This is a genomic window from Microcoleus sp. MOSTC5, from assembly GCF_036701825.1.
GTDB lineage: Bacteria > Cyanobacteriota > Cyanobacteriia > Cyanobacteriales > Microcoleaceae > Microcoleus > Microcoleus asticus.
The window spans coordinates 1-57,671 of record NZ_JAUBRK010000008.1 but is presented as its reverse complement, the minus strand read 5'-3'; the positions used below and the strand labels follow the sequence as shown (position 1 = coordinate 57,671).

Sequence of the window (57,671 nt, the reverse complement as noted above, 5' to 3'; positions counted from 1 at the left end):
TATTGGGTGCTGCTTATGAGTATTTGATTAAAGATTTTGCTGATTCTGCGGGGAAGAAAGGGGGCGAATTTTATACGCCACGTGAAGTGGTGCAGTTGATGGTGCGGCTGATGAAACCACAACCAGGGATGTCTGTTTATGACCCTTGTTGTGGTTCAGGAGGTATATTAATTCTGGCAAAGCAATATGTTGAAGAGTGCGGCGGCGATGCCAGAAATTTAGCGCTTTACGGGCAGGATAATAACGGCGGCGTGTGGGCAATTTGTAAAATTAATATGCTGCTGCACGGGATTCGGGATGCGGATATTCACAATGATGATACGCTATTTAATCCCTTACATATTGAAGGCGGGGAACTCATGCGGTTTGACCGAGTAATTAGCAATCCGCCTTTTTCCCAAAACTATAGCCGTGAAGGGATGGCATTTCAGGGAAGGTTTACGCATGGATTTTGTCCAGAAACGGGAAAAAAAGCAGATTTAATGTTTGCTCAGCACATGATGGCGGTGCTAAAAGATAAGGGGATGATGGCGACGGTAATGCCTCATGGGGTGCTGTTTCGGGGGGGTGAAGAAAAGAAAATTCGCGAGAGTTTGATTGACAAAGATTGTTTAGAAGCGGTGATTGGTTTGCCGCCAAATTTATTTTATGGGACGGGGATTCCTGCTTGTCTTTTAGTGATGCGTGGGAGTAAAGATGCGAAACCTGCGGCACGTAAAAATCAGGTATTATTTATTAATGCCGATGCGGAATTTTATGCAGGTCGCGCTCAGAATTATTTGCGCCCCGAACATATTGAAAAGATTACCTGGGTGTTTGAAAATTTTAAGGCTTTACCGGGTTATTCGGCTGTGGTGACAAAGCAGGAATTAGCAGACAATGATTATAACTGCAATATTCGCCGCTATGCGGACAATGCGCCACCGCCAGAACCGCAGGATGTGAAAGCACATTTATTGGGGGGAATTCCTAAAGTTGAGGTTGAGGCAAAGCGTCTATTGTTAGAGGCGCATGGATTCGATCCAACTAGAATTTTAGTGGAGCATTGTTAATGGATTATTTAGATTTTATTGCCTCAATTACGGAAAGAGGGCAGATTAAAATTTTTATTGAATCTGATGCTGGCGTTGAACAACAAGAAGGTAAGCTTTATAGTGTTTTTGCTGCTTGGTGGCAACTTCATGCACCTGATTTGGGCGAGTTGCCGAAAACGAAGAAAGTGATGGAACTGCGAGGGGAGTTTTTGCATTCGTTTGTTGATAGCCTGAAACCTGTGGGTTTACTTGACCGCTTCAAGGTGGCGGGTGTGGTGGCGAGTTGGTGGGATGAGGTGAAGTATGAACTCAGAACGCTCTCGGAATCGGATTTTGGCGGGTTGGTGGATAGTTGGGTGGATACAATTCGGGATGCTCTAGAGCAAGATGATGAGACGCAGAAGAATCAGACCAAATTCGACCCGCTCAATCATAAGCTGGTGGTGCGGTTGATGCCGGACTATCTGGAGGAAATTGCGGACGCTGAGGCGAAAATTGCGGAGTTAGAACAGCTTAAGGTTGCGTTTGAAGGGGGGGAAGAGGCCCAGGAGGGAGAAGCCAGCGATGAGGAGGCGGAGGCGGTTAATTTTGCTAAGGAGTTGGAGACAAGGCTCAAGACTCTGAAAGGTTCGATTAAGGAGCCGAAGAAGGAAATTAAGGATTTAAAGAAGAATTCGCCGTTGTTGAATGTGGCTAAAATCGCAGAACTTGAGGCGACGGTTGAGCCGATGGAAGCGGAAATTGCCGAGATTGAGAAACAACTGGAACCCTATAAGGAAATTAAAAAGCAATTGAATGAATCGAAGGGGAGGCTGAGGACGCTGAAGAATGAGTTGGTGAAGCGTTTGGAAGCGGCGCGTGCGGCGTTGACGGATGAGAAGTGTCAGGAGTTGGTGTTGGCGATTTTCAAGGATGGCTTAATTGTTGAGTTGAAGCGATATGTCACGGCTCACCGTCAGCAGGTGATTGTAGCGGTTGAGAATTGGTGGGATAAGTATCGCGTGACGTTGCAGGATATTGAAACGGAACGGGATGCGGCGCGTCAGCAGTTGAATGTGTTTTTGAGTGGGTTGGGTTATGCGTGAGACTGTTGTTAAAACTGAGGAGTTTAAGGATTCGCCTCTGGGGAGAATTCCAAAAGATTGGGACGTTAAACCACTATCTGAACTAGCTGATGTAGATAGAGGAAAATTTACTCATAGACCACGAAATGACCCTCGTTTTTATGGAGGTTCATACCCTTTTATTCAAACAGGTGATATCGCCAATTCATCAGGAGGAATACTCAGCACATACAGTCAAACTTTAAACGAGCGTGGAATTACAGTAAGCAGAGAGTTTCCTGTTGGTACGATTGCAATCACTATTGCAGCAAATATTGCCGATACTGCCATTCTTGGCATCCCTATGTTTTTTCCTGATAGTGTTGTTGGTGCAGTTGTTAAAAAACCTAACAGCATTCGGTATGTAGAGTTATGCATCCGCCGTGCTAAACAACGGCTGGATGCACGCGCACCACAAAGCGCTCAGAAGAACATTAATCTTGAAGATTTACGCCCTCTTCTAATTCCTGTTCCATCTCCCGAAGAACAACATAGAATCGCTGAAGTTATTGACACGATCGACTCAACGATCGCACATACCTCCTCTCTCATCGCCAAGCTCAAGCAGATGAAGGCTGGACTGCTGCACGACTTGCTGACACGGGGGTTAGATGAGAATGGGGAATTGAGGGATGCGATCACACACCCCGAACAGTTCAAAGACTCACCTCTGGGACAAATTCCTAAAGATTGGGAAATTCGGCCACTTACATCTCTCACTCAATATATAACCTATGGATTTACAAATCCAATGCCGACCACTAAAGATGGCCCGTGGATGATAACAGCTTTTGATATAGCCAGGGTAAGCTCATCTAATTTGGTATAAATTGTACTTGACAAAAAGACAACTATAGAAAACGTGGCATTCAGGTATGAGCAATTCTATAATGCCTTAAAAGCTAAGTCATCAAGCCGTAAAACTCAATGGATAAAGGATTCCTGCCCGTTGTGCCAACGTCTAAGTCAAAGCAACCACGCTCAGAAGCCCCACCTATTTCCATGCAAGAGTTACAAGGGAGCTTGTCAAGTTATTTTGATGACGTACCCGACCCAAGAGTGAACCGAACCAAACGCCACCTACTGAAAGACATTCTCGTCATTGCCATATTATCTACAATAGCTGGAGGTGAGGGATGGGAAGACATGGAAAATTATGGAATCAGTAAGCAGCAATGGTTGCAAAAATTTTTAGACTTACCCAATGGCATCCCGAGCGATGATACCTTTCGACGAGTTTTTGAAAAGCTAGACCCGAAAGTTTTAGAACAGAAGTTGACTCAATGGGTTAAACAATTAATTGGGCCAGTTGGTCAACAAGTTATCCCGATTGATGGCAAAAATCTCCGAGGTTCTTATGACCGAAAAACCGGGGTAAATAATTTACATTTAGTGACAGCTTGGGCCAGCGAAAATCGGTTGGTACTTGGACAAGTTAAAGTGGAAAACCATTCCAATGAAATCACAGCTATCCCAGCTCTATTGGAATTAATCGATGTCACCGGAGCGATTATTACGATGGATGCGATGGGTACTCAGACCGAGATTGTGCGGCTCATTCGTCAAAAAAAAGCCGATTATGTCGTTACCCTCAAAAAGAATCATCCAACTCTTTATAAACAAGTCAAGACCTGGTTTGAAACAGCCAGAGCCAACCAATTTGGTGGAATTGAAGTGAGTGAAGATTCCCGAACGGAAAAAGCACATCATCGAGTCGAAACTCGAAAAGTTTGGGCGGTTCCAGTGGCGGCACTCGGACGACTTTACAAACAAGAAGACTGGGCAGATATTCAGACTATTGTTATAGTAGAACGTTTCCGTTATTTGTGGAACACAACCACTCATGAAGTACAGTTCTACCTGAGTTCCTTACCCGTAGATGCCCAGGTTAATGGTCGCGCTATTCGTCAACATTGGAGCATTGAAAATCAAGAACATTGGATTTTAGATGTCACTTTCAATGAAGATCGATGTCGCATTCGGTCGTTGAATAGCCCTCGGAACTTGGCTGCTATCAGACGGATGTCCCTGAATGCTGTCAATCAAGAAACTACTCTCAAGCGTAGCTTGCGACAGAAAAGGAAACGGGCTGCAATGAATGATGAATACATGATGCTTCTTCTCAAATCCTTTTGTCAAGACTGATTGAGATGCTCTTACCCTGTTGATATAGCTAATGGAAAGATTTGTTATGAACAAGCTCGACACACATCAGAAAAAGCCTATAAAAATGACCTGACTCAGAAAAGTAAACCGAATTTAGGCGACATTTTAATAACTAAGGATGGAACTTTAGGCAGAATCGCTGTTGTTGATCGAACTGATATATGTATAAATCAATCTGTCGCCTGCTTACGACCACTCCCAGATACAGATATAAAGTTTCTCGTTCACTACCTAAGCTCTGAACAAGGGCAAGAACGTATGCTAGCTGATGCTGGAGGTTCAACAATTAAACACATCTATATTACAAAGTTAGCGGAAATGGAGGTGCCTATTCCACCAAGGGAAGAGGCGAGGAAAATTTTTACTATTTTGGATTTCCACAACACTCGCATCCGCACTGAAGAAGCCTACCGCGACAAGCTCAAACTCCAAAAACAAGGACTAATGCACGACTTATTAACCGGAAAAGTGCGGGTCAAAGAGGCCGATAAATTCACCCCTGCAAGTGATAAGTTTAGCTAGTCGTGGGATTTTCACCCATTAAATAAGAGGAAATATCAAACCGTGTCTATCTGGCTTATTCGTCATGGTCAAAGTCAATCAAATGCAGGTTTGGCAACTATGGGGCCGCATGAAAACGCCTTAAGTGAATTGGGCGATCGACAATCAAGATGTATTCCAACCGCCGTTAAACAAATTCCAGACAAGATTGTGATTTCACCTTATCTGAGAACACAACTCACTGCTCAACCATTGATTGAAAAATTTCCACATACACCCGTGGAGGTTTGGCAAGTTCAGGAATTTACCTATCTGGGTCTACAGCTCGACCAACCAACCACAACCCAGGCTCGCAAACCTTTGAGCAAAGCTTACTGGGATCGCTGCGACCCTGAATATGTCGATGGAACCAACGCCGAATCGTTGGTTCAACTGATGGAACGAGTCCGAACTGCCCTAAACCAGTTACAACAACAATCCGGTTTTGTTGTTGTCTTTTCACATGGATTTTTTATCAAAGCAATGCTGTGGCAGATTTTGGCTAACCCAACGATAATTGATGCCGTTGCGATGACTCGGCTTTTGGGATTTTCGCGAGGCTTTCCAGTACCGAATGCGTCAATTTTGCAGATGGAATTTGATTCAGGTGGGATAGCTCACTGGAGTTCCTTTATTACCAATCATCTGCCACCAGAGCTAGAATCGGTAGCACCCGATGCAACTGTGGCGAGCGACGCAGCCGATCAACCCTCGTAACCTACCTTTAGTGGAACAATGCCCCAACTAACGCCAGAGTATATTTACGCTGAAAAGCCAACCATCGACCAACTTATCAGCATGGGTTGGCAGCATATCGAAGGCAGTTGGGATAATCCCCAAGTTACCGATCGCGAGAACTTCAAGCAAGTCTTAATTGGCGATCGTCTAAAAACCGCCATCAAGCGCATCAACCTCGATGACAGCGGCAATCCTTGGCTGGATGATACCCAAGTCAATGCTGCCGTGAGTCAATTAGAGCGTCTGGGCGCACAAAGACTAATGGAAGCCAATCAAGCCGCTACAAAATTACTCCTCAAAGGCACCACTGTTCAGGGACAAGACGGCCAAGATCGCACCCTCCACTTCATCGACTTCGAGCATCCCCAAAATAACGACTTCCTAGCCATCAATCAATACCGAGTAGACCCCCCTTGGGCAACAGGCAAAGGGGGGTTTATCGTCCCGGACATTGTGCTACTCGTCAACGGCATCCCCCTCGTCGTCATCGAGTGCAAAAGCCCCAACCTCGATAACCCCATCACCGAAGCAATCCGCGATTTGTTGCAATATTCCAACCAACGGGGAAGCAGCCAACCCGAAGGCGCAGAAAAGCTATTTCACTACAACCAGTTAATGATAGCCGCCTCTAGAGGACGCGCAGCAGCAGGAACGATCGGCGCGAATTACGAGCATTATGTCGAGTGGAAAGACACCACCCCCTGCCCCAAAGCCGAAATTGCCGCAGAACTCGGCGTTACCGAACTCAACTCGCGCCAAATGCTGATCGCCGGGGTGCTACAACCCGCCAACCTCCTCGACATCCTGCGAAACTTTACCCTCTTCAAAACCAGTGGCGGACACACTATTAAACTCGCCCCCCGTTACCAACAATATCGGGCAGTCCACGAAGCAATCGGGCGACTCCTACACAACCCAAGTCGCACGCAACATGGTACCGATGACCAACGTGGTGGAATAATCTGGCATACCCAAGGTTCCGGCAAAAGCCTGACAATGGTGTACCTGATACGGAAAATTCGCACCATCCCCGCCTTGCGCCGCTTCAAGATAGTCGTCGTTACTGACCGCACCGACTTAGAAAAGCAACTATCCGAGACAGCCGTTCTTACAGGCGAACCCTTACAAAAAGCGAAAAACGTCAAAAAGCTAGAAAACAACCTCAAACAACCCGGTGCTGGCTTAGTCTTCGGGATGATTCAAAAATTTAAAGGTGGTGAAGACTCAGAAGAAGAAAAAAAAATTGAGCCTATGCCGAAAAATCTCAATCCTTCTGAGGATATTTTAGTGCTAATTGATGAAGCGCATCGATCGCACGCCAGCACCCTCCACACAAACCTCTTGACAGCATTACCCAATTGTGTGCGAATTGGTTTTACTGGTACTCCGATCGTCCAATCTGCCAAGAAAACAACGGAGCAAATTTTTGGTGATTTTATCGACCAATACAATATCCGCCAATCTCAAGAAGATAAAGTTACTTTACCCATTCTTTATGAAGGGTTAGAAGCCAGAGGTGCAGTCACCCAAGGCGATGACCTAGATAAACTATTTGAAATCGTATTTCAGGATAAAACCCCAGAAGAACGGGTGCAAATTAAAGCTAAATACGCGACTAAAACCCAAGTCTGCGAAGCGCGAGAACTGATTAAAGCCAAAGCTAAAGATATGCTGCGCCATTATTGCGATCGTATCCTTCCCGGAGGTTTCAAAGCGCAAGTTGTCGCCTCAACTCGCCTCGCAGCCGTCCGTTATCAAGAAGCATTTTTAGAAGCACAAAGAGAACTGGTGCAAGAACTAGAAACTCGCGCCCCCATCCTGCAAAGTTTCGACACAGAAACCCTAGAAAACCTGAAGTCAGAGACTCGCTTTCTTGCCCAAGCATTACCACATTTAGAAACAATCCGTCGCCTAGAATTCGCGGCAGTCATTTCTGCCGATAAAGATGACGACCCCAACTGGAAAAAGTGGACTGATAAGAGTCAACAAGAAATCAATATTGCTAAGTTTAAAGATCCTTTAGCCAAAAACAGTTTAGCAATTTTAATTGTTAAAAGTATGCTATTGACTGGATTTGATGCGCCGTTAGAACAAGTTTTATATTTAGACAGAGGAATGAAAGAATATGAACTATTACAGGCTATTGCCCGCGTTAACCGCGTTCATGATAATACTAAAGAATATGGCTTAGTCGTAGATTATTACGGCGTGAATCTAGCAGAAGCTTTAGCAATTTACGAAAAGATAGATACAGAAGCCGCTTGGTTTGATATTCGGGAAGAGTTGCCAAAATTGCGAGATAAACACCAGCAACTCATTAAGTTATTCAGCCAAAGCGGTTGCACAATAGACGATTTAGATGATTGTGTTGACTTGCTTAGGGACGAGATCCTCAGAGTCGAGTTCAACAATTATCTTAAAGACTTTCTCGACACCTTAGACACAATTTTACCCCGTCCCGAAGCCCGTTATCCTTATAACTTTGTCCAAAATGCCAAAAAATTAGGTTTAATTAAAAAATCTGTCGCTGATCTTTATCGAGATGAAAAACTAAACATTGTCAGTGCCAAAGAAAAAGTCCGGGCATTAATTGACCAATACATTGAATCCCAAGGAATCGATCCAAAAGTTCCGCCGATTGATATTATGTCTTTGGATTTTAAGACTCACATCCAGCGGCATCGGTCAATTAAAGCCCAAGCAGCCGAAATGGAATTCGCCGCTCGTTACCACATTGATATCCACTATGATGAAGACCCAGTTTATTACAAAAACTTGAGCGATAAACTGCAAGAAATCCTCGCTTCTTTCGCCGAAAACTGGCAAGAAAAAGTAGAAGCTTTGCGGAAATATATCGAAGAAATCCAAACAGGTCGCCAGACCAATGAAACCGGGTTAGACCCGAAAACTCAACTGCCATTTCTAAATATTTTAGGCGAACATTCTGACAAAAACCTCACCGAACTTGCAGCACTAACCGTCGAAATTGTCAACCACATTAGGCAATACCTTCGACGGGTAAATTGGGACAGCCCTGTCGTTCAAGAAGATTTAAGAAAGTGGATAGCAGGGTATTTAGATGATAAGGATGCAGTCAATTACGAACAATTAGAATCAGTGGCAGATAAACTGGTACAACTTGCCCGTAAAAATCGCGATCACCTAATTTTATGACAACACTAACCTTTGGCGACCTTTCCTTTAAATTACGCCACAGTGCCAAACGTCGCACCATCGGCATCACCGTCGAACGAGATGGTCAATTAATTCTGTCAACTCCCCCAGAAGTGCCAATTGAAACATTAGAAAAAGTTGTCAATGAGAAGCGCTTGTGGATTCACAGTAAACTAATCGAGAAAGAATCTCTCAATCCTCCCACCCCTGCTAAAGAATACGTTTCCGGGGAAAGCTTTTACTATCTGGGGCGCAGCTACAGCCTCAAACTGGTGGATGGCGTGGAGGGAAAGCCACCTTTGAGATTGTATCAAAGTCGTTTTGAATTGCAGCAAGAAGCTCAGGCCCAGGGAAGAGAAGTATTTATTCGATGGTATTGCGATCGCCTTTCGTCGATTTTAGATACACAAATTGCTGCTTTGGTCGATCGTCTCGAAGCTTCTCCCCGTTCTGTGCAAGTGCGAGATTTAGGCTATCGCTGGGGTTCCTGCGGACACAAGGGAGATTTATATTTTCATTGGCGAGTGGCGATGCTACCCCGATCGATGATTGAGTATCTGGCGATTCACGAAATGGTGCATTTGATTGAACCGCACCATAATCATGCGTTTTGGGATAGAGTCGAGCGGATTTTGCCAGATTTCGAGGAACGTAAGCGCTGGTTAGCTGAGAATGGCGTGAATTATGACCTTTAGCGAATCACAGGCCACGACGGTATCTATCTCTAGATTGGTGCCACGAAGTTAGAAAACTAGCATTGAGAAGCCGATGAGTTCACACTGCATTTGACAAAGCTTCGCTTCCACCCTCAGCTCACCCAAATGTGGGAGAGCTTTTTGTGTGATAGGGCCGAGGCACTTACAACCGAAAAGCCCTCTGGCGTAATATTTTTTATTCTCTCTGACTACTAATAAAAGGTGTGAAATTGGCAACGTCTCCCCGATAAACCCACGGAGTTTACTGCGCTCATCCATGCAGCCACACCAAGATCAACTTCGCATCCGACTCCACTTGGAGTCACGGCGGTGTGGAAATTTGCGAGACCCTTTAGCATAAGTTACGTTATTTGTCAAAATCAGGCAAAAAAATTTTATGGCTCTGCCCACAGATGAATTTTCCCTAAATTTTTTCTTGACATTCGCAGATATAACTCATAACATTAGTAGTACCTCGTACTTTTTTATAGTAAGAGGTACTAAAAAGAACACTTGGCTAAGGAAAACGCCATGCACATTACCTATCATGCCGGTCAAAGAATGAATCACCGTGGTATCACAAAAGAGATGATCGAACTCACGATTCAATATGGAGAAGTTCAGGACGAGGTGACAACTTTGAGCCGAGATGCCGCAACGCGCTTAGTGGCTGAACTTCAGCGCCAGGTGAAGATCGCCAAGAAACTTGAGGAAACAAGGTTGGGCCGAGATGCAGCAACACGCTTAGTGGCCGAACTTCAGCGCCAGATGAAAATCGCCAAGAAAGTTCTCGACAAAGGCGGTCTTACCGTTGTGACCGCTTTTTCCGCTCAGAGTGTAATTCTTGAGGAAACCATCATTCTTGATGAAACTATCCTCATTACTACATACAACTGCGCCCATCCGAAGAAGAGTAGAAAGTGGCAAGGAAAGAAAAATAAATTCCGCCTATGTAACCAGACCGAACGGGTGTTTAGATTTCATAATAAAACTTAGATATTTTAAAGCCCCTTTAGGGGCTGTAAACCTCTTGTTCGCAAGGGAAAGAACCTAATGATCTAATAAAAAGGTTTGAAATTCTTGAAATAATAGATTTAGGCTCCTTCAAGCTAAAACTCTTTGTCTATCTACATTTTAAGCCAGTTAAACGTTAATTTTTGTCTACATCCCGATATAAGGAAATACCATGAAAAGTGAATATATACTTGGGCAAATGCTCGACATCTTTCGAGGCAACCATCATTTTACGACAGACGAGAACACTCAAGTGGTTCTGCAGATATTGGCGTGGGCAAAACTTTCGCTAAACGAAAGTCTTCCCTCCGATCTACAACTGACTAAAAATTCAAGACTCACCACTTCTACAGAACTCTTCAATAGCTTTAAGAGGCTCAGTAAATGCCCAGAGCTTGGTGAGAACAAAGCAGCGTTCGAGAACATCGCTTATTTGCATAGGGATATTTCTCCGGGCGTATTTGTAGAGGCGCTCGATTTCGCACTCGATTCCGCACAGAAAAATCTGTTAAACTCTTTCGACTTTCCTGAAGACTTTTACCTTTCGTTTCTATCTCATGGATCGCCCATCCCGATAGAAGTAATCAAAGTTATGTCCGCTCTGGCGGGAGACCTTAAAGGAAAGAGGGTTTACTGCCCCTACGACTCCCTTTGCCTTATTGCTCGTCAGGTTAGTAAACAAGATGGAATTCCATCAATAGAAACACCCTGGGTGTCTCCTATCCCTTGGCTCATAAGCATCCTTACGGATGCAAATATCCGCACTATAGTCACTAGCGATCCCCTTCAAAGACCAGCCTTTCTGAAGGAAGGCAATCTTCAAAAGTTTGATTTCACTATTGCATTTCCACTTTTTGGACAAAAAATTGATATCGAAGTCTATAAAAGAGACTTATTCAATAGGTTTAAAGAACCAACCTCATCAGGTTCTGTTCTTACCCTGTACCACATAATCGCTCAAACAGAAGGAAAAGCCATTGTCGCAATACCAGGTAGCATCCTCTTTAGTCGTGGAGCTGAACACTTGTTGCGAAAAGATCTACTTCAGCAAGAAATGATTGAGGCGGTCCTCAGTATGCCAGCAGCCCTACTGCCTTTCACCCCAATTCCATTTTCAATTCTCATACTCAATACTCGGGGTAAAGCCTCCACAGTGCGCTTTGTTGATGGAGCAGCAGAGCAATTTTCAACTAGAGATGGGAGAAACCGCTCTAAGCTTGTGAACTGGGAATTATTGCTCGAGATTTTCCATAATAGCAACGATGAGGCTATCGTAGCTAACATTCCAACTATAGATATCCTTCTTAAAAACGATGCAAACCTTGAAGTTTCTCGCTATCTCTTACCTCCAGCGCAAAAGGTAATTCGGCATCTTTTGAGCAAAAACGAGACTCGGAAACTCTCTGATCTGGTTACGTTTCTTCGTCCATCAAAACCTCTACCAAAAAATGAAACAGAAGGAATTCCAGCGCTTGAGGTGGGTGTTTCGGATTTTCCCAACTATGGCTACCTCACAACTCCTGAGAGGCGGGTATTGCTGTCACCAAAAGTCTTTAATTCACAAGAGGGAAAAAGCTTTTTGTGTCCCCGTGACATTATTATTTCGATAAAAGGAAGCGCAGGGAAACTCGCTATTATTCCCGATAATGTACCTCCAGTTGGCCCTAATGCTTGGGTAGTAAATCAGTCTTCGTTAATTATGCGTCCACAGGGTAGCATAGATCCACGGGTTTTATTTATGTACCTCTGCTCTGATGTTGGAGAAACACTGCTTAAGGCGATTATTTCAGGGGCAACTGTCCCTCTCATACAGCTACAGCACTTAAAAGATGTAGAGATTATCGTTCCAGATGCGGCAAAAGCGGAAAGCATTATTAACACATTTAAGGAACAGGTTGAGATACAGGATCAAATCAACAAACTTCAGGAAGAGCTACAACATTTGAGTAAATCCCACTGGAATATCTCCTCATCTACTAGAGGTTAGTAGTAGCCAAAATTTTAAGCTTATAAAGCTTTTGATGTTTGCATCACAATCTACTTTATATTCTTTTCCTCCCCATTTTTAGCTAAATCATTTGAATGAATCAGAACGGGTTTCCAGCATTGGTTAGATCGCAGTGGTGCGATCGGATTGATAGGATCAATGAGGAGCTTGCCTCAAAAAGGCTTGCACGCTTATTCGGGTATTCGAGAGCCTGTAAGGGTTTTGGGGCGTTTTTTGCCCTCTAAAATTGAGGAGTGTCACTTCAACAACTGTGGTAACGAAAGTATTAATGGTAAGCTCGATCGACTACATATAAAAACTGTAGCTGATCTGTGGCTCATCATCAGCAGCACCTAAATATTTCATAACCTGACCGACTTTTCGAGCACAAGCCAGCGTAATTGGATACTTTCCATCAAATTGAGTGTTGTTCCAATTCATTTTGGTTAAACCTAAAATTTCCTGGCAAATTACGCCAGGTGATTCATCCGACTTGACAACTCGAATCTCCAAAGGTTGTGGAATATACTTTCCTGTATAGGTTCTGTAATGTTCAACCGAACCCCGGGTGTACAGCAAATGATTTTCCTCATTCAATTCAATATGAATACCTCGGTATGACGGATATTCATTTCCACGTAAGAGGCGTAAATCACTGTCAAGAATAGTGACAAAATCCACCTTGCGAACTCGCATTTCTTTTGCTGCTGACTCAAAGCCATCAAGCTCTTCATCACTGTATTTTGAGGATTTATGCAACACAAGCCGCGCTGGAGAAGTATCTAATGCAGTTTCATATTCAGCTAGAGCACGCTTTAAGAGGTGATAGGCTTGTCCTGCTTTCAAATGAGGTATTCGATCACTTTTATCGATATTAACCGGGGTCCCTCGCAAAATTACATTATTGCCTAATTCATCAAAAATTTGGGCTAAACTCGTGTTCAACACCTTGCGGTCGCGACTTCGATAGAATCCTATCCCAACAAAACATACTGAGGGGCGATTGATATTGGTAACCAGCTTCCAAGGAACCGTTCGGTTAGTTTTATAATAAATAGCAGTACAAAAGTTCCAGGCTTTTGTAGCATCATCCTGCTGACCTTTTACATTCGACTCTAACGAAGCTTCTCTAATAATTTGCAATGGTTTTCCAAGAGACATTGCTTTAGCTTTTAACGCCCGTCTAAAGTTGACTTCTAAAACATCGTCTTCTCCATCTTCTTCATTTTCTAAAGTTTCTACGACGGGAATTATTTCTGGCTTATAAATTTTGTCATATAGTCGAGTGGGGATAACACAGGTTATAACATCAATCACGCGATTTTGAGCCAAAAATTTAGCTTGGCGATAGTATAATTCAACTGCTGCATAAACTCGTTCATTCCAATCTTTAATCTGAACGATCGCATTAATATCTGAGTTATTCAGTACCCTAGTAATTTCTTCATCAATTACTAGGAGTGCTTTAAATCCAAAGTCGGATTTGAAGCCACAAAAGGGAACAAACAGGTTAGGTTGACGACTGTCTGGTTTAGCAGGAATGAATTGAGAACACTTCTCTAACCAAGTATATAATTTGGATAGCGTATCACTGGTTCCCACAGCGCCAACTATAACTCGTTCACGTCTGATTTTAAGTTTCGTATCATAAACGTCATAGTTAGTAATACCTGTTCTTGGACAAAGGTGAGAGCCTTGACCAAATTCTAATAAAGGTTCTTTAATGTAGTGTAATTTCATAAGTCGAAGGATAATGCTGTTTGCTCCCAATCATTAGTCTTAACACTGCCGTTCCTTGGTGATTTGGGATTCCACTCATCATCATTAAGTAGCGGAGCATTTTCAAAGGTGATGAGTTCACCAAACCCTAAAAAAGGGTAAGGATATCTAGTAACAAAGAGATCGGAAGATTTCTCTGTTTTTAAGAAAGCTACAATAAACCGCAAATGATTATAAACGTTTTTATTATTCTCCTCTCGCTTCAACCAATCGAGCTTATCTTTAGCATAGAAGGAACGTCGATATCCGTCGAAACTGAAAAACCAGTCTGGGATAATAGTAAGATACCAGCTTTGACTAAATCTCCGATATTGTGTATGAAATGCTTGGTGCTTACAGTAGGAAATTTCATCGGGCTTATTATTCTTCATTACCCGTTCGTAAACAGTTCTAGTACTCTTTCTTTCCCCATACCATTCCTCTTTCCGTATTGGGTTCCCGTCAAATTCTACAAAAATGAATTGTTGCTCTTGATGCTGCCAAATAACATTTTGACGATATAACTTTTGTTGTAAGCATCGTCTTAACAAGGATTTGAAGACATTTTCAAAGTTTCGATCGATTTCGTAAAACTCCTGGGACTCAAGCGAGATTGTTGTTCCACGATCGACGATTGCCGAAATCGGTATGTTATCATCCTTTAAATCATGGAAAGTTACGATTTTTCCTTCATGACAGATCCAATCTACCCCAAAAGCTAACCCTGCTTGCTCAAGAGCAGCACGCGCAACATCTCGTGTTGAGGCATCTTTCTTGAGTTTGTTTTTATAATCTTTGGACTTTTCAATAACTTTTTCCCGCTCAACAACTAAATCTGAAATGTATAGCTCTTTAGGGAAGAATAGTTCTAACAGATTGAGGTAAACCGTCTCTGTACCTTGAGCATAGTGTGAGCTAGAAGTTGTAACTGGAACTTGACTTTTATTCGATCCAGTAAATTCGCTATTCCATTGTTGAGAATCTAGACTGCCTATTTCTGCAACGATAACGCTGAGTTTTTGTTTAGTCTCCAAACCGCTAAACTCACTATCAGCCATGTTATTAAGAAATCTTAAAAGTTGTGTTTTTCCTTCATCTAATATAAGTTCTATTAATTCTGAAACGAAAACAAAGCTGCTTTTCTCCAGAGAACTCATGCGGGGAATCAGATAATCAAACCCTGTGAAATTCAAGAGAGCTTTTCGCTCTCCAAAGCTTTGAGTAGCTGGCATTTTTACTAGAATCTGTAGCAATTTATCTGAAAAATTTATAGTCATTGAAATCTAAATAATTGTAGAATCTCTCCGAAACTAGGTAGTCGATGCTGCGACCTTAAGCATATCTGCAAACTCTGAAGGTAAGTCAGCTAAGATACTTGTTACCAGAATACCCTCATTTCTAAAGTAACGCTGCTGGGTGGCCGGTTCAGGAATATTACCTCCAGCGTGGTGGAGGGCAAGAACCTCCCAGCCATCACTAAAAACTGGTGAACCAGAAGAGCCATTCAAGGTAGAGGTTATATATTGTATTATATTGCCACCTACATATTGAACAAAATTGTTTTGCAGTGAAATTTGCTTGGGTTGTCCCAATGGGTGTTGAATAATATTGACTCTGATACCCCTACTAATCGCCCTAGGTAGTAGTGGTAACCACCCCCATTTTCTTCCAGGTTCTCCTTCGATTTGAACTAAAGTGTAATCCAAGGAGCCATTAGTATGAAATACCCCATTTGGTTTGGCGCGATACTCCTCTATCTGTTGAGCTTCTCCTTGGAAGGTCTCTTCATAATTAAAACGAAAAATTGAATTTGTAAGTAAATTTGAGATGGGCAATACATGATTGTTGGTTAACAACAAATCTGGAGCCACGAGAAACCCTGTACCTGACCAACGTTTTTGGCTCGTCTGTACCCCAACATAGGCAATTGACCGAGATACCTGAAGCCCTTGGCGCAAGAATGAGATTGGACGTAGCGTATTTTCACCAATTATTTTCTCTAATACATCTGTAGTGGTTTCTGTCCCTCGCCAATCGTGGATGTTAGGTAATGTTGCGATTGGAGTCATCATGTCATACTTGATCAGCAACCTATCCAAAGAAGCTTGCTGCTGAACTCCTACCACACTCTTCAGGGTATTCAAGAAAAGCCCCAGGACCTCGTGCTCGAAATTTAAACGCCCGTACTTTGACAGATAGCTAACGATCTCACTAACTGCAACAAATGAAGCACCTGAAAAATCGATCATTGGTGTCAACTGTTTCAAACCAGCTAGCTCCAAAAGTCGCTGACGCGCTCTCTCCGTGGCTAGTTCTGGTATATCTTTTAGTAGAGTTATTAATTGTTTACAGTCTTCAGCTTCTAAAGTGACCATATTTTTATTAGTCTTTCAACAAAGAAGCCTCTTTGCTGAGAGGGGTAAAGGATAACGGTGCAAGCCCTCACCCTTAACTAAACCCAACAAAATACAGAAGGCTTCCTCTTCCAGAATAGCAAAGCAAATGCCAATAGTATGGTCGCAACTAACTATTAATCCTCTTCAGCCATCTTCAGCAATGTTCCTGTCATACATAACTGCTGAATCAACTATCTTAATTCGTAAACACGTTAGTCAGTTTACGCTCATAGTATCAAGCTGTCTTACAAGCGGGGTTAGCCAGCACACCCCATTAACACATCCAGGACTAAACCCCCAGTCACATAGCAGCGATGAGTGCAATCGCCCGAACAATATCTCCCGCTCCGTAACCCCAGCCGAGGGAGCAAATTTTTGGAGCCACATCTCGCTCATTCGCTATTCGCGAATGTAGAATAAAGCAAACCGCAAGCGATCATCGCCAGTTATGCTCAAACCCCAGGATATTGTTGCCGTACTCAAAGTCCACAGTTGGTCTGGATCGAACTAGACTTACAGCTCCCTCGCTCAAAGCTTGGGTGTGAGCGCATCCGAAGTTCACGGCACTCTCTTGAGATGCGAAGCTGCAGGTCTGTATGATCACTCGGATCGGAGGATAGGGAAGCAAGCACTCCTAACAAAACCTTATTTACTATTTTTAAATAAAAATAATGCACCTCATGAATGCGGTAATCCTAAGTGCAAGGCGATCGCGTTAGGCTGGCTATCGGACGAACGATTCCCTCGCCATCATCGACATCAGCCGGCTGCTTCGCTTGCAAACAGGAGGGCAAGGCGCGATCGCGTCAGGCATCCGCCGCCGATACTCAACAGCACCAACTCGAATGTGTCGTGCGATGCTCGGCTCCATCGTAAAGGCGGCTGCCCTGTACATCAATTGGCTCGCTCTTGGCTTCAATATCGACTCACGCGAGCGAGTGTACAGCGAGCGTCAAAGTCCAAACTGCCCCCGCCCGACTTTCGAGCCTTGGCTGTCGAAAGTGAACGATCACTAACTTCAACTCCCAAGAATTCCTATGGCACTCTTGTAAAAACCATAAAAACCATAAATTGATCATTTTTACCCCCCTATAACGTCTATTTGACATGGCTTGCTATGCGACTAGCGTACTTATTACGAGGATTTAGGAGGATTTAGAAGGGTCTAAAATACAAAAAATCGTGTTAAAAGCAACAATTCTTTACAAAAAACGATGAGTAGTTATACTCATTGCGAGGCTAAAAGTAGGAAATAGAAGGTGTAATGAGTAATAAATGTGCTGTTTTCTCCTCTTTTTTCCTCCTTTTTTAGCCCCTTAAAATTCACATCCAGGTCAAATATAGTTCTAACACAATAAAATAGCTCTCAATCAAAGGGTGGGTGGGTGGCAATAAGTTTCCCCACTCCTAGAATGAGGAGTAGGGAAGCTGCCCTGAACGGGCATTGCCATTCTTAGTTACTCAAGCGGCTCAATCCAAATCATCGATGTCGTCAGCAACATCCACTTCTTCATGCACACTTTGCGAGCTGGAAGCAACTGGGCTGCTCTGACGGGCGAGCCGTTGATTGCGAATGCCCCGATGCTTGGCGCGGCGATCGCGGATTGCATCCATATCGGTCAATCCGTATAGGATGCGACCAGCACGCATCAATTCTTTTAAAGGTGTCTCACTGTAGTCAGCGCGAAATTGGGCATTATGTGTCTCCCAATCAAATTCGCCACCGTTAAAGCGAGCAACGCTTGCCAGTTCCCGACCTGATTCTTCTCTCAAAACTTCTAGTACCATTAGGCGAAGTTTATCGTTGTAACTAATACACTTGTCTAGCGCTTTTGTGTGACTTTTTTGCGCTTTAGCGATATTGGTTGCATTAGTCTTGTAAGCTTTTTCAGTAACTGTCATTTTTCAGCTTTCCTGAATTCAATTTTGTTCATTTCCACAGCAGCAATAGCTGCCTTTTTTAGTCAATTAAAAAGTTTTAATTTTTTAAATAACAGCCATAGCTGTATTGATAATTCAGTCTTCTTAGAATAGTTGAAAAATTTAACAAACTAATTATTATAGTTAAGGTTAGTTAACCTCCTCTAATAATATGAAAAAAATAAAAACTCTGTTCAGCCTTTTTTAGGCAGAGCAGAGTTTTACATATTCGACAAAAGCATTGGTGAAGGAAAGCTATAAAATTGAGTGACGGCGAAAGACTATTCTAAGTCTTCGTCTTCATCTTCTTCGTCCTCATCTTCTTCGTCCTCGGTATCGAAGTCTTCTTCGCTGTCCTCATCCAAGTCTTCTTCGGATTCATCTGTTTCCTCATCTTCATCAGCATCAAGTTCATCTTCTAACTCATCCACATCATCATCATCTTCATCATCGGATTCATCCTGCTTGTTATAGCTGTTGCGCTTAGCAAGCGATTCTTGATTGAATTTGACGAGACCTTTAATTGCTTCTTGCGGGTCAATCTCGAAAACGTCGTACAGTTTGGCCATCACAAGAGCAATGACTTCAATATCGTGGCGCAGTGCATCAGGTTGACCGAATAAAGCTGGAAACACTTCATTATTCCAACGCTGCCAGTTCATCGTTTTGCCGCGTTTTTTCAACTGAGCAGCAATATCCAAACCAAGTTTTTCTTTGGTAGCGTGACCTACCTTAGTTTGGAGGCGTTTTTCGCGCAGTTGAATTTTGACTCCAAATTTTTTCAGGATGGTAGTTCGCACGCGGTCTAGAAGTGCGTCTGCTTGCTCTTCTACAGTGAGTGTCGAACGGCGACTGACCTGCGATTGGGTAGCTGTCGCTGGGCTCTTTGACTTAGCAGCACCATTGCTTTTGCCATTCAAAGTCACCGCTCCATTGGATGGGCGAGAGTTATGGTTTTTAGCTGTTGTTGTAGCCATAAAGTTTGATTTAATTAAACTACTTCACGGCTAACAGCGCCGTTAGGCGCTCTCAAATTTCATCAAATTTATAATTGGTTTTTTTTATTGTCATTAATAATAATTAATAGTTTTTACTGTGAAATAAATTTCTGTAATATTTCGGTGTATCTTTTTTTGAGTAGCCGAAATACATAATTATGTATATTGAGGAAATTAGGTAAATAATTCCTAAGAATTAAGAAGATGTTTGGCTGCTGTAGAACTATTGGCTGATGGCAACGCTCGACCGTAGCCTATCAATGAGAAAAGTACCTTTGAATATTTCTTACCGTGGAATTTATGCGTACCATTAATGACTGGCTCGCTTTGGCCCAAAGAGGCATTAAGATTGTCGGGCTGGAGTATTACACGCCTGACCGAATCAGAGTGTTAGCACAGTTCCACAATTGGGGGCAGGAGCTGCATTTGCCTGTTTTCTTTTGGAATTCTGGGTACAGTTGCTTGCAGGAAATTGTGAGTCGGGACGGTCAGTGCATCTTACAAAATACTGACTTGCACCCAGATTCTGACGTGCTTCAGTTTCTATTAGAGAATAGGAGAGAGGGAATTTACATTCTTGAGGGAGTGCTAGATTTTGACGAATCCGGTCAGGTGAGTTCCCGTCTGGGGTTTCAACTGGCAAATGCTTACTATCACTCATCTTGGTCTGCGGTTCCTCAGTTTTGGGTGATGCTGGAAAACTACATACAACTGCCGGTGAACTTGCAGCCTTTGATTCCCTTACTGACGACTCCATTACCGTCCCGAGTTGCAGCGCAAAAGGTGGTGGAGTTGTTTTGCGATCGCAATCCTTGGCTTGGCGACAAAGGCGACGAGGTGTTGCAAGCTGCTTTGGTTCGAGCTTGCCAGGGGTTGCCCCAAGGTGAGATCGAGTTAATTTTAGAGCGATCGCTAGCTTTTGCTTATAGCTACGAGGAAATGGCGCAGTTGGTGCTCGACCACAAGGTTAACAAGTTGCGGGGGCGAGGTCTAGAGTTTATTGCTGAGGCAGATGTGCCGGATGCAGGTGGTTTAGACTTGCTAGATGAGTCGCTGTCAAAGGTGGCTTCGTTGTTGAGTCCAGAAGCTGAGAAATACGGACTCAAATTTCCGAAGGGAATGATTCTCTGGGGGCCGCCGGGGACTGGCAAAAGTCTCAGTGCTAAACTTGCGGCTAAGAAGATGGGAGTGCCACTGTTGGCTGCTGACTGGGGTTCGATTGTCGGTTCTTCCAAACCAGATTTAGCTTTGCGCGAACTGCTGGAACTGACTCAGGCTTTAAGTCCTACAATTCTCTATTGGGATGATTTTGATAAAGGCTTTGCAGGGTGGGATTCCAATGCAGATGGCGGTGTTTCTAGGCGCTTATCGGGGAAGCTTTTAACGTGGATGCAAGAGCATCAATACCCAATTTATATCGTGGCGACAGTTAACCGTTTGGGGATGTTACCACCGGAATTAATTCGTCGCTTTGATGATATTTTCTTTGTGGATTTGCCTCACGAAGGGGCGATGTATGAAATTTTCAATCTTCATCTCAAAAAATATTTTCCAGAGTTTCGTAATTCTTCAGAGTCGCCTTGGACAGATGATGAGTGGCGGATTTTATTGAGGGATTACAGGCTTTGTACGCCAGCAGAAATAGGCAATGCCGTGAGAAAATGTGCGGAGGAAATCTATTATCGCGATCGGGTACAAGGGAAACAGCCGGATGAATTGAAGGTGACTTTGAACGACCTCCGGCAACAGCGTTACCAGTTTACGCCGTCGATGCTGCGGGATGAGGAGCAGATTCTAGCGATTCGCAATCAAGCCACTTATGCTAGATCGGCTAGTGGAGAGGATCGATCGCGATTTTCTATTCCGTTACAGGAGTTGTTTGGTTAGCGATTACCAGAGGAAAGGGAGGGAAGGATTATCGTGAACTTGAAAATGACACAATTTCACCCTTCCCCCTTTGCATAAGTCATTTTTGCTCCGTCCTCAAATTCAATCGTTAAATCGCGAACTATAGCTATCGAACAGTTCATCAATTTTCTGGGGGTCAGATACAAGCGTCCCTCGCTCATCCCGGAACGTGCGATCGCGGTCTCCCTTGAAGGAAAGCCAATTGAAACTTGTTACTACAGCAAATTTCGCATCAGATATCAGAATTTTGGCGTGGGTATTTCCCAAACGCTTAAGGATAAAATTATCTTTGTACTGATTCGCTAATTTTTTAAGATTTTTCTCAGCTTGGATATCGGATGGGTATTTTCTATCATCTTCATCTTTTCCCAAACCGTACCCAATTAAAAGTTGTATGTTACACTTAAGTAGTTTTTCTAGCTGTTCAATAAACTGTTTCTTTACAACATTAGCTCGAATCCAAGGAGAAATAATCATCAAACGTTTTTGACTGTCTTGTATAGCCTGTTTGAGAATCTCAGGGTGGTCGTAAACTTCTAGGTAACTAATTTGAAATGAATTCAAGCGCTGTTTGAGAATTTCTATTTCCTGCTCTTGCTCAATAATTTTTTGCTCTAAAGCAGCCTTGTCTTCATCCGTTTCAGCCTCTGCAACGCTATTTCGATCCGTATCAATTTTAGCTTGAGCTGAAGATACCTCTTCTTTCACTGCTTCAGCTTCTTGTAAGGGAGCTTGAGCAACAAATTCATGCCCTAAAACTTCTTCTGCTAACTTTCGAGGTGCGCTTTCCCTCAATGCCTCTAGTAAGCGAAGTTTCTTGACACCATTAGCACGAGCAAAAGCTGCTTCATGTTCATTAGAAAGAACACCATCGATAGCAAAGGCAACCTGAATATCATCACTATCTTTTGCTTTATAAATTAGGAGCAAAGCAGGTTGAAAAAATCTCTGTCTGCGCTCAATAGCTTTCAAGGCTAAAAGGTCTCTATCTTGCTTGAATTTAGCTTTGCTTGCTCCCTCAATCTGGCGAATAATTGCGTCCACATCTTTGAGTTTAAGATCGGAAAGTTCGGGTGGCTTTTTCGGAGATGGTTCAATTTCTATGATTTCTTGATTACGCAAGTCTTTTTGCTTGAGTAAACGTGATTCCAATCGCCCATACCAGCGAGGACACCGTAAAAGCCCATCAAAATTTATATCAAATGTTCGCTCTTCGGGAACAATAATTTTGGCATCGCGGAGCGTTCCTTCGCCTTTCTTAGTCAATTTCCAAACTTGCATCAGAGAGCCATCAGGAGCTATGAGGTCAATATCCTCACTCATCCTTAAATTTATCATTGCATCCCTGATAATAGACGGTTCGAGACCAAGAAATCCAGCAATATCCACTTCTGAGGATAAACTAGCATTAATAGCTTTCAAGACATATTCTTCGATCGGGGGAATCGGTTTACGGAGTTGGGTTAGAGCTTGAACAGTGATTTTATAAACTGGCAATCCGACTTCTTTACAGCTAACTAAATCGAAGCCTGTACGATTGTCATAGCGGCGTAGTTCTTCTGGAGTAAGAAAAACTGATTCTTCTGAACTCATAAGTTAGGCTCCTTTATGGCGCAATTTTTAGGGTGACTTTCAACGTAATCCAAAACTCGGTGTAATGGGTTGTCATGTGAGCTTCTACAGAAGTGGTGATCTCCCACGATGACTAAGCCAACTTTCCCTCTGGATAAAGCCACATTTAATCGTTCTGCATCGCGCAGAAAACCCACTTTACCTTCTTTGTTAGAACGAGTCACAGAGTACACTGCAATATCAGCTTCGCGTCCTTGGAAGGCATCCACTGTATTGCACTCAACTGTTAATGCTTGCCAATTGTTTAATTCTGAGGCAAGGTTGCGAGCGAGCAACTTTAGCTGTGCTGCATACCCACTCAATACGGCGACACTGTATTTTTTCTGCGCCTTTACTGCCGTCTGGTTTAGCTGTTTGAGAAACTGAACTATGACGTTGACCTCACAAATATTGTTAAAGCTAGAATTGGCAGACTGTTCGCGACTATTCGGAAGTTTGGTTGTTGTTAACCAAGTCACAGGTTGTGGTAAAACACTGCGAAGATGCTGATCTAAGTCAGTCCTGGCACTTTTTAGCTGACCATCATAGAAGCACTCACTGACCAAATTGCCGATTGGTGCTACCATCCTATGTTGGATTGTTAACATCTTGCGACACCCATCTGGGAGTGTTCTGAGCAGTCGATCGAATAAAGTTTCTCGAATATGATCCTGATTAAGTTCGTATTTTTCCAAAAAGTCAGAATCTCTACTGGCTTCATCTCGAAATGGTGGGAGTTGTTTGGGGTCGCCTACGAGTATCCAGCGATGCGATCGCGCAATTGGAACCAACACTTCTGTCGCCGTAGCTTTTGAAGCCTCATCAACAATACACAGGTCAAATTCTATGTCTTGAATATCTCTAGGAATTCCGATGCAAGTTCCGGCTACTACTTGCGATCGCTTAATCAAAGGTGCATTGAATTTCTCATTTCGACCAAACTGATCGAACCACTCCGCCTGAATAGCTATCAGCCGTTGGAGCATTTTCGCATCGGGTGCATTTGGATCTATTAGTTTATTGATCCGCTCTTCTATCTCCTGAACCGAAAGTCTCAAAACTTTATTGATACTGCTTCCGGTTAATTCTTTAAGACGCTTTGCTTTTTCCTTCTGTTGCTCTCGTGCTTCTTTTAATTGCTTACGCAGGATACTAATTTCAGCTTCAATACTCTGACATTCCTCTAGCTTATCCTTGGGGATTTTAGTTTCCAACAATGAATCTGGGTTTTCTGGGTTGTAATTTATTGCTAGTATTTTATCTAAATCCTCTTTCCAGATATTAACATCTCCTCTGAGACTTTCAATTTTTGTAACCAGAGTTTTCATTTCTTGAAATAGTGTGGCTATTTCACTGTTATGCTGAGAAATACCTCGTTGCGCTGACCAATTATCAATAAATTCCTGTCCTTTAGCAATTGCACCCTCTCGCCACTGTTCCATCTGTTCTTCGAGTAAGAGCGAATGAACATTCTCTGATACCCGTTCATGGTTACCAAGTCGCACCAACTTCAAGTTAGGATTTTTAGCTTGAATCCGTTCTAGGGCGTTATCTAGTGCAACATGAGTTTGTGAACTGAGCAGAATTCGAGCATCAGGATTAGCTTTAAGAGTTTGCAGAACAACTTCTGTAATAAATGTTGTCTTTCCTGTACCTGGTGGACCTTGGACAATCAGAAAATCTTCTGTTGCGAGTGCAGCTTTAACAACTTGCTGCTGTGATTCATTGAGAGGTTGAATAAACTGTAAATCTACTTCTACGTCAGGAGTACGGACTTCTTGAGGATTGACGAGCAATTGGCGAATGTCTGACCGTACTCCCTGGTCAAATCGAATGGCATCAAGGGCATTTTTTTGTCGATTTAGGGCAACCTCAGCAGCACGAGTATCAAAGCGTAACTCACCAGATTGTGGGAGTCTGTCTGGTTCTCCATATTTAACATAAAGAGTCAATCTGTCACTGATGACCTGTTCAACATCTCCCCCCACAATGCTAAATCCTTTTAAGTTTGTCACATGGCGGGGTTGTCCAGCTAAGTCATCTTCTGGAAGCTCTGATAGTTCAAAGGTAACGCGGTTTCCGTCACGAGTAACGCTTGTGTATTTAATCGGTTTTTCTCGTTTTTTCTCCCAATCTGTTTTAGCTCTGAGAATATTCCACCAAACTTGGAATATCAGTTGCTTTTCTTTTTCATCTTCTTGTTCTTTTAAGTTGGCTTCATGCTCTATAACTGCATCCTGTAGCTTCTGAATGACCTCTTTTGCTTCATATAAATTCAGTGGCGTTCCAAATTTGAACTCGTAGGATAGATTCCAAGCACGCTCTCGACGCTGTTCCAGTTGCGAGTAGGAAGTAGACCAAGCATTGAAAATAACTAGGTGATTTCCTCGGTTTTGATCCACCTTCATGTGATACCGATAGGAAACACCATAAATTTCGTAATGATCTTCACGAGATGGATCGTCTGCGTCGTCCTTAAATTTATAGGGACGAATCCCACAACCCGATTCATTATTGAGATCGTCAAGGATAAGATTCTCGATCTCAACTTCAGAAGAAATCTCAATTTCACTTTTAAGTCTGTTCAAGCACTTTGGTATAAGCTTAAGGAAGCAAGGAGGCTTCTTAATTGCTCCTGTTTTTGTATTCCCTTGAATAAAATTAATTTCAGCTAGTAGTACCTCTGCATTAGGTTGACGCTCTGCGGGGTCGAGGGAAACAGCACGCTCGATTATTTCAAGGATTTCAGGTGGTGCATTAAACGCTTTCAGTGCGCTGGGAATACTATTATGATCTGTGAGTTCAATATTGGTCAGGCACTTCAAAACCAATACACCAAAACTGAAAATATCGCGGGTGTAGGTATAGGAACCATCGTCGGTTTCTGGCGGAGTGAATGTACGCGATACAAAGTCTTTGAGAGTAATGCTTGGTTGCAAATACCCCTTAAGCTTGGATATGCCAAAGTCAGCAAGTTTGAGTTTACCGTCACTCCCCACTAAAATGTTGCTGGGCTTGATATCGCGGTGTATTATTCTGCGATTATGGGAAAAAGCCAGAGCCTCCAACACGGGTAACGCTACCGCTTTCCAGAAAGAATCCCAACCGTCTGGTGGAGATTCTTTCAGAAGTGTTGCCAAATCCTTTTCCATCCACTCCAAGACGAGAAAATAGTTACCCGTAGTTTCATCGTTGCCAGAATCGAGAAGTTCCACGATTCCCGGATGCTTCAACTCTTGCAGGGCTTGGGTTTCACGTCTGAAAGACTCGGCTAGAATATCTGCTTCAATCTGCCCGTGTTTGAATTCTTTTACTGCCACCCGCCGGAGGTCATCAAGCATATCGCTTGCCTGATAGACATCAGCCATCCCGCCCGATCGCGGGTTGGGGGATATAGCATAGCGATCGTTTATCAAGCGAGCTGGCATAACTTAGCTACCCATAGAATATTTCTATTCTTTTTGTAACACAAATCCCAATTAGGCTGGTTTTTTAGCAATTATCTATTGCTTAGATTTCCATGCACTTTACCAAACACAGCAGGAACTAATGCGTTTAACTTGCCCATGACGAGGAAATAGTTACTTCCACTTCTACAGGAACTTGCTGCAAATATAGCTCTCCAGCTTCCACCATCACTTTTTTGAGAATGCGACTGGTTCTTTTTAAAGTAGTCTGCGGACACTCTAACAGAATCTCGTCATGTACCACACCGATTAATTTTGCTCCAGTCTTGGGTAGGAGTTTGAACAAACGACCGATCGCCACTTTCAACATATCAGCCGAAGTTCCTTGAACAGGGTGATTTAGCAACTCAGAAAGTCGGGGTTTCTTTGCCCACCGTCTTCTGCGTCCGCCAATTGTACGGATTTGCTTGATGTCTTTGACGTACACCGTTTTCCTGATGCTGTCGTGCCATCTTCTGACTCCCGAATAAGCTTGGAAAAATCGTCTTCTGAACTCTTTAGCTTCATCCAAGGTTAAAAAAACCTCGTACTTTTCCTCAGCATAAGCTTGCAGTTTGGCAGCACCCATGCCATAAATTAATCCGAAATTAACTGATTTAGCTATCCGTCTATCCTCTGCCGTTACCTCCTCTAATGCCTTACCTGTAATCAAAGATGCCGTTAAAGTATGCAAATCTTCGCGTTTAGCGTAGGCATCTAACATTCGGCGATCGCCAGATATTTCAGCGACAATCCTTAGCTCGATTTGGCTGTAATCTGCTTTAATAATTTGATATCCGGGAGCAGCAATGAAGCACGCACGCATCCCCTTTGCCGTACAATTCCTGGGAACGTTTTGCAAGTTTGGCTTCTTGCAACTAAAGCGTCCAGAACGAGCGCCGCATTGCCGATAGCTGGGGTGAAGTCTCCCCGTTATCGGGTGAATGTGTTTGGGCAATGCCTCAGCAAAGTTGGAACACAAAGATGCTAATTTCCGATAATTCAGTAGCAACTGGATAATCGGGTATTGATGAGCTAGAGGAATAAGTTCGCTCTTACTTGTTGACTTAATTGGAATGTTGAGAGCCTGAAGAGCACTTAAAACTTGTACAGACGAACGGGGGTTTATGGTTTCCACCATCTCTGGAAATAGCGAAAGTTGTGCGCTAGGGGCTGGTTTAAGACCGGCTTTCACTAATTCCACCAGCGTAGTCTGCTTTTGAGCTTCCAGTTCCTCGCCCACCAAATGCCAGTGTTTTGCATCCAGTAACATTCCATTTAGTTCCATTTGGGCTACAGCAGGCATCGCTTCAAATTCAATTTGGGCGGTTTCTAGTAACCCAGCATTCTGAAGTTTTGAGATGAGTCGCGCTCTAAGTTTCAGCAAGACAGCAGCATCTAAAGCGGCGTATTCTAACTGAGAAGCTGATAACTTACCTCCGAAATTGCTCGACTGTAGGCTCTTGTCAAGTTTGATTCCTAAAAATTCAAGAGCGAGGGATTGTAGATCGTGGTCTTTCTTGAGTCCAGATCGCAACACCTGACTCGCTAGCATGACATCAAAAAATGGGCCAGACGGTCTAAGTCCAGCTATTTCTAGTACCTGCCAGTCGAACTTACCATTTTGAAATATTTTGAGCGCACGGCTGTTTAGAAGGGCTTTTAAAGGCGATAATTCGCGATCGGCAAAAGCAGCTAGATCGACAAGTATCACTGGGCGGTGGGGGACAGCTATTTGGATAAGTCGGATGCGTTCCGTAAGTGGATCTAGCCCGGTGGTTTCTGTGTCTATGGCTATAACACGAGCTTTTATTAAAGGCGAGAGGACATCATTTAGTCGGCAAAAATTTGTAATCAGCTCGTATTCCACAATAGAATTTGGGGCGTAGTGTGGGGAATTATTCATGGAAGTAGAGGGGTTTTAAGGTAATAGTTTTAGTTGTAAAACTGATAGAAATAGCGGAGATATTGAGGCAGATATTCGGTAGAGAAGGCTAAGTGACATTCTTAATATTTATGGGACATAAAGTAATAGTAATTTGTTGAAATGTAAGTTGTGCTGTCCCCACTAATAAAACGGTATAGTGGGGAAGCAATCGTCTATTTTTTGTCTATTACGACTAGGTAGCTCTCAACAGTAACCGGGCGATCGCTCCCCCAAAAGATTTCTAAGGGAAGTTCGATTAACTTGGCTGACGTGCGCTTAAGAAAGGCTCGAAATGCTTGGGATCGCGGATCGCCTCGGACATTCATGGAATTGCTAACAACACTTACCAGCCGTCCAGAATTGGCTAGAAAAAGGTTATGGGCACGTTGTATGATATCTAAATCAACTCCTTTGATGTGGGGCGTAGAAAATGGGGGATTTGCCAAAATTCTGCTATATCGCCTCTGCGGTTCAGTTGTTAAAAAGTCACTTCCAACTAGATTGAACCCTTTTTGAAACAGAAGTTGTTGTAGCAGCGGGTTTATTTCAATTACATCAACGACTGCACCCGCTCTAACCATAGCCTGCGCCAATAAGCCGTCTCCTGCTGTTGGTTCTAAGGCGTAGATTCCTGAAATAATTTGAGCTTCTTCAATCATAAGCTCAATTAGCTCTGGGGGAGACGGAAACCAGGAATAAGGTGGAGCTTCTCGGATTCGCTCATATAGCATTTCTGCAAGCGATGAAGTATCTTTCATTTGAATTTTGCTGCTATTCGGGCTATAATTGGCGAAGATTGCCTTTTTTTACGTGTTAAAATAAAGTCAATTGCCCTTCAACTTTTGACTTATCTTTTGGTGACTTAGCTGTTACCATTTCTGTCGGTAAATCTGCATCAGCGCTTTTATCTTGGGACAATTTACGTTTGCCCCAGCCTTGGGACGCTGCATGGCGGACAACGCTTTTCCTAATTGCTCTAGCTAGATGGTGATAATCATTTTGGATGCTGTCAAAGTTCACGGCTGAAAATTCAGCTAATTCGGACAAGTGGTAACCATTTGGTAGCCGATTATGTCTTGTCAAGGTGTCTTGTGCTGCCCACATATAGACGTTGTAATAACTGTGGTGCAGAGGAGCTTCAAATGTGGCTCCCATCATATACGCCACGACTTCTGTGGAAGTGCAGTAATTCCCTACAATTCTGTTGCTGTACTCCTCTAGAATCAAATCGAGCCTATCGGATAAGCAAGCCGTTTTCAACCAGTCCGGTATGCTTTCTGACCAGGGGGTTTTGTGTAAAACTAATGGGCCTGCATAGTAACGTAAAAGGGGAAGGGGAATTCCGGTCAATTCCAGTAGCACGGCTATTAAGTCGCGGTGCATACCCATCTGGGCTAATAGCTTCAGCTTTTCCAAAATGCCGGACTGAGGTTTTACAGGGTGAGTGGTAATTTCTTCAAGTAATTCGGGCGTTAACAGATTTAGCTGAGTCATATCTTTTTGAAGGATAATTGTGTGACGAATGAAGGTCAAAAAAATCGCGTAGCGAATTCAGTTACAGGGATTTGCGCCGTCTGTTGGGCAAACAATTCGGCAGAGATACGCGCCTCTATATTTCTGAGTAATTTTTACCCACCTTGCTGGATGGAAGGCGGGCAAAATTAAGATCAATGCCAGCGCTATATTTTGTTTCGTGCAATAGCAGTAGGTCTTGGTTGTTTGCAGATAGGCTACGTCGATCGCCGCCGTAGCCTATCCGCCGATAGGCGGTAGTTTAATTACGACTATCGGATGAAACCCCTACTCGTTATCCCTAGCTACGCTTAATTGTTGATTCTTACGACTTTGTAGCTACATAATTTATGAACGATCCAAACAATATCTGTGGCAATGAACCAGGTTACAGCGCTGATGGTTATGCTGTTAGCGGCTGTGAAAGTAACCCGTGCGAATCCTCCCTTAACGGATATCGAAGCAACAGTTATAGCAGTCAGCAAACAGAGGGATACGGGGTTCCAGACTACTTTGCTGATGGCTATCGAGAAAACGTTTTTGAAGGCAATTTGAATTTAGCAGATACTCCGTGGACGGAGACGGCTGCTAACCCTAACCCCTATTTTAAGGGAGGCGTAAATGACGCTAATTCCTATCAAATTCAAACAGCTACTTCTCATTTCTACGGCGGTGACTTAGAGCTGTAGTGCTTCAGATGGCAGGCTACAAATCGCCTGTATGAAACTTCTCATTTCGGCGACGATGACTTAGAGCTGCAGTGCTTTACGCCGAGGCTGCTCCATGTAAAGCCTCGGTTGACTGCTTTATTTATTTTAAGAAGCGCAATTGCAGCCTCATCAAGTTCGGTGGGTTCCTTTCTCCCACTTAATTGCTTAACTTTTCTACAGTATCCTCAACCAATAACCAAAGTTTTTGGCACAAACATGAGAAGAATATTATCAACAAGATTCGGGCGATTATCAGTATGGTTATTCTCTTTAGCCTTAATAGTTTCCATTTTGTTTGAGCAACCAATATTTGCTAGGGCACGAATTCCTGCTGATACAACTGAAATGCCAACCAAAATTTTAGAAATACCAGGGATGGACAGGCAAGGAAATCCTACTTCAGTTAACGCCCTCTTGCCAGATTGGACACAAATTTCTTTTTCTCAAATGCCACCCATCAGTCAATCTGGAAGCCTTTCAGCGGGAGAGTACAAGCAGGCAGTTGGCTATGATTTGAGCCGAAGTTGGACAGCAGGGCAAACTCCTGACCAGTACATCATGTTGGGCGATATCAGCCAAGCTTTGCAACCAGAATTGTTATCCTTTGGTTTTGTTACACAGCAAGCTGGTCTGAATTTAGATAGCGTAGCTTTAAGCGCATTTACTTTAGTTGCCAAGCAGTCGTTAAATCAGTTAGTTCAGGCTATCCCTATTCTCGGTCAATTTAAAGTCGCAGAGATTGCGCCGGTGGCGGGACTGCTAGCAACAAAAGCTGCTGGCATTGATGTAGCCGATCGCACTCTAGAGCTGGTTCTCAGTTCCAATCCACAATTAGGTCAGTTGAAACTGGGAGAAATTGACCTGTCTCAGTATTCAATATCTTCGATTCCGAACTTAAGCAGCGCTCAACTTGGCGCGTTTTCAGATTGGCAAACAACCTTAATTAAAGACGTACCTGGGCTGAATGCTTTACCTCTGTCTAGTTTTCCCAATCCAATAGCAGAATTAGGCAATTTAGTAATGAGAATTGATGCGGTTTATGGTCCCGCCGAGCGACGGCGAACTAAGACGATATCAGGCTCAGACGTTCAGGGATTCTCAGTTAACTGCCAAGAAAATGATTGCGCTTACATCGAACTAGACGATCTGGAGAATTCGGGTCGGAACGCTCGCGGTTCGCTCGAAGGCAAGCAATGGATTAGCGGTAAGTACCAGGAAGTGGAGGGCGGATCGGGCTGTCTTAAAGGTGTCCACGGCGGCAAGGAACCGACGGGAAGATTGCCTTTTGGCAGCGCTTTTAAGGTAGTGGTCATGGAACCGGACGAGCAAACCGATACCGTTGATACGGCTCTATTCTTCCGATTTTGTTCGCCTTGCGGCTGCTCTCCTTATTTCATTGGCCCAGTACCTTTCTTCACCTATCGGGTTAATTCTCCCATTTTCGTTGGGGCGCTGGGATCGTCCTCTGGCGGCTCTTCCTCTGTACCAACTGCGGCAGTTCGCGACGGAGTATCTTCTCCTGTTACAAAAGGCGTAACTACAGCAGCTAATATTAATGTTCCTTGCCCTCCGGGTAGCACCGCACCAGCGCCCGTGTCAGTTGGCAATGTTCAAGGAGTCAATGTTCCCGCTTTGTCGGAAGCGATCGCCAGTATTGAAAGCAGCGGTTCTTACGAGAATGCCGGCGTTAATGCTTGCGTTGATGGCGGAAATAATTGCGGGGTTCCGTTGGGCAAGTACCAGTTTATAAACTACGACGAGTATGCTGCTAGTTCAATTTCATCTAAACCAGGGGGTACGCAATTTTTAGCCAAACTGCGAGGCGGTTATCAACCCACTCAAGCAGAACTTTTTCAATTTTTTCCGCCTGCCGATCGAGAAGCTGTTTTTGCTCAAAGTCTCGCTTCTAAGCTGAATGCCACCTCTCAAGAAAAAGACCCTACTACTGGAAGTTTTTTTAGTGGCGATCGCCTAATTGAGCGAGTAGCTCAAAAGCATTTCGGGGGCGACTATTCCAAAGTTGACGGCTCTTCAACCGATATATTCGGTCGTTTAACTCTCTCAAGTTACGGACAGGATGTTTTGAGGCGCTATCGAGAGGGAGGTAGGGCGATCGCGGAGTCGAATGCTGCTGCTTGCGTTCCGACTTCCAGTGCGGCGCAATCCTCTAATTCTGCGAGTGCTGCCCCCGGCGGCGGTCAATCCACGAGTCAGTATATCAAGCCTGCGAATGGGCCAGTAACCAGCCGCTTTGGGATGCGAACTCGTCCGGTTTCCGGGGTGCGGAAAATCTATAACGGCATTGGAATTGGCGGCCCAATGGGAAGTCCGGTAAAAGCTGTTGGCAGCGGCGTTGTCAAGACAGCGGTGTCTAACTGCCAGGAAGGGTTACAGAACTGCGGCGGTGGCTACGGCAACTGGATCGAAATTGAACACGGCAACGGTCGCACAACTCGGTATGCTCATCTGCGCGAAGGTTCAGTGAAACTCAAAGTTGGCGATCGTGTTTCTCAAGGTCAGGTCATAGGCGGACTAGGCAGCACTGGGACAACGGCAGACCCTCGCTTGCACTTTGAAACCCGCATTAATGGAACGGCTGTTAACCCATCTCAAGAAGGAATTTGAATTAAACGGAGATGTTCTGCACCATGATTTCCTTGAAAAAACGGACAATTATGTTGAAATTTACCTGGGGCTTGCTAACAGCTTTTTTGGTTTATTTGTTGAGCAGCTTATTTACCCATCCCCCAGCTTTTAGCCAGCCCACTCGGAACGCTGATGTCCCTTCAGCTTGCCTTCCTGTTGGTCTGGGGACTCTCAGGACAGAGTTTGTAACTGAAGTAACAGATGGCAGCACTCAATATCGCTTGTTCGATGCCTATTTGCAGGGAGATGCCGTGCCTTTTTCTGTATTGGTTTCTCTCCAAGGGAAGCAGTGTAGCTTGCTTTATTCCAACCCGACAAACGATTTTTATCCTTACAGCCACACTGTCAAGCTGCCGATAGCAAGGCAAATCGCTCTGGGAGAATTGCGTTACTCCATCAACAAGGCAGGGAGTATTGATAAGTTCCGTTCTACCTTGCAGCCGAATTTGGGAGAACCTACTTGGCAATTTTCGGAAGAAGAGATTTGGGCATTTAAGCAGGTTGGCATTACTGTTCCTTCACTTAGTAAAACCAGCAAAGATAAGTGAGCTAGGTTCACTTTAATAAGACTCCTACAAGCAAAAATCAAACTTTTGTTTCAAGCGGATTTAGTAAAGAGGCTGGGTGTATTTTATCCCCGCATTTAGGAACTCTGCCGGTTGTATTTCATCACCGCATTTAGTAAATAGGTCGGCTGTATTTCATCACCGCATTTAGTAAATCTGCCGGGTGTCTTTCATAACGGGATTTGGTATGACATCTACATAGAAATAATTCACGGAGGTTAAAGCAATGTTTAGCAAAAAGCAACAAGTAACTTCAGGTTCAGAACACATAGGGGAGCCACCAATCATAGCTGCAAAGAAAAATTTATTACTGTTTTCTCAACCTTCTCATAAAGAACTCCCAAACCCCGCTTCTAATTCCCTAAATAATTCTCAGTCCAGAGTATCATCGTTTTTATTTATTGGGCGGTGGTTCCGTTTTGGAGTGGTCTTGTTCTTGCTGTTATCGGTGTTGTTAGGAACTGCTGGTTGCACCCCAAGTGCTACAACGATTTCTTGGACACCTGCTACTAGACTCATCCCTGTTGAAACTGTTCAAGGCATAGTTGCCGAAAATTCTGACCTTAACCCCCAGAATTCAGCATCAAATGTGTTGGCTTGGGCTGTAAACGGACAAACAGGCAGGTTAGTTATTTTTAATTTTAACAGCCCTGGAGTTTGTGGAGCGGGAGGTTGCTTATATGCTGGGTATTTATTCAGAAAGAATGTTCCTCCTCATCGTGTATTTGCTAGTTATTTAAACGAAAACTTGCCACCTAATAAACCGCTACTTCAAGTAGTAAGTGACCCCTCAGAAACCTCTGATTTGCCTTGCTTGCAAGTACAGCAGCCGTCACAAAATGGTATTCGGCAGTTGTTTCTTTGCTTCAACGGCCGCCAGTACCAGTTAGCTAACAGTTCCTTGATTAATCTTCCCCATAAAATGGAATAGACGAATTTAAAGTATTTGAGCTTGGCTCTTCGTTAGCGATCGCCTGTTCCGCACCAATAAAAAAATGCCTCGCTCCCTAACTGGATATGAGGCACTTCTTCAAAAGTAACTAACCGAGGCTGTTAGTCATCTGCTTCCGCATCAAAATCATCGTCGAACTCCTCTTCTTCATCAAAATCGTCAAAATCATCCTCTTCTTCTATTACTTCAGCGGCAATTTTACGAGGGGATTTATGATTGGCGGTCTGCTTTTTTCCATTTTCTACTTTACGAGGAGCGGGTGGCAGCACTTGAATTTGCGGTTCGGCTGTACCTGGTAATGCAGGAGTTTCAGTGAATCCGGCAATGATATCGTGCAGCCCCCAAATCGCATTTTTATGCTGCGGGCGTCCCAGATATAGAAAGGGGAAATTATCAGCAGTTGGCTTCGTATAGCTGACAGTTTTGCAACAGTAGCTCTTATTAGAGCCTTCACCTTCTTTAACTCCTTTGAATTCCACCTCTAGGATACCGAGGCTTCGCCATTTATCGGTTTTCCCGCTGAAAGGAATTTGGAAATAATCGGCGAATGCTTTTTCCAACAAACGGTAGAATTCGTCTCTGGCTGCTTTAAAGCTCCAAAGCGCAACATTCTTAAATCTGATGACAATAGGCGTGCTGTGTCTGGGACGATTATTTTCATCCAAGAAGACAATGGCGTGTTCGCTAACAACATCCATTATCTTTTTATCGAGTTGAGCTTTATACTCTTCATACAGCCCGACAACACTACCGCCTAGATCGGGAATGTCATTCTTGTAACGAATGTATTCAGGGACGAATCCCAGCACGCATAAGTGGCATTTAGAGAGCAGCAGGCCTGTAACATCTTCTGTTAGTCCAATTGTAGTCATTTCCTCTTCTGTTGGCATGACAAACCAATTGGCTTTTTCTAGCTGATCCTCTGGAATTAATATTCCCGCCACTTGTTCGTTGATGACGATGCCATAGGGCAGAATTGGTCGCCTTACTTGATTGTGACCGGGTTCTAGGAGTTCGGGGTCAATTTCAAAATCAAGGTCTTCTGACTGATGTGGGATTGTGCCTTCAGTCATCCCTGCGTTATTTGAGCTTTTTGCTTTAGCTTTACTATTGGTTTTAACCATTCTAAAAGTTTGTGACATTGCAGTTCCTGCAAGGCGGTAGCCTTACCTTTAAAAAGGGTAAGAGGTAGCACAGTTAAGCCTAGTAATTTTGTCAAAAAAATTAAAAAATTATAAAAAAATTAACTGGTAGTACAGAACTACCGAATCGTGAGGAAGACTAATTAAGTGTGCAAAAAAAATAACAATTGTGAAAGCGCTCGCGCAGCTTCAGCAATTTCTGAAGTTGCGCTATTATCAGAATCAAGCACTCACAAATTTTTTAATTTTCTCGCTGCCAATACTGGGCGCGATCGACGCTCGGTAAAGCGTTTATTCCTATTGTCCGCAGTAGAGGTAGCCCTTCAACAAAATTGATGGCTCCTTTCAAACCCGCGATCGCATACAAAGAAGCTGCATCTGCTCGTTCAGATAGACTAGCATTGGCTTCTTCTAACAACTTTGTTAGATATTCAGGAACCTGTACGAGAGCGCCATCAATACAAGCAAGGGGGACAAATTTAGTATCGGGAGCTAGGATTTTTGGTTTCAAAAATGGCAGTTCGCGCTGGAAAGTTTTTGGAGTGGGGCGACTGTTTGTTACAGGCGATCGTTCTGGTTTGCGCTTACGCCACCGCTTCGCTCGGTAAAAACTCCCTTTCAATAATGGGGGCTGGCTTACCATCAATACAGCTTCGTGAAAGGGGAAATTCATCTGTTCTCCTTCCTGAATTTTCACCTCTTCTAAGTTAGATTTTGTCAACCAGTCAGGCGCCACCGGACAGTGAGGGTAAGACACGACTTTAGAGTTGTAGGTTAAGTCGGAAAGCAATTTGCCCATTCTGGATAGTCTGGCGTTAAGATAATGCCACTTTAATCCAGGTAGATAGGCTCCTGAATATTTTAGTTCAACGGCTCCCATGTAGAGCCATTCTGTACGTTCTAAAGTTAGCGAGATGTCGCCTCTTCCTAGTTTGATGGTGCTGCGTTTTAAAATTTCATAGTCCGGGTGTCTCTTCAAAAGCTCTGACAGCCACTCTTTTTGTTTCTTGTTCACGGTAAAAATATCTTTCAATAATTTTGCTTCCTATCCTGTTGACTGCGTTAGCAGGGATAATATCAAGTGCTGGTTGTTTTCTACCGAAAGTTAGAACTGTTGGCTGTAATTGCTCGTTCCCAAGACTGAACTAACACTGAGTAATTTTGATTTAAGCTTACTTGTCTGCAAACACTAAGTTGTAGCTACAACTGAGGTCATAGTTAATTGATCGATAGACAAAATATTGAATTCAGATAGATACTTATGAATTTTGAGATTAAATTTTTGATAGCACAGGCTAACTCTACTCCAGTTCTCGCTCAAGCCCAGAGGAGAACCCAGCAACCCACACCTCTATCGTCAATTGACTTAGGCGGTCTCTTCCAACAATACAATAACCCGGATGGATATCTAACAATAGGAGCGCTGATATTCCTCCTCTTACTGTCTCGGTTTCTAGGAAATGGAAAGGGCAAAATTACCACTGGCAAAGTGTGCGGAACTTCCGAAAAAATGGCAGCCACTCAGCTTGCATTGAAACAAATTAAGGAACGCAAGCATAATAAAGTCACGCTCTGGTGTGGCAGTCCTCGCTATTGGTGGAAGGGGAAAAAACTTAGAGGTTTTGTTACCACTATTCAGACAGCTTTTGGTTCTTCTCCCACTGTTTGGCTCCCTCATGCAGAACGGTCAACTTTAGTAATTGGAGCGCCTGGGTCGGGTAAAACTTTTTCTACAATTGATAGGGCGATAGAAAGTGCAATGGTACAAGGATTTCCGATTATTCTATACGATAAGAAAGGCGATCAGCTCAAACTCCACGCACCTCTGGCAGCGCGGTATGGCTACCAAGTGTCGGTATTTGCACCGGGAGAACCTTATTCAGGCATCATTAATCCCCTCGACTTTATGAAGTCCCCTCAAGATTCGGTCATGGCTGGGGAAATCGGTCAGGTTATTAATAGAAATGCGAGTGCAGGCAATGGAAAAAGTGATGAGTTTTTCTCTAAAGCTGGAGACTTATTGGCTAAAGCACTCCTTCAATTAGTCAAGGGTTCTAGGTATCCAGACATGGCAATGCTCTATGCAATTTTGAGGTTGCCAAATTTGGTAAAGCGGATTGACTATGCGGTTCAATCCCGTCGAATCGATGAGTGGGTCGCTACCAGCTTCAACCAATTTTTGAGCGCTAAGGAAGCAGAAAAAACTATTTCAGGAATTCTGACGACAGCAGCCGGAACGTTCAGCAGTTTTATCCAAGCTGACCTGTTGCGAGCATTTTTGGGAAAGTCGGACATCCCAACGAAAATAGAAGGCCGACAGATGATTATTTTCAAATTAGATGACGAGCGGCGCTCCGTCGTGGGACCTCTGCTAGCAGCCGCGATTCACCTCCTCGTTGTATCCAACTTAAGCCGCCCTCGGAAAGACCCACTGGTTATTTCACTCGATGAATTTCCCTCCATTCGATTGGATCGGATGCCGCAGTGGATTAACGAATATCGCTCGAATGGAGCTTGTTTCATTCTAGGAATTCAAAGTTTGGAACAACTGTACGAAGGGTACGGAGAGAAAATGGGGGCGGCGATCGCCTCTGCTTGCAGCACTCATATTTTATTCAATCCGGGTAACACTGATACTGCCAAAAAATACTCCGAACGCTACGGAGAAAAAGAAGTTTTGCTCAAAAGCAAGTCCACCAGCCGTTCAATGGGCGGCCAATCTCAAAGCAATCAATCTATTAGTTGGAACGAGTCGCTTCAAAAAATGCCGTTGTTTTCGGTGGACGAAATTTTGCGGTTCCCCCAGGGCCGGTGTGTAATTACGAACCCCGGCTACAGTTCCGGCGGCGAGGGGTCAATTCCTTACGCGCTGACCATACCCATTCCCAAAGCCGATTTGCAGCGGCAAAGCGAGAGTGAGGCTCTCTGGGATACAGAGGTCAGGTTCCGGCTGGAGAGTCGGGTGCAACTTGCAAGTCAAGACCAGCTTACAGCCGCTTTGTACGATCGCATTGAGGAAGCAGAACGGATGCTGCCTCTGCCAGACGCCGGAGGTAACGTTCCATCTCAATCGCCGACGCCGCCAGCTTCAGGCAAGAAATTTGGCTCTGACCCGCTAGACTCAGTTGTCAGTAAAACTGGGCGTTCCAGGCGGGTTTTTGCCACTGGCAGTATTGGCAAGCGCTAGCGGGCGTGTGGGAGCCAATGGAAAATTTTCCATTGGCCTTAACCTAGAAGTTGGGATCAATTCGGATAGCAACAACCGCGATCGCATTCTGAGCGGCTGCGACAATAGTTTCTAAATCTCTACCTCTGGAATTCCCTCAATGTCGAAAGGAGTTAGGGACGCGCAAGCAGGCAGTGATGTTCTTCGAGCAGCAACAGGCCATCTCGCCTGTCCTGCCAGCGCGGACGCGAGCCAGTCTTTCGCCTGCGCGTGTTGCCGGCTGTCCCAACTGATTTCATGCCTCGTCCCCGGATGGGCGGGGTGCAGTGCTAACACGGTCAGCTTGATATTTTCTGGCGACAGCGAGAGAGATTCGGCTGCTGTCCACAATTTTACTCGGTCAGACCAATTTAATGCAGGATGGCGGATTGCCCATTCAATTAAATGGACGGATTGACGTTCAAGAAAAGCTGCATTGGCGTTGATTTGCACGCATACATCTTTATTAAGCTTAGCGCTAAACTGAGTATCGACTAAGAATGTAGGAGGTTCCCATTCAAATACCTCTGGAAATAGCAAACTAACTTCCATAATCCACTTATCCACTTTGGGATTTGCAAGTAGCAGGGGTTCAGTGGGGAGTTTCAAGAAAGTTTGTTTCATTATTAGTTGAAATTCCTCTTGTTTCAATTCAATGGGAACTGTTAGTTGTGTCGGATTGGCTAGAAAACTTAAATCAGTGAGGGTGATTAATTGCATAGGTGGGTAAGACAGTTACAGCTTACCCAGAGGGCGCGACGCTAGTCGCCTGCATGCTATTTATTGATAATGAACATTTTGGTTATCAAATATTTATAAATAAGAGTTGAGCGACTTCAAGAAAAATGCTCACGGGCGATCGCCACTTGAGAGGGTTTCGAGTACAGGGAACTTCAGTTTAAGGGTAATGTCTCAATGCCTGCGACTACGCCATTGCTGCCGAGGAACATTGTTAATAACCCTCTCAAGCAGTCATCATGCTTGTCGAGGTTAAGGAGCCTCAACGATTGACCTATCAAGGTTTCAGAGGCGTTGTCACCCGCGTCAGACCCGGAAGCGAAAAAACGAGCCAAACAGTTATAGGTTGCACTGCTCGGCTATGGTAGCGACGAGTTAAACTGCGACGCAGCAGCACTCAATGCTGTGCGATCGCACATTCAAACTCATTGGCAAACAGATCATCGGTTAGTGCCAGTAAAAAGGAACCTTACTACAAAGCCTGCTCGATCGCCCGCCGCGCCAATTCCACCTGTTCCACAGCATCCAGATAAGCTAGCGCTGCTGCATCCCAAACCACTCTTCTCTGCATCCTGTTCAAGACGATTTTCCCAAACTCGTACACCGTGCCGAAGCTTTGCAGCCTGAGAATTCGCTCAGCTATTGAGCAAAAACTCGGCGTTGGGTTCAATATCGCCACCACATCTGATTGAAGGAGCGATACCACCTCTGAACCCATATCGACTTTCAAAGTCGCTCCAACCTCCACAATCCGGCCCCAAAATCCATTCCACTTCCTTTCCGCTATTTTTTCAGTAGGAATAAAAGGGATTTTGACAATAACCCATGCCCCCGCGCTGTCTGGACCAAAGTGCGTTTTGACTCCCTCACCCGTAATTGGTTCGCAAGGAGTGCAAGTTTTACATTCTCCACCGCAATCGCTTTCTTGAACCGGCTCGCTACTAATGCTGCCCTCGGTTTTCTTCGAGGCGGAGGATTTTCTCAAAGCACCCTTAATCAGAGCTTTAGCTTGTTTCGGGGTTTTCGCTGCTCCCGACGCGATCGCAGCCAACGCCACTACTCGCTTGTCCTCCTGCATCGAAGCAAGTTGATACCCTACATCTATGCTGTGGTCATTAATAATGTCCAACCACTTTGCAGCCAATTCGGGGCGGTCTTTCTTGAGCTCGTCGGCAGCTTTGACGGCAATGCGCCCTTTCCTGTAGTTCCTGCCGCACCCCAAGCCGACTATAGCCGCCACAATATTTTCCGTCAGTTCCATTTCCCTTGGAGTCAGACCCAAGTCGATCGGGTTCAATGGAAAATTTTCCATCAGCGGTTGCTGGTTGTCCGACGGCGGCTCTGCTGAGTCAGCAGCTTGCTGGCAAGCTTTCTTGACAGCATATCTGTTCCTCAGCTCTCTAGCTATAGGCTCCACAACAATTCCTTCCCGAATTCTCTGTACTGGACTTTGGTGGCGGTGGCGGTTTTCTGCCACCAAGACGAAGAGCTCGTCATCTTCAGTCTGGAAGGGGCGGACAATAACTGGGACAAACTTCCAGCCCAGCGCGGATAGCGCCCTCCACCGCCGATGGCCGCTAACGATCGTGCCATCTGTTTTGACGGTCAGCGGTTGGACGTAGCCTTTGAGTTGGATCAACTCTACCAGGTCAGCAATACTTTCGGTGCACCCGTAAATTTCCTCATTGCGAGGGTGAGGCTTGAGTTGGTCAAGACCAATATGCTGAATCGCGTCGCTGACTGAGAGCGACACAGTTTCATTTTTATTCATTTGGATAGCCCTGGTTGTTTATTTGGGGATTGGGGCTTTGTACCGAAGGCCTGCTAAACCCAATAAGGTTTCCTAACAGAAAGCTGGGGTTATTCTCTGTCGGGGCGGCGCGGGCTGTATCGGCAGGTCGCCTTCACTGTCAAAAGGTTCGCTGCTTTTACATTCTTAGAATAGCATATTTCTTAAACTAGCAATGCGCTACATAATGGTATAAACAAAGACTATTATGTTTAAAATCTTTTAAACAATTATTGATTAATATGACAGCGTTTCTGATTAAAACGGGAGAAATAATTAAAAATAATTATAACAGAGCTTTTATCACGTTGTATTTCAAATTAACAATTACTACAAACATAATGTATGTGGGAGACTTTAGCCCATTTCTTACTTATTTTCCACATTTCGGGCATCTCTGTGAGAGTTTTATTTTTTGATTAGCAAGCATTAACATTGGAGTGACTTTAGTTTAATTAATAAGTTTTATAAGGTGTTTTGGTAAAAAAAATTCCCCGTTTAACTTGTTGCATTAGTTAAACGAGGGAAATGAACACTCGCGCTCGCCCCTAGATCGCCCCTACATCACTTCTACATCGCCCCTACATCACTTCTACATCGCCCCTACATCACTTCTACATCGCTTCTACTTCGCGTTTCCTTGCTTTCTTAGGAGGAAACAGTTGGGCGATCGCCAGAATTGCAGGCAACATGGAATCCCCTTTACGTCCAAGCTTCAGCGAACCCTCTAAGTCAAGCAACAGGGACACCGCAGACGAAAGGGATGTTAGAGAAGCAGCAGCTACTTCTTTTTTCAGAAAGTACACTCGCTTCGGGTTGGCAATTTGACAAATCCGGGCAATTTCAGTGTCTTGCTTAACTCCTCCAACTATCGCCGCTTTCACCCACAACCAAGTTCTAAATTGAGCAATCAGCGCCGCACAAATCGCCAGCGGGAAAGTTTCTATTGCCAAAAGGTCAAGCAGCAAGTAGACTGCTCTCTTAGAGTTATTTTCCCTCAGCGCTTCGGCAAGCTGAAGGCTATTTTGAGTGGTTGAAGGAACCAGCGATCGCACTTGGTTTAAAGTAAGGTTCGCGCCGCTGCTCAGGGTCGCCAGCTTGTGCAGTTCTGATTCGGCGCGAGCAGGATTGTTGCCGATCGCAACCGTCAAGTAATCAATAGCATTTGAGTTCAGCGACAGCCCTATTGCCAAAGCTTGAGTTCGGATCGATCGGGCAATGAGATCCGTTCGCCAGGGGGGAATAAGGTCGAACTCGAACAGCTTAGCTTGAGAAAGCAGAAATTTTGCCACCTTCAGGCGTTTGTCAATAGAAGGCGCTACAAAAACCAGGTGCGTTTTTTCCGGCACCTGCGGGAGCAACTGGAGAACCTCCAGCGCCTCTTCAGTAAACTGTTTGAAATTACACCCTTCTACCACCACTAACTTTGCTTTTTCCGTTCCCAAGGCGGGAGTTAAGGCGCAGTCAACTGCCTCATTCAATGCCGAAGCATCAAAGCGGTGATAATTGAAGCCAATCCAAGCGGGGTCGAGGTTCTTTTTAAAGGCAGAAAGCTTTTTGTGAATCGCGTGGAGGTCATCCCCTATCAGCAAGCTAATCATGGGTTCTTCTCCTCGAACGACACAAGATAGCGGACCCCCGTTGCGGCCAGAAATATCTTCTGCACCTTAGCGGAGTTTCGGTTGAACTTGTCCAGGTATTGGGCGGGCACGGCCAGCACCGCTTTCTTTTCCGTCAGTGCTACCAGAGAAGCGGCACAGAGTAAAGCGCGGTTCTTTTCAGAAGTTGCTGAGAGCACTTTTTCCCAAATGGCTCGCTCTTTGGAACGAGGAGCTCGCAACTTGGAGGTACTGGGCAGCTTCTGGGTGCGGTCGGGCTGCCAAGAGTTGCCACTCGCGTTCTCTGTGGCGTGGGGTTTTAATTGTGGCACCTTTGCCAATCCCAGCAAGCAGAGTTCCAGCCACAGCGTTGGGTGAGCGCTCTTGCTGAGCTGCCATTCCGAAGCCTGCAACTGTTCGAGGCCAGCAGCAAGAGCATTGCAGTCCCAAGCAGAGGCAATTTCCATCAGGGCCGAGTGCGAAATGCCGCTAACTAGCATCAGCGAACAGTCCGGCACGCTCGTTGCAAGCAACAAGTCCCGGTAGCAGGCTAGCAGCGACGCCAGCAGCATTTTAGGGCTTTTCCCGCTGTCAATGAGTTCGCGGGACAGTTGCAGCAGCTTCAGCGCGTTGCCGGTGCGGGCCGATTTCAAAATTGCAACTAAATCCGACTCCGGTATCCGCCCCGACAGCTCCAATACGTGAGAACTGGTAATTTCCTCTCCTAATAAGCTCAACTGGTCGAGCAACTGCAAGGCGTCCCTCATCCCGCCATTCGCGGCGCGGGCGATCGCAATTTTAGCTTCTTCGGCAATTGCAATTGACTCTTTCTCAGCTATCATTGTTAGCTGTTTGACAATGGCTGGGATTGGCAGCGATCGAAACAGAAACGTTTGGCAGCGGCTGTTAATTGTTGGCAGCACTTTGTGTTGCTCTGTTGTACACAAGATGAACACTACATGATGCGGAGGTTCTTCCAAACATTTTAGAAGAGCGTTAAAAGCTTGGGAACTTAGGCAGTGAACTTCATCTAAAATAAACACTCGGTAGCGGCTGATAACTGGTGCGAAGTGCGATCGCTCGATCAGGCCGCGAGCGTCATCCACGCCGTTGTGGGAAGCCGCGTCAATTTCAGCAACGTCTAAGCTGCTGCCTTTTTCAATCGAGCGGCAGGACTGGCACTTGCCGCACGGCTTTACTGTGGGTTTGTCTGCACTGGTGCAGTTGAGAGATTTAGCTAAAATGCGCGCCGTTGAAGTTTTGCCCGTTCCCCGTTCCCCGGCGAACAAGTAAGCCGGAGCAATTTTATTAGTTTTGACGGCATTGGAAAGTGTCCTTTGGATGTACTCCTGTCCGGCCAGTTCAGACAAGCTACGAGGGCGGTATTTTTGAGGCAATGCTGCGTACATGATTGAATGGTTAGGTGTAATTGTTTGCTGAGAATTAGAGTCATATTTGCGGAGTTTGCACTCAGAAGAAGAGAGAAGTAAAAAACTCAATATTTTTACTTCTGCCAAGCGAGCCTTTTTTGCAAAAGACATCATTCTTTGAAAATCGGCATTAACAAGTATTTGGCATCCATTAGGATGTTTGGCTTGGAGGGGTTGCCAGCAGGAACTAAAATAGCGGGGCCGTCGCGCTGAGTGAGGTGCATTTGGAGTTGGGAACTAGCGATCGCTTTTGCACCTTCCAACAGGTATTTTATGTTGAATGAAATTGACCAATTGCCGTCTGAGTTAACGTGCGCCGCCATCTGTTCCAAGCCGTTTCCAAATTCTCTGAAAAGCGACAGTGACACTTGCTGTGCTTCGCTATTAATGCGGATGCTGAGCGTTTTTTCTTTCTTGTCTGCCAGCACAGCAATTCTCTCTATAGCTTTGATGAAAGGTGCTTTTTCCAGCGTTACCTGATGTTGGAAATCCTGCTTCAAGAACTCGTGATAAGCTGGGTATGCGCCTTCTAAACAGCGCGTTACTAAGCGCTGCGCTCCCCACCGGAATTCTATCAAAGCGCTCTCAGTGCTGTAAGAAAGCTCTACTGGGTTAGCGGATGTCCTGCTCGATAAAATTCGCTCCAGTTCGGCGAGCGATTTAGCTGGGACTGTAAGCTCTAGAGGCTGTGCAATTTCCGCTTGTTTCTTCTTAGAAAAACCTTGAATTGAAGTATTGAGGACAACCAAACGGTGGCCGTCTGTGGCAGCAAATTCGAGGCTATCTTGGCCGATTTTGAAGTAAACACCTGTCAGGATGTGCTTGCCTTCATCGGTAGCGGTGGCAAACAGTGACCCTTTCAGCCCTTCTTTCAACGTTTCAGCGGGGATGCAAATTGTTTGCGCTGTTTTTACTTCAGGAATAGCAGGGAATTCTTCACTCGAAAGCCCTCGAACTTGATAGCGACCGCAAGCAGCGATTAGGGTAGCAACTGGGCTGTTGCTAACAGCCTCTGGCAAGGTGGTGTTATTCCCGCTATTTTCGCTATCTTCGCTATCTTCACCTTCGCGATTCAAGGCTTCGCGACTGACTAAAGTGATATCTCCGGGCGAGAATTTCCCGACAATATCGCTAAGTAGCCCGACAGGAATGGTCATGTCGCCGGGAGATATCACTTTGGCATCAAAGGATGTTTGAATGGCCAAGCTCATGTCGAAAACGCTGAGTTGGACTCGCTGCGTTTTTTTGCAAGCGACTAAGAGGACATTTCCTAACACGGGGTGGGTGGGTTTTGCTGGAACAGCTTTGCTGACAAGTTCGAGATGGTTGGCTAAATTGTCTTGCGTGCAGACAAGCTTAATTTCTGCTGGCAAAAGCTGGGGAGAATCGCCTGCGCTATTGGAGGAATTGCGATCGGATTTTTCTTCAAGTTTTGGTTCATCTTCGACCAAAGGTTCGGTTTGTTCTAAGGGAACACTTGCCTTGGGTTTGATTTTAGAAAATCCGCTTTCTTTTTTTCGGCTTTTAGCTGTCGCGGTGTGGAATTTGGTTTGCATCTTTGTGCGTTAAAATAGCTGCTAAGCGGGGGCAGCGCTAGCTGCCTGGAGAATAGCTCGCATTAGCAGCTTGTCACTCAACTTTAGATATAAGATTTGAGTACGATTTTTAGATAAAATCTGAATTCAAATGCAATCTCTAAATATTGCAAATGTCTCCCGCCATAGTAAAAAAAGTAGGGTGAGTCAGATAATCAACCAGAAATTTCAACCCCTTACCGTTCAATCTGACGCACCCTACAAGTTAGACTAAAATCTCGCTAAAAAAATGACTCAAACCATCTCACTCACAGAAAACATCCCCCTGAAGCTGCAAATGTCACCTGCCATAGACATGACAGACGAGCAATTTTTTGCCTTCTGCCAGCAAAACCGGGATTATCGAATTGAACGCAACGCCACCGGAGAAATTACCATTATGCCACCCACAGGTTCCGAAACAGGAAATCGCAACTTTGATTTAATTGTACAACTGGGAATCTGGACAAGACAAAACGGAACAGGAATCGGTTTTGATTCTTCTGCGGGTTTCACCCTCCCCAACGGCGCGATGAAATCCTCTGATGCTGCTTGGATAAAACTGGAAAAATGGCACACTCTCACTCCCGAACAGCAGCAAAAATTCGCTCCTATTTGTCCTGATTTTATCATCGAGTTGCTCTCCCAGCGACAACCTGCAACCCTTGAAAGACAAACTGCAAGAATATATCGATAACGGTGTTTCTCTCGGTTGGTTAATTGACCGGAAAAACCGTAAAGTTTACATTTATCGTCCTAACTCAGAAGTAGAATGTTTAGATAACCCCGCTACTCTCAGCGGCGAATCTATTTTACCCGAATTTGTGCTACAATTATCAACTATTTTGTAAATAATATGGCAATTAAAAGCAATTAAAAGCGATAAATTTACAGGTCAATACCTAAATACCTGTTTTAATTCTACGCCAAAACGCCGTACAAGTCAACCCCCCAGCCGGGGGTGGGCGATCGCGCTTGCGCTGACTCGATGGCGGAGGCGTAGCCAGCCACAGGCATCGCCCTTAAACTCTAAAAGTGCCATTCACCAAATATAAAATGGGTTCACTTAGTAACAAAAACCCGGTGCTTCGCACGACTACAACTCACGTACATAAGCTGATTGTGCGCTCGAATACTGTCGCGGTATTCTTTGACAAATTGAGCTTTCTGACTAGGGAAAAGTTGAGCGAGATACAGCAATTTACTAGCGACTTTCCTGCCGATATCACTGCTATCAATTCCCACCTCCGTGAAAGTAGAGCCTTGAGAATTGTGTACAGTAATTGCCCAACAATTTCTCATATCTGCAAAGATTTCACAATGGTCGTACCATGCCTTCCATAAGCTCGGATTGCTTTTAGCATTTTGCAGCAACCTAGCATTGTCCTGTTGGAATCGGCAAGCGTCACTTTCGTGGAGGATGTAAATTTGGCGTTGGTCGCCTGCATCGGTTTTAACCTGGAGATTCCAGGCTTTATAGCCAGAGTACCTATCCTCTTGAAATTCGGCAATTTCCACTTCTGCTGATGTGGGCAGGATGACGGTTTTGCCGTCGGGAGCAATAACGGGAGCTTTAGCAATCAACCTCTCTCCAATAATAAATCTGGGAGCATTTTTTCCGTAGATTTTGGCTCTGATTTTGCTATTCCAGTAGGCGACGCGCTCGTTAGTGTAGCAGAGGATGCGAAAGCAATCAGGGTCTTGAGGGAAAGTAGAAGAGAACTTTTTTAAGGCGTATTTCAGCAGCGTTTTTTCTCTGACTAAGAAGGCTCCGTTTTTTTTATCAAGGCTGAATTTGGAGAAGGGTTTGAACGCTTCTTTGCTCTTGACAGCCGTGCGGCAAGCTGTTACGAATTCTAGCAGGGGGCTGCCCGCACCTTGCCTGACGACCTCTGTTAAAACGGCTTTTTCAGGCACGCTGAAGGATTGAGATTTTTTCTCTTCTATGAAGCCATTATTAACAGGAGGCAATTGTGCGGGGTCGCCCATAACAATAAGTTGCCGATTGCTGCCGATGAGTAAAGCGCTAGCAATTCTTTCTTGAATAATATTCCACAGTTCTGCTGTAACCATACTGCACTCATCGAGAAAAATGGTGTCGTACAGGTGAAGGAAAGAAGGAGAAACTTGTTTGAGGATTTTATTTTGCCCCTGTTTGACTGGAGCTAACCCCAATAGCTGGTGGATGGTCATAAAGTCTACTCCTCTCAGTCCTTTTTCAGCAGCCATCCGTCGCAATACGCCTACAGCTTTATTGGTGGGAGCGGTGAAAGCGACTCTCTTTCCGGCGCTGACTAATTGTTCTGCTACCAGGTTGACAAGGGTTGATTTTCCCGTACCTGCATATCCAAATAGCCCGAATACCCGTTTAGAACTTGCTACAAATTGTTCGAGGAGTTGGAGGGCGTTGTTTTGTTGAGAAGTTAATTGAAAATTCGGTTTTACCAGTGTTTGAATCATAGGGTTGGTTTCTTCCGCTATCTTTCAAACGCTAATCAGCGCTAGCTGAAATTTACACAATCATTAATTGATGGAGACGATAATAATAACTCTAACAGGACTTACGCATAACCTCTATATGTAGGGTTAGCCATAAGCACCTTACCGCTACCAATAGTGTATTTAAACACTTGGGGCGTAAGTCTTGTATAATTTGTTCTGTTGATTTGACTACTACTCAAATTTTCCATAGTTAGGACTTATGCACCCATCAAAAACTCTCCCAGTTATCAGTTGGATTGATAACTAGGAGAAATTGTGGAGAAGCGGAGTTATTAATCTAATGCAGGTACTTTGACTAATTCGACTTCAAAATAAGTTTTGCCCATCAATCTTGAGGCAAAGCTGGCTGTTCTTGACTATCAAAAATAATCACAAATGTGCGATGTTTAACCAACCGTTGCAAAACCCGCAGATGCTCATCTGCATCGTTTCTCTTGCGAAATCGCGCCACAACAATACGCTGGCAATTAGGAAGTAAGCGAATTAAGCACCACGGGTGCAACTTCTCAAAATAGGTCATTTTAACCTCCTGATAACAGTAACAAATTGTGTTTGTGTTTGATTACCTGCCATTACCTTAATTGAAACAATATTGTCAAAGACAGGTCACGGTGATATTGACAATTGACTATATTTGTGCTGAAACCAGCTCAAATTATTTTTTGATGCTGAAAAGGCTTGATGTATATAAAATCAAAAACAATATTGGCGCGTCTATTTGGAAATGAGGCATTAGAAATCTCCTCAGAAACTCGCAGGGGAGAAGGGAGAAGGGGAGAGGGGGAGAAAGAGTTTCTTTGATCCATAACGGGTGCTCCGCCTCCGTGAAACGCTTTGAAGTTTATCAATTTGAGAAAACGCGGGCAATTGTTTAATGCACTAATTTCAAGCAGACGCGCCACTACTAATGCACGCTATTATCTTCAGAAAGCCGACATAGCAAGGTTGCCAGTGTCTCTGGAATTTCCTCAAAATGTTCCAGCAGAAAGTCCATTATTGCCAGATGACGCAAATCGACAGGAGTAGGAAATCTTCGATTTTTTCCCTTTTTAAACCAACCCCGCACTGTAGAATTAGAACGGGAACAAATAAAAGCGATTTCCTCGTAACTCACCGCCCACTTGCCATAAAACTGCTTCGGCGTCATGCCCAATTGGCATTGGCTGTAAGCTGCAATTAAATTGCGCTCTCTATCTGTCAAAGTCTGCGGCTTTTTCATCCTCAAACCCCTCCAAATCTTCCTCCCGCGCCGTATCAAACTGACACCAAGCTGCGCTCTTGGAATTAGCAGCCAGCCAAATTATGTAGCACCACATCCAACAGTACCGACGTGGTTCGTAGTTGTAAAAATTGCCAATAACTATCCCCCAATCAGCTTCTTCGCCAACACCCGTCCAGCGCACCATGTCGCCGCACTCAAAGCGCGGCGTGTGAATTTTGGCAAAATTAGCAGGCAATTCGATTGAAGGTGGCATCCCCTTCAAATCTCTTAGCAACAGCGCCGAAATCAAATCTCGACTTCCTTTTAAGATTGACATAAGTTCATAGCTGTGAATCGATTGCACCTGACTTTTTTTGACAGGTTTTCCGGCAAATTTCTTGATAAAGAAATTGCAGCGCGATATTCCCCTAAATCAATCAACTGAAATCAAGCTGTGTAAATTCCTTTCTCCGGCATAATTGCCCTGTTTTGAAGTTAAATGCTAAGCCGTGACCCGGGCAGGTTCCTAAATTAGGGTGCTTGGTATTTGGCAAAAGTTTATAACCTTTGTGGGGGCAAATATTACCAGGCAGCAAGGAGCAGTTCGAGTAAGCTTCCTCCAAGCGTGGCAAGAAGTTGTAGTCGGCTGAAAGGATTGGTATATTGCGGTAGCACAAGCGCACCACTTGTTTTATTTCGATAAATAACTTCACAAGCTAATTGAACTCGTGCTTGCCAATCTTCAGCAGTTTCCCCATCTGTGAAAAATAAGTTGATAAGTCGGTCATGCCAAAAGCGAAAGTCAAAGTGATAGTGGAGCGGTTCAAACTTGAGAATTTCTGCATCAGAGTGCGGTCGCTCAGGAAGTATAGGAATCCAGAAAGGGATGATTTTCCCTGGAAATCTTGATTCCAAACTGGGAGGACACCAGCTTTTTACGCATTGTACAAGCGCTCTTTCTCCAATGGCTACTACTTGATTCTGTGTTTTATTTTTGTTACGGAAATAGGCAGAGTTTTTGGTCATTAATTAGTGTTGCTAGGAATTGGCACTAATACCAATCTCTCTCATAGTTACAAGGAAAAATTGCGTTCGCTTAATGGTAATGATTCAGTTGTCAAAAATTTTTATGGATGCGTTGCAAAAATCTTTGCCGTACAGAAATCGCTGTCCAATTACCTTTATTAGCAGCTTCGAGATATCGCCGGAGCAAATCTTCAGTTACTTGTTGGTCAAGCCAATGCCCCAATTCTACTAGCTCCTGCTTTTGTTGTTGATTGTGCCCTGCCAACAACTCAAACATCCCCAACTTCTGGAAAGTGGAAATGTCAAAGTTTGCCAGTTCTTCCTCAATCCTTTGCTGTTGCTGTTCAACTTCTTCTGGTGACAGAGTGGGCAGCGGCGGGTGCTGGATGTTGAGAAATTTCTCTACTTCTGGGTAATCTCCGACGTACATCTTTCCTTCCAAGCGATCGCACACAATTGCATGGGTGGGAAATTCATCATCTGAACCGAGGTGGTATGGTTCCAGATCGAGGGCGAGAGCGGGATGTTCAGTAAGTGGCTCGTACACGGCATAATAACTGAAGGTCCCTAACCCTCTACCATCAGTCCAAGTAGCTTTGCTGCCCATATAAAACATGGCGAAGTATCGGGAATCACCAACGATACCCACCATTTCTGGCAGCATGGGCGGTAGTGGTACTGGCAGTAAATTCAAGTTGTGTCCGTTCATGGTGAGATAGCCTCCCTCTTTGAATTTTGTGTGGTTAATTGAAAGGGAGCCAGTTAACTGAAATAGAAGTCAATCCTAATTCTTAACAGCTAACTGGCTTTTTTGAGGGCGATCGCCCGTGATGAAGGCTTTCCTAGGTGAATGTGTTCGCTATTGTTAAGAATGGATGAAACTTAAATGAGCAGGTCACTCCCAATAGCGGCGATAGCCGCTCTTTGACCAGCCCGCTGGCTGAGTGCGATCCTCTTCTCCGGCTGCGCTAACGACGTATTTACGTCATCCTAGGTGCTCGCGATCGATCAGAAACAAGATTTATTGTCGTGAGCGGTTGAAAAAAATCAGATCGAGCGATCCTCTTCTCCGGCTGCGCTAACGTCGTCAACAACCAAATGGAAGGTGTTTGAGAGCCTTCTTCACGCGCGCGTGACAGGGCTGCCACTCTTTGACAAGGCCAAACCTGTCTTGTACTGACAAATTTGTCAGTTCAATCTTCTGACTATCAATGAATGAATATCCCTAGATTTTAACAAGGGCTTTTCGCCCGAAAATAGCTTAATTTTTTGAGCTTTTTTTTAGTGATATAGTAGTCGCTACCAACCAAAATTACCCCAAATATCTAATTTTTTAGGGGTAAATATTTGGCATTTTGTGGGTGTAATGACAATCATGATTCCGGTGTATTTACTGCTGGTGTCGCACTGATAAGTACCTTCGGCTTGTTGATGGGTGGAGTCATTTTTAATGATTGGGGCATTTCCTAGCATTTGCAGCAGTAAGTATATATCTATCTGCCCTTTGACTGGTTCCGTAAGATAGTTTTTATGGAGTTATGGGGATTACGTCAATTACAACTCAAGAGTCAGGAAAGCTTATTCACACCTCACTCTTGAGCAGGCGGCTCAAACCAGTCAGGATTGTCGCGGATAGCAGTTGCCTTTGTTTTAGCTAAAATACATCCGGCAAGAAATGGGTAGCCATCGCGAGCCTTGCGTCCAAATATCGCCTCAATTCAAAGAAGACTTACGGGAGAGCCCTTCAACTGTTGAAACAATCTGGCGAACCAAAGTCGCGATAGCTTCACTTCAGAATCCCGAGTGCCTTGACAAGCTGTTCCGGCTGCACTTCTAAATAGCGCTGGAGGCTCGACAAATTTTTGTGACCTGATATCTCCATAATTACCCGCAGTGGCACCCCAGCATTGCTCAAGTTCGTGAGTGCTGTCCGCCTCATTGAATGTGTGGAAGCTCCCTTAATTCTTACCCGTTTGCAAGCTTCTTTAAAAATCAAGTCGGCCTGAGAGCGTGTCAAAGGCTTCGTACCCTCTCGCCCAGGAAACAAAAAACCCGCATCTGGATTGTAAGCCAATAAAAACTTAGCCAACATGGGATGTAGCGGCAGCGTTCGCGTTGCTGACTTGCCCTTAGTTGTCGCTTTCCGCAGCGTCACCACACCGCCAACAATGTCCTGAGTTGTTAAAGCTAACGCCTCTGAAATACGACAGGCACAATAAAAAGTCACAGCAAACAAAAGCCTATCCCTTGCTGTAACAAAACCCCGGTCGAACAGCCTAGATATTTCGGCGGGCGTCAAAATCTTAGCACGCCCGTTGCCTTGAACCTTCACGGCGCAGCCCTCCAAAATGGAAGATCCCTTATTATTGGACGAAAGTGTGCTTTCGTCAAGTCTGCCGAAAAGCTTTTATCGCTTGATGGGCCACTTGCGGGGCGCTGCGCCGAGGATGCCTTCGCCCGCGTCCTTTATTGCAGTTAGATTGGCTTTTATTGCTACTCAACTGACTTAAATTCTCAGGAAAGTTGATAATTGGCAATGTGGCGATCGCATCTATGAGGGCTCGGAAGGTAACAGGTTTAATTGCCGCCATAACAGTACGCTCAAATAGAAGTGGCGCTTGTAAGAATTTGATTATACTATTTTTTGATTCACTTTGCAAGTTGTTTTGCTAGTTTTGTTCCCCTTTAATAAAAAATTAGGATTTTATTGGAAAATCGCTTATTCTGGTCAAAAGAACTGCCCAAGCCTTACGAAGGCTTGGGCATTGTTATAAGTTTCGGAGGGTAAACGAGTACGCTAATTGGTTGAGAAACTTTTCGTTCGCTGCTAGGACACTGAACGCGCACTTTCACCTAGTTCGGAAGTAGCAGATGCTAGAGTATTTGCAATCACCGCTTTGGGAGCAAGCTTGAGGATGATAGGCATCACAATTAGGGGAGAATTTTCCAGCCGATTTTTGATTTGAGCCTGCAACCATTCAATAGAGGAATCAGAGCCGTTAACTTTTTGCTTGAACCCCAGTTCTGGCGCAGCAGCTTTGATGGCGCTAGCAATTTTGCGAGCTTGCCTAAGTGAAATTATTGAAGTATTAACGGCAGGAACTGAGGTTGTGCTTGCGCCTGAATGTGCGGCAAAATCAATTGGTTTTGCTGGTTTGTTTGGTGTTTTTTTGCCTGTGGTCTGATGGCGAGTCTGATGGGATCTGGCTGGTTTCTCAATTTCAATTGTTGCTCCATTTACGGCACTGCCAATACCATCGGATGGTGTTGCGACTGTTGACACATTTACTTGGGTTCGATTGTCTGTGAGTTCTTCTTGGGCTGCTTCAGGTTTGTGCAGGAATACTGAGGCTAAGCAAAAGAGAGTGGTAAAAAGGAAAGGGGGAAATAGTACATCGTTGATAGTTTGGATAGTCATATTAACAGAAAACTCCAAATCAAAATTTTCGCGGTAAGCATTGCTAACCTTTTTTAGATTGCAACAGTTGACAACATGGTGCAGCATGGCTACACGGGCTGAAAAAACGGATAATTAACTTCAGCCTTTTGGATGATTAACTGAGGAGAAATACACCTCCTCTGATAATTAATTCAACAGTCCCGGCCTGCTGTACGAGGATCTAAGCGGTTTCAGGAAAGCGAAAAGTTGTGTTTTCTTTCTTTGCGATCGCCTCGCGCGTGACGGGCGCCAATGCGAGGGGACAGTGGCGAGTGAGTGTTCAGTCGCCACAATTAGCACTCTCTGCGGAAAGTGGTTTCAGTAGCTCGCTTTGTTTGTAGGCCGGGTGCGGGAATTGTTAGTTCAGTTGTCTTCCACTCCGCGACGGTAGGCGCGGAGATAAAAGTTAATCAAAAATTAATCGGACATTACTGTCATTTCACCCCTAACTTGGCACGCTAGATGGAACCATAAAATTGCACTAATAATGCCTGCAATGCTTAGAACTTCGTACCGCTGCTATAGAGGGAGCAAGCGCATAACTTACGTATACAAAAGCAGTAGCTTGCTGGAAGGATAAAGTGGCTACTGCTTTCGTTATGGGTGAAGTGACAATTACCGAATGAGCAACTTAAAAAGTATGTTGAGCAGCAGGCAACTCCTGAATAAATACTGAGCATCAATCGCGATCGCCATAAATAACTCATCCTGTCCCCCCTTCTGCAAGCTCTAAGCGGTGTGCGTAAGTGTTGACGAATTGCCCCGAAAACAGAGATTTCACCATTACCTGAGCCCCAGAAACAGCTCTAACGACATATTTCTGAACCTCACCGCAGAACCTCACCACCGAGCCAACTTTCAGCTCAGACGGTGCTATTTGGGGTACTTTTGTCTCATAAGTGGGAATAGCATGAGTTTCGGGCTCTATCGCCTGATATGAAGCTACAATTCCCATCCCTTCTGTTGTTAACGTCTCTGCGGGTGCAGCTTCCACTCCGAACACTTGAGTAGTGTGAGCCCATTCCTCATCCAGAGGCGACACACCCTCAGATATCCCTATATTATTATCCGACCCTGTGCCAGCAGTTCCCACCTCATTATTTTGTTGAGGAAAATCCTGAGAAAACACACCCTCTGACATCCCTATATTATTATCCGACCCTGTGCTGACAGTTCCCACCTCATTATTTTGTTGAGGGAAATCCTGAGAAAACACACCCTCAGATATCTCTATATTATTATCCGACCCTGTGCCAGCAGTTTCCACCTGATTTCCCACCTCATTAATCTGTTGAGATAAACCAAGGGGAGGCACACCCTTTGATATCTCTATATCATTATCCGACCCTGTGCCAGCAGTTCCCACCTCATTAATCTGTTGAGATAAACCAAGGGGAGGCACACCCCCTGACATCTCTATACTATTATCCGACCCTGTGCCACTACAAACCTCTCCTAAACACTCTCGTGCACCTTCCGCCGACACTGCCTCTTTATCCCGCTGCTGCCAAACCTCAAAAATCGCCTCCCTGCCATCCTGGGGAAACTCAAACTGGTAAACCCTAATGCGCGATCGCCGACCTTTAGCATCTCGTTCCTCCGACCTTTCTTGACGCACTCGCCGCAAAGTAAAGCCCAGCTTACCCCTTAAAATATACTGCACCACCTCCATCGGTGTCATCTGAGGACTGACACTAATACCCAGAAAATCCTTAATATCAACACTGCACTGCTTCACTTGTTCCGCAAAAGCTATCACATCCGCGTCAGTCCCCCGGTACTCCCGGTTAACATTAAACAACGACTTTATTCCCAACGCCTTCAAAGCTTCCACACTTGCCGTCAGCAAACGCAAATCTTGAGGACACACCTTTCCTTGCCCCCTTTCCCGATGCCCCGCCAAGTGATTTTTATCTCGAAATCTGACCAACTCCGGGTCATAAATTAAATAGTAATGTAAGCGAATTTGAGGCAGCCAGCCAGCATCATCCTTCAACTTAAGTTCAGGCGTGATGGGCACTCCATAAGTCTCTTGTAATTGATACTTGCGCTGCTGGTTTAGTTCATCACGAGTCTTAGCCCGTTTGTCCTTCAATTCTAAGTATTTAGAAAGAGTAATCTCAGAAGCATTATTAACAGCCTGCGCTTCTAACAATTTATTCTCTTCCTTGATAGATGTCGCTTCTGCACGGATGCAAGCTGCTACCGTTTCCCGGCTATCTAACTCCGACTTTAATTTGCGGTATTGCGACTCTAGTTCTTCCAATAAATCCCAATTTTGAGCATTGTTTGCTGCAAGCTGTCGTAACAGCAAAACTTTGAGTTCTTGTTGTAATTGATTCTCTCGACATAGCGAAACAGAATGCCCTTCAGCTTTTAAAGCTTCCCAAATTGCCTCAGAGTAGTTCCACATCCCAGCATTAATTCTCGCCCCCATTTTAGCCCAAGTCCGCAAGTGAATTGGGTCGTAAGCTTCATCAATGTCAAAATCCACGCCTTGCAACAATTTGAGATTGGTTGTGATGACTTTTTTTTGAGATTTGAGAATTGCTTGGTAACTCGAACTGCCATTGCCAATTTTGCCCACACCAAAGGGCGCAGTCCAGACAAACCAAGGCACTGTTTCATCTCGAACTCGCGCTAGTGCTTGCAAAGCGTCATTGACAGCAATTGCTCCTTTAAAAATGCCGAAAACCGCTGTAAAATGATGGCGAAGGTCAATGCTAACTCCTGTGCCAATTGTGGGACTAGCGATGATGATATCATAGTTTTGTATGAGCGTGTTTAGTTGCTCAATGCAACCGTAAGCGGGATGATTGGGATCTGATACTGATTCGCTATCAATCCTGAGAATTCGCTGATGAGGAAAGCGTTTTTGCAGTTGGGTTTCAAGGTTGCGGCAAGACCAATTTCCTGTAACTTTTTGTGAGTCTTCTACAACCATAATGCGCGGTCGATATCGCTCTATAGGGTGAGATTCAGTAGGTTTTTTTAAGTTACATTCAGTAAAGTTTATTGGGCGACATTTTGCGCTGGTTTCACAATCACACTTAGCAGGGTTTTTACAGTCATATTCACTAGGGTTTTCCGAAACATATTTAGCAAAGCATTTAGAGTCACATTCAGTGAATTTTACAATAGGACATTCACCAGAGGTTTTCTGATAATATTCAGGATGGCTTTTACAGTCACATTCAGCGCCTTTTACAATAGGACATTCCCCAGA

46 protein-coding genes and 1 pseudogene (1 of these 47 running past the window's edge) are annotated in these 57,671 nt (G+C 44.4%); 17 read left to right on the top strand and 30 right to left on the bottom strand.

The window, feature by feature from the left end; genetic code table 11:
* From QUA54_RS05635 to QUA54_RS05590, 10 genes are all read left to right on the top strand, one after another.
* Positions 1-1,052: the 3' portion of a class I SAM-dependent DNA methyltransferase gene (locus tag QUA54_RS05635; RefSeq protein WP_333413747.1), read on the top strand. Its footprint begins 487 nt before the window's first position; the window shows 1,052 of its 1,539 coding nt (coding positions 488-1,539); its start codon lies off the left edge, out of view; it ends in the stop codon at positions 1,050-1,052.
* Entirely contained in the window at positions 1,052-2,119 is a 1,068-nt protein-coding gene (locus QUA54_RS05630; RefSeq protein ID WP_333413746.1) for a hypothetical protein, read from the top strand. The genes QUA54_RS05635 and QUA54_RS05630 overlap by 1 nt, the downstream gene beginning before the upstream one ends.
* Positions 2,112-2,966 carry a restriction endonuclease subunit S gene (locus QUA54_RS05625; protein WP_333413745.1) on the top strand — a complete coding sequence of 285 codons (855 nt, stop codon included), beginning with the start codon at positions 2,112-2,114 and terminating at the stop codon, positions 2,964-2,966. Before QUA54_RS05630 ends, QUA54_RS05625 begins: the two co-directional genes overlap by 8 nt.
* Before the next feature lie 98 nt (positions 2,967-3,064).
* Positions 3,065-4,282 (top strand): ISAs1 family transposase, encoded by a 1,218-nt coding sequence (locus QUA54_RS05620; protein ID WP_445301528.1) that lies wholly within the window; start codon positions 3,065-3,067, stop codon positions 4,280-4,282.
* Positions 4,283-4,825: a restriction endonuclease subunit S gene (locus tag QUA54_RS05615; protein ID WP_333413744.1), complete on the top strand. Its 543-nt coding sequence runs from the start codon at positions 4,283-4,285 to the stop codon at positions 4,823-4,825.
* Between the two features lie 42 nt (positions 4,826-4,867).
* Positions 4,868-5,560 (top strand): histidine phosphatase family protein, encoded by a 693-nt coding sequence (locus tag QUA54_RS05610; protein ID WP_333413743.1) that lies wholly within the window; start codon positions 4,868-4,870, stop codon positions 5,558-5,560.
* 18 nt (positions 5,561-5,578) lie between these two features.
* A complete protein-coding gene (locus QUA54_RS05605; protein ID WP_333413742.1) occupies positions 5,579-8,755 on the top strand; it encodes an HsdR family type I site-specific deoxyribonuclease in 3,177 nt (1,058 codons plus the stop codon).
* Positions 8,752-9,450, top strand: coding sequence for a SprT family zinc-dependent metalloprotease (locus tag QUA54_RS05600; RefSeq protein WP_333413741.1), 699 nt, complete (start codon positions 8,752-8,754; stop codon positions 9,448-9,450). Before QUA54_RS05605 ends, QUA54_RS05600 begins: the two co-directional genes overlap by 4 nt.
* A 531-nt stretch (positions 9,451-9,981) precedes the next feature.
* On the top strand, positions 9,982-10,446 hold the full coding sequence (locus QUA54_RS05595; RefSeq protein WP_333413740.1) for a DUF4258 domain-containing protein: 465 nt from the start codon (positions 9,982-9,984) through the stop codon (positions 10,444-10,446).
* 190 nt (positions 10,447-10,636) lie between these two features.
* The gene (locus tag QUA54_RS05590) at positions 10,637-12,451 is read left to right on the top strand and encodes an N-6 DNA methylase (RefSeq protein WP_333413739.1); all 1,815 of its coding nucleotides are present in this window, start codon (positions 10,637-10,639) and stop codon (positions 12,449-12,451) included.
* 306 nt (positions 12,452-12,757) lie between these two features.
* Here the strand turns inward: QUA54_RS05590 and QUA54_RS05585 are convergent, their stop codons facing one another.
* From QUA54_RS05585 to QUA54_RS05560, 6 genes are all read right to left on the bottom strand, one after another.
* Entirely contained in the window at positions 12,758-14,191 is a 1,434-nt protein-coding gene (locus tag QUA54_RS05585; protein WP_333413738.1) for a hypothetical protein, read from the bottom strand.
* Positions 14,188-15,486, bottom strand: a complete 1,299-nt coding sequence (locus QUA54_RS05580; RefSeq protein WP_333413737.1) for a hypothetical protein — start codon at positions 15,484-15,486, stop codon at positions 14,188-14,190. The genes QUA54_RS05585 and QUA54_RS05580 overlap by 4 nt, the downstream gene beginning before the upstream one ends.
* A gap of 33 nt (positions 15,487-15,519) precedes the next feature.
* Positions 15,520-16,584 (bottom strand): trypsin-like peptidase domain-containing protein, encoded by a 1,065-nt coding sequence (locus tag QUA54_RS05575; RefSeq protein ID WP_333413736.1) that lies wholly within the window; start codon positions 16,582-16,584, stop codon positions 15,520-15,522.
* 745 nt (positions 16,585-17,329) lie between these two features.
* Complete coding sequence (locus QUA54_RS05570; protein ID WP_333413735.1) at positions 17,330-17,500, bottom strand: hypothetical protein; 171 nt, start codon at positions 17,498-17,500, stop codon at positions 17,330-17,332.
* A 575-nt stretch (positions 17,501-18,075) separates the two neighbouring features.
* Positions 18,076-18,507 carry an aminoacyl-histidine dipeptidase gene (locus tag QUA54_RS05565; RefSeq protein WP_333413734.1) on the bottom strand — a complete coding sequence of 144 codons (432 nt, stop codon included), beginning with the start codon at positions 18,505-18,507 and terminating at the stop codon, positions 18,076-18,078.
* Positions 18,508-18,806: 299 nt separating this feature from the next.
* Positions 18,807-19,502: a hypothetical protein gene (locus QUA54_RS05560; RefSeq protein WP_333413733.1), complete on the bottom strand. Its 696-nt coding sequence runs from the start codon at positions 19,500-19,502 to the stop codon at positions 18,807-18,809.
* Positions 19,503-19,823: 321 nt separating this feature from the next.
* On the opposite strand from QUA54_RS05560, the gene QUA54_RS05555 reads away from it, so the two are divergent.
* On the top strand, positions 19,824-21,410 hold the full coding sequence (locus tag QUA54_RS05555; RefSeq protein WP_333413732.1) for an AAA family ATPase: 1,587 nt from the start codon (positions 19,824-19,826) through the stop codon (positions 21,408-21,410).
* 102 nt (positions 21,411-21,512) lie between these two features.
* Here QUA54_RS05555 and QUA54_RS05550 read toward each other — a convergent pair whose 3' ends face one another.
* The 5 genes from QUA54_RS05550 to QUA54_RS05530 all read right to left on the bottom strand — a co-directional run bounded on the left by QUA54_RS05550 (position 21,513) and on the right by QUA54_RS05530 (position 29,909).
* Positions 21,513-23,024 (bottom strand): hypothetical protein, encoded by a 1,512-nt coding sequence (locus tag QUA54_RS05550; protein WP_333413731.1) that lies wholly within the window; start codon positions 23,022-23,024, stop codon positions 21,513-21,515.
* Positions 23,021-26,470 carry an AAA domain-containing protein gene (locus QUA54_RS05545; RefSeq protein WP_333413730.1) on the bottom strand — a complete coding sequence of 1,150 codons (3,450 nt, stop codon included), beginning with the start codon at positions 26,468-26,470 and terminating at the stop codon, positions 23,021-23,023. Before QUA54_RS05545 ends, QUA54_RS05550 begins: the two co-directional genes overlap by 4 nt.
* A gap of 127 nt (positions 26,471-26,597) precedes the next feature.
* A complete protein-coding gene (locus QUA54_RS05540) occupies positions 26,598-28,394 on the bottom strand; it encodes a bifunctional 3'-5' exonuclease/DNA polymerase (protein ID WP_333413729.1) in 1,797 nt (598 codons plus the stop codon).
* 194 nt (positions 28,395-28,588) lie between these two features.
* Positions 28,589-29,173, bottom strand: a complete 585-nt coding sequence (locus QUA54_RS05535) for a class I SAM-dependent methyltransferase (protein ID WP_333413728.1) — start codon at positions 29,171-29,173, stop codon at positions 28,589-28,591.
* A 55-nt stretch (positions 29,174-29,228) separates the two neighbouring features.
* Entirely contained in the window at positions 29,229-29,909 is a 681-nt protein-coding gene (locus tag QUA54_RS05530) for a hypothetical protein (protein ID WP_333413727.1), read from the bottom strand.
* A 368-nt stretch (positions 29,910-30,277) separates the two neighbouring features.
* Here QUA54_RS05530 and QUA54_RS05525 point away from each other — a divergent pair, with 368 nt between their 5' ends.
* On the top strand, positions 30,278-30,616 hold the full coding sequence (locus QUA54_RS05525; protein ID WP_333413726.1) for a hypothetical protein: 339 nt from the start codon (positions 30,278-30,280) through the stop codon (positions 30,614-30,616).
* A gap of 206 nt (positions 30,617-30,822) precedes the next feature.
* On the opposite strand, the gene QUA54_RS05520 is transcribed toward QUA54_RS05525, so the two are convergent.
* Complete coding sequence (locus QUA54_RS05520) at positions 30,823-30,993, bottom strand: hypothetical protein (protein ID WP_333413725.1); 171 nt, start codon at positions 30,991-30,993, stop codon at positions 30,823-30,825.
* On the opposite strand from QUA54_RS05520, the gene QUA54_RS05515 reads away from it, so the two are divergent.
* From QUA54_RS05515 to QUA54_RS05505, 3 genes are all read left to right on the top strand, one after another.
* Positions 30,983-33,262 carry a M23 family metallopeptidase gene (locus QUA54_RS05515; protein ID WP_333413724.1) on the top strand — a complete coding sequence of 760 codons (2,280 nt, stop codon included), beginning with the start codon at positions 30,983-30,985 and terminating at the stop codon, positions 33,260-33,262. The genes QUA54_RS05520 and QUA54_RS05515 overlap by 11 nt on opposite strands.
* Before the next feature lie 50 nt (positions 33,263-33,312).
* Positions 33,313-33,831 carry a hypothetical protein gene (locus tag QUA54_RS05510; RefSeq protein WP_333413723.1) on the top strand — a complete coding sequence of 173 codons (519 nt, stop codon included), beginning with the start codon at positions 33,313-33,315 and terminating at the stop codon, positions 33,829-33,831.
* A 244-nt stretch (positions 33,832-34,075) separates the two neighbouring features.
* Complete coding sequence (locus tag QUA54_RS05505) at positions 34,076-34,780, top strand: hypothetical protein (protein WP_333413722.1); 705 nt, start codon at positions 34,076-34,078, stop codon at positions 34,778-34,780.
* A gap of 122 nt (positions 34,781-34,902) precedes the next feature.
* Here the strand turns inward: QUA54_RS05505 and QUA54_RS05500 are convergent, their stop codons facing one another.
* On the bottom strand, positions 34,903-35,943 hold the full coding sequence (locus tag QUA54_RS05500) for a DUF5895 domain-containing protein (protein ID WP_333413721.1): 1,041 nt from the start codon (positions 35,941-35,943) through the stop codon (positions 34,903-34,905).
* A 241-nt stretch (positions 35,944-36,184) separates the two neighbouring features.
* Entirely contained in the window at positions 36,185-36,958 is a 774-nt protein-coding gene (locus QUA54_RS05495; protein WP_333413720.1) for a hypothetical protein, read from the bottom strand.
* Positions 36,959-37,204: 246 nt separating this feature from the next.
* Here QUA54_RS05495 and QUA54_RS05490 point away from each other — a divergent pair, with 246 nt between their 5' ends.
* Complete coding sequence (locus QUA54_RS05490) at positions 37,205-39,130, top strand: type IV secretion system DNA-binding domain-containing protein (protein WP_333413719.1); 1,926 nt, start codon at positions 37,205-37,207, stop codon at positions 39,128-39,130.
* Positions 39,131-39,241: 111 nt separating this feature from the next.
* On the opposite strand, the gene QUA54_RS05485 is transcribed toward QUA54_RS05490, so the two are convergent.
* The 5 genes from QUA54_RS05485 to dnaN form a co-directional block, all read right to left on the bottom strand.
* On the bottom strand, positions 39,242-39,868 hold the full coding sequence (locus QUA54_RS05485) for a hypothetical protein (RefSeq protein ID WP_333413718.1): 627 nt from the start codon (positions 39,866-39,868) through the stop codon (positions 39,242-39,244).
* A gap of 490 nt (positions 39,869-40,358) precedes the next feature.
* Positions 40,359-41,657, bottom strand: coding sequence for a ParB N-terminal domain-containing protein (locus QUA54_RS05480; protein WP_333413717.1), 1,299 nt, complete (start codon positions 41,655-41,657; stop codon positions 40,359-40,361).
* 632 nt (positions 41,658-42,289) lie between these two features.
* Entirely contained in the window at positions 42,290-43,276 is a 987-nt protein-coding gene (gene holA / locus QUA54_RS05475; protein ID WP_333413716.1) for a DNA polymerase III subunit delta, read from the bottom strand.
* On the bottom strand, positions 43,273-44,817 hold the full coding sequence (gene dnaX / locus QUA54_RS05470; RefSeq protein WP_333413715.1) for a DNA polymerase III subunit gamma/tau: 1,545 nt from the start codon (positions 44,815-44,817) through the stop codon (positions 43,273-43,275). The genes holA and dnaX overlap by 4 nt, the downstream gene beginning before the upstream one ends.
* Positions 44,814-46,259: a DNA polymerase III subunit beta gene (gene dnaN / locus QUA54_RS05465; RefSeq protein ID WP_333413714.1), complete on the bottom strand. Its 1,446-nt coding sequence runs from the start codon at positions 46,257-46,259 to the stop codon at positions 44,814-44,816. Before dnaN ends, dnaX begins: the two co-directional genes overlap by 4 nt.
* A gap of 385 nt (positions 46,260-46,644) precedes the next feature.
* On the opposite strand from dnaN, the pseudogene QUA54_RS05460 reads away from it, so the two are divergent.
* Positions 46,645-47,128: pseudogene (locus tag QUA54_RS05460) on the top strand (Uma2 family endonuclease).
* A 211-nt stretch (positions 47,129-47,339) separates the two neighbouring features.
* Here the strand turns inward: QUA54_RS05460 and QUA54_RS05455 are convergent.
* The 11 genes from QUA54_RS05455 to QUA54_RS05410 all read right to left on the bottom strand — a co-directional run bounded on the left by QUA54_RS05455 (position 47,340) and on the right by QUA54_RS05410 (position 57,389).
* Entirely contained in the window at positions 47,340-48,737 is a 1,398-nt protein-coding gene (locus QUA54_RS05455) for an AAA family ATPase (RefSeq protein ID WP_333224313.1), read from the bottom strand.
* Between the two features lie 367 nt (positions 48,738-49,104).
* Positions 49,105-49,299, bottom strand: a complete 195-nt coding sequence (locus QUA54_RS05450) for a hypothetical protein (protein WP_325314622.1) — start codon at positions 49,297-49,299, stop codon at positions 49,105-49,107.
* Positions 49,300-49,683: 384 nt separating this feature from the next.
* A complete protein-coding gene (locus QUA54_RS05445) occupies positions 49,684-49,998 on the bottom strand; it encodes a helix-turn-helix domain-containing protein (RefSeq protein WP_333413713.1) in 315 nt (104 codons plus the stop codon).
* Entirely contained in the window at positions 49,970-50,317 is a 348-nt protein-coding gene (locus tag QUA54_RS05440) for a hypothetical protein (protein ID WP_333413712.1), read from the bottom strand. Before QUA54_RS05440 ends, QUA54_RS05445 begins: the two co-directional genes overlap by 29 nt.
* A gap of 100 nt (positions 50,318-50,417) precedes the next feature.
* Positions 50,418-50,663 carry a Rieske 2Fe-2S domain-containing protein gene (locus tag QUA54_RS34380; protein WP_445301529.1) on the bottom strand — a complete coding sequence of 82 codons (246 nt, stop codon included), beginning with the start codon at positions 50,661-50,663 and terminating at the stop codon, positions 50,418-50,420.
* Positions 50,563-51,006: a hypothetical protein gene (locus QUA54_RS05435; RefSeq protein WP_333413711.1), complete on the bottom strand. Its 444-nt coding sequence runs from the start codon at positions 51,004-51,006 to the stop codon at positions 50,563-50,565. Before QUA54_RS05435 ends, QUA54_RS34380 begins: the two co-directional genes overlap by 101 nt.
* Positions 51,007-51,097: 91 nt before the next feature.
* The gene (locus tag QUA54_RS05430; RefSeq protein WP_333413710.1) at positions 51,098-51,715 is read right to left on the bottom strand and encodes a hypothetical protein; all 618 of its coding nucleotides are present in this window, start codon (positions 51,713-51,715) and stop codon (positions 51,098-51,100) included.
* A 1,077-nt stretch (positions 51,716-52,792) separates the two neighbouring features.
* On the bottom strand, positions 52,793-53,338 hold the full coding sequence (locus tag QUA54_RS05425) for a tyrosine-type recombinase/integrase (protein ID WP_015211723.1): 546 nt from the start codon (positions 53,336-53,338) through the stop codon (positions 52,793-52,795).
* 55 nt (positions 53,339-53,393) lie between these two features.
* Complete coding sequence (locus QUA54_RS05420) at positions 53,394-53,597, bottom strand: hypothetical protein (protein WP_333413709.1); 204 nt, start codon at positions 53,595-53,597, stop codon at positions 53,394-53,396.
* Positions 53,598-53,833: 236 nt separating this feature from the next.
* Entirely contained in the window at positions 53,834-54,424 is a 591-nt protein-coding gene (locus QUA54_RS05415) for a hypothetical protein (protein ID WP_333413708.1), read from the bottom strand.
* A gap of 724 nt (positions 54,425-55,148) precedes the next feature.
* The gene (locus QUA54_RS05410) at positions 55,149-57,389 is read right to left on the bottom strand and encodes a plasmid replication protein, CyRepA1 family (protein ID WP_333413707.1); all 2,241 of its coding nucleotides are present in this window, start codon (positions 57,387-57,389) and stop codon (positions 55,149-55,151) included.
* Positions 57,390-57,671: the final 282 nt, after the last annotated feature.

Bases quoted from the DNA above. Each gene is read 5' to 3' on its own strand.
- QUA54_RS05580 (WP_333413737.1), bottom strand. From the start codon at position 15,486: ATGACTATAAATTTTTCAGATAAATTGCTACAGATTCTAGTAAAAATG.
- QUA54_RS05625 (WP_333413745.1), top strand. From the start codon at position 2,112: ATGCGTGAGACTGTTGTTAAAACTGAGGAGTTTAAGGATTCGCCTCTG.
- QUA54_RS05515 (WP_333413724.1), top strand. From the start codon at position 30,983: ATGCCAACCAAAATTTTAGAAATACCAGGGATGGACAGGCAAGGAAAT.
- QUA54_RS05550 (WP_333413731.1), bottom strand. From the start codon at position 23,024: ATGAGTTCAGAAGAATCAGTTTTTCTTACTCCAGAAGAACTACGCCGC.
- QUA54_RS05480 (WP_333413717.1), bottom strand. From the start codon at position 41,657: ATGAATAAAAATGAAACTGTGTCGCTCTCAGTCAGCGACGCGATTCAG.
- QUA54_RS05565 (WP_333413734.1), bottom strand. From the start codon at position 18,507: ATGACAGTTACTGAAAAAGCTTACAAGACTAATGCAACCAATATCGCT.
- QUA54_RS05485 (WP_333413718.1), bottom strand. From the start codon at position 39,868: ATGCAATTAATCACCCTCACTGATTTAAGTTTTCTAGCCAATCCGACA.
- QUA54_RS05490 (WP_333413719.1), top strand. From the start codon at position 37,205: ATGAATTTTGAGATTAAATTTTTGATAGCACAGGCTAACTCTACTCCA.
- QUA54_RS05585 (WP_333413738.1), bottom strand. From the start codon at position 14,191: ATGAAATTACACTACATTAAAGAACCTTTATTAGAATTTGGTCAAGGC.
- dnaX (WP_333413715.1), bottom strand. From the start codon at position 44,817: ATGATGTCTTTTGCAAAAAAGGCTCGCTTGGCAGAAGTAAAAATATTG.
- QUA54_RS05420 (WP_333413709.1), bottom strand. From the start codon at position 53,597: ATGGCGGCAATTAAACCTGTTACCTTCCGAGCCCTCATAGATGCGATC.
- QUA54_RS05570 (WP_333413735.1), bottom strand. From the start codon at position 17,500: ATGTACAGGGCAGCCGCCTTTACGATGGAGCCGAGCATCGCACGACAC.
- QUA54_RS05410 (WP_333413707.1), bottom strand. From the start codon at position 57,389: ATGGTTGTAGAAGACTCACAAAAAGTTACAGGAAATTGGTCTTGCCGC.
- QUA54_RS05445 (WP_333413713.1), bottom strand. From the start codon at position 49,998: ATGAAAAAGCCGCAGACTTTGACAGATAGAGAGCGCAATTTAATTGCA.
- QUA54_RS05500 (WP_333413721.1), bottom strand. From the start codon at position 35,943: ATGTCACAAACTTTTAGAATGGTTAAAACCAATAGTAAAGCTAAAGCA.
- QUA54_RS05435 (WP_333413711.1), bottom strand. From the start codon at position 51,006: ATGACCAAAAACTCTGCCTATTTCCGTAACAAAAATAAAACACAGAAT.
- QUA54_RS05545 (WP_333413730.1), bottom strand. From the start codon at position 26,470: ATGCCAGCTCGCTTGATAAACGATCGCTATGCTATATCCCCCAACCCG.
- QUA54_RS05415 (WP_333413708.1), bottom strand. From the start codon at position 54,424: ATGACTATCCAAACTATCAACGATGTACTATTTCCCCCTTTCCTTTTT.
- holA (WP_333413716.1), bottom strand. From the start codon at position 43,276: ATGATTAGCTTGCTGATAGGGGATGACCTCCACGCGATTCACAAAAAG.
- QUA54_RS05440 (WP_333413712.1), bottom strand. From the start codon at position 50,317: ATGTCAATCTTAAAAGGAAGTCGAGATTTGATTTCGGCGCTGTTGCTA.
- QUA54_RS05530 (WP_333413727.1), bottom strand. From the start codon at position 29,909: ATGACTCAGCTAAATCTGTTAACGCCCGAATTACTTGAAGAAATTACC.
- QUA54_RS05605 (WP_333413742.1), top strand. From the start codon at position 5,579: ATGCCCCAACTAACGCCAGAGTATATTTACGCTGAAAAGCCAACCATC.
- QUA54_RS05595 (WP_333413740.1), top strand. From the start codon at position 9,982: ATGCACATTACCTATCATGCCGGTCAAAGAATGAATCACCGTGGTATC.
- QUA54_RS05455 (WP_333224313.1), bottom strand. From the start codon at position 48,737: ATGATTCAAACACTGGTAAAACCGAATTTTCAATTAACTTCTCAACAA.
- QUA54_RS05555 (WP_333413732.1), top strand. From the start codon at position 19,824: ATGCGTACCATTAATGACTGGCTCGCTTTGGCCCAAAGAGGCATTAAG.
- QUA54_RS05600 (WP_333413741.1), top strand. From the start codon at position 8,752: ATGACAACACTAACCTTTGGCGACCTTTCCTTTAAATTACGCCACAGT.
- QUA54_RS05540 (WP_333413729.1), bottom strand. From the start codon at position 28,394: ATGAATAATTCCCCACACTACGCCCCAAATTCTATTGTGGAATACGAG.
- QUA54_RS05575 (WP_333413736.1), bottom strand. From the start codon at position 16,584: ATGGTCACTTTAGAAGCTGAAGACTGTAAACAATTAATAACTCTACTA.
- QUA54_RS05535 (WP_333413728.1), bottom strand. From the start codon at position 29,173: ATGAAAGATACTTCATCGCTTGCAGAAATGCTATATGAGCGAATCCGA.
- QUA54_RS05525 (WP_333413726.1), top strand. From the start codon at position 30,278: ATGAACGATCCAAACAATATCTGTGGCAATGAACCAGGTTACAGCGCT.
- QUA54_RS05620 (WP_445301528.1), top strand. From the start codon at position 3,065: ATGGATAAAGGATTCCTGCCCGTTGTGCCAACGTCTAAGTCAAAGCAA.
- QUA54_RS05510 (WP_333413723.1), top strand. From the start codon at position 33,313: ATGTTGAAATTTACCTGGGGCTTGCTAACAGCTTTTTTGGTTTATTTG.
- QUA54_RS05630 (WP_333413746.1), top strand. From the start codon at position 1,052: ATGGATTATTTAGATTTTATTGCCTCAATTACGGAAAGAGGGCAGATT.
- QUA54_RS05450 (WP_325314622.1), bottom strand. From the start codon at position 49,299: ATGACCTATTTTGAGAAGTTGCACCCGTGGTGCTTAATTCGCTTACTT.
- QUA54_RS05505 (WP_333413722.1), top strand. From the start codon at position 34,076: ATGTTTAGCAAAAAGCAACAAGTAACTTCAGGTTCAGAACACATAGGG.
- dnaN (WP_333413714.1), bottom strand. From the start codon at position 46,259: ATGCAAACCAAATTCCACACCGCGACAGCTAAAAGCCGAAAAAAAGAA.
- QUA54_RS05590 (WP_333413739.1), top strand. From the start codon at position 10,637: ATGAAAAGTGAATATATACTTGGGCAAATGCTCGACATCTTTCGAGGC.
- QUA54_RS05430 (WP_333413710.1), bottom strand. From the start codon at position 51,715: ATGAACGGACACAACTTGAATTTACTGCCAGTACCACTACCGCCCATG.
- QUA54_RS05560 (WP_333413733.1), bottom strand. From the start codon at position 19,502: ATGGCTACAACAACAGCTAAAAACCATAACTCTCGCCCATCCAATGGA.